At 32.1% G+C, this 57671-nt stretch carries 67 protein-coding genes (2 of these 67 only partly in view); 47 read left to right on the top strand and 20 right to left on the bottom strand.

The genetic code is table 11. From position 1 onward, the window contains the following. The 19 genes from FHS04_RS06390 to FHS04_RS06300 form a co-directional block, all read right to left on the bottom strand. On the bottom strand, positions 1-1809 hold the 5' portion of the coding sequence (locus FHS04_RS06390) for a DEAD/DEAH box helicase family protein (protein ID WP_106679050.1). It extends 1677 nt beyond the left edge of the window; 1809 of the gene's 3486 nt are visible here — the first part of the coding sequence; it begins with the start codon at positions 1807-1809; its stop codon lies beyond the left edge, outside the window. Between the two features lie 27 nt (positions 1810-1836). After that, complete coding sequence (locus FHS04_RS06385) at positions 1837-3390, bottom strand: hypothetical protein (RefSeq protein ID WP_106679052.1); 1554 nt, start codon at positions 3388-3390, stop codon at positions 1837-1839. 31 nt (positions 3391-3421) lie between these two features. After that, entirely contained in the window at positions 3422-4252 is an 831-nt protein-coding gene (locus FHS04_RS06380; RefSeq protein WP_106679054.1) for an EcsC family protein, read from the bottom strand. Positions 4253-4268: 16 nt separating this feature from the next. Next, positions 4269-4673 carry a hypothetical protein gene (locus tag FHS04_RS06375; protein WP_106679056.1) on the bottom strand — a complete coding sequence of 135 codons (405 nt, stop codon included), beginning with the start codon at positions 4671-4673 and terminating at the stop codon, positions 4269-4271. A gap of 1 nt (position 4674) precedes the next feature. After that, positions 4675-5784, bottom strand: a complete 1110-nt coding sequence (locus FHS04_RS06370; RefSeq protein ID WP_106679058.1) for a restriction endonuclease subunit S — start codon at positions 5782-5784, stop codon at positions 4675-4677. Further along, positions 5781-7415: a type I restriction-modification system subunit M gene (locus FHS04_RS06365; protein ID WP_106679060.1), complete on the bottom strand. Its 1635-nt coding sequence runs from the start codon at positions 7413-7415 to the stop codon at positions 5781-5783. The genes FHS04_RS06370 and FHS04_RS06365 overlap by 4 nt, the downstream gene beginning before the upstream one ends. A 105-nt stretch (positions 7416-7520) precedes the next feature. Beyond that, positions 7521-7964: a hypothetical protein gene (locus FHS04_RS06360; RefSeq protein WP_106679062.1), complete on the bottom strand. Its 444-nt coding sequence runs from the start codon at positions 7962-7964 to the stop codon at positions 7521-7523. A 58-nt stretch (positions 7965-8022) separates the two neighbouring features. Next, complete coding sequence (locus FHS04_RS06355; protein ID WP_106679064.1) at positions 8023-9300, bottom strand: DUF2130 domain-containing protein; 1278 nt, start codon at positions 9298-9300, stop codon at positions 8023-8025. A gap of 67 nt (positions 9301-9367) precedes the next feature. After that, complete coding sequence (locus FHS04_RS06350) at positions 9368-10549, bottom strand: hypothetical protein (RefSeq protein ID WP_106679066.1); 1182 nt, start codon at positions 10547-10549, stop codon at positions 9368-9370. Next, a complete protein-coding gene (locus FHS04_RS06345) occupies positions 10549-13038 on the bottom strand; it encodes an N-6 DNA methylase (protein ID WP_106679068.1) in 2490 nt (829 codons plus the stop codon). Before FHS04_RS06345 ends, FHS04_RS06350 begins: the two co-directional genes overlap by 1 nt. Positions 13039-13100: 62 nt before the next feature. Next, the gene (locus FHS04_RS06340; RefSeq protein WP_106679070.1) at positions 13101-14096 is read right to left on the bottom strand and encodes a helix-turn-helix transcriptional regulator; all 996 of its coding nucleotides are present in this window, start codon (positions 14094-14096) and stop codon (positions 13101-13103) included. Next, entirely contained in the window at positions 14086-15357 is a 1272-nt protein-coding gene (locus tag FHS04_RS06335) for a type II toxin-antitoxin system HipA family toxin (RefSeq protein WP_106679072.1), read from the bottom strand. The genes FHS04_RS06340 and FHS04_RS06335 overlap by 11 nt, the downstream gene beginning before the upstream one ends. A 3-nt stretch (positions 15358-15360) precedes the next feature. After that, positions 15361-15624, bottom strand: a complete 264-nt coding sequence (locus tag FHS04_RS06330) for a helix-turn-helix transcriptional regulator (protein WP_106679073.1) — start codon at positions 15622-15624, stop codon at positions 15361-15363. A gap of 201 nt (positions 15625-15825) precedes the next feature. After that, positions 15826-16509, bottom strand: a complete 684-nt coding sequence (locus FHS04_RS06325) for a P-loop NTPase family protein (RefSeq protein WP_106679075.1) — start codon at positions 16507-16509, stop codon at positions 15826-15828. Beyond that, complete coding sequence (locus FHS04_RS06320) at positions 16506-17204, bottom strand: hypothetical protein (RefSeq protein WP_106679076.1); 699 nt, start codon at positions 17202-17204, stop codon at positions 16506-16508. The genes FHS04_RS06325 and FHS04_RS06320 overlap by 4 nt, the downstream gene beginning before the upstream one ends. 9 nt (positions 17205-17213) lie before the next feature. Continuing rightward, positions 17214-17486, bottom strand: coding sequence for a helix-turn-helix domain-containing protein (locus FHS04_RS06315; protein ID WP_106679077.1), 273 nt, complete (start codon positions 17484-17486; stop codon positions 17214-17216). A gap of 222 nt (positions 17487-17708) precedes the next feature. Beyond that, positions 17709-18563 (bottom strand): RteC domain-containing protein, encoded by an 855-nt coding sequence (locus tag FHS04_RS06310; protein ID WP_221184960.1) that lies wholly within the window; start codon positions 18561-18563, stop codon positions 17709-17711. Between the two features lie 87 nt (positions 18564-18650). Next, positions 18651-19922: a site-specific integrase gene (locus FHS04_RS06305; RefSeq protein ID WP_106679078.1), complete on the bottom strand. Its 1272-nt coding sequence runs from the start codon at positions 19920-19922 to the stop codon at positions 18651-18653. A gap of 302 nt (positions 19923-20224) precedes the next feature. After that, complete coding sequence (locus tag FHS04_RS06300; protein ID WP_181256118.1) at positions 20225-20683, bottom strand: helix-turn-helix domain-containing protein; 459 nt, start codon at positions 20681-20683, stop codon at positions 20225-20227. Between the two features lie 116 nt (positions 20684-20799). Here FHS04_RS06300 and FHS04_RS06295 point away from each other — a divergent pair, with 116 nt between their 5' ends. From FHS04_RS06295 to FHS04_RS06225, 15 genes are all read left to right on the top strand, one after another. Then, entirely contained in the window at positions 20800-21057 is a 258-nt protein-coding gene (locus tag FHS04_RS06295) for a hypothetical protein (RefSeq protein WP_106679080.1), read from the top strand. Positions 21058-21110: 53 nt separating this feature from the next. After that, positions 21111-21695 carry a response regulator transcription factor gene (locus FHS04_RS06290; RefSeq protein ID WP_106679082.1) on the top strand — a complete coding sequence of 195 codons (585 nt, stop codon included), beginning with the start codon at positions 21111-21113 and terminating at the stop codon, positions 21693-21695. Further along, the gene (locus tag FHS04_RS06285) at positions 21695-22168 is read left to right on the top strand and encodes a hypothetical protein (protein WP_106679084.1); all 474 of its coding nucleotides are present in this window, start codon (positions 21695-21697) and stop codon (positions 22166-22168) included. Before FHS04_RS06290 ends, FHS04_RS06285 begins: the two co-directional genes overlap by 1 nt. Before the next feature lie 4 nt (positions 22169-22172). Then, entirely contained in the window at positions 22173-22622 is a 450-nt protein-coding gene (locus FHS04_RS06280; protein ID WP_106679087.1) for a hypothetical protein, read from the top strand. 32 nt (positions 22623-22654) lie between these two features. Next, a complete protein-coding gene (locus tag FHS04_RS06275) occupies positions 22655-23008 on the top strand; it encodes a hypothetical protein (RefSeq protein WP_106679089.1) in 354 nt (117 codons plus the stop codon). Positions 23009-23018: 10 nt separating this feature from the next. Then, positions 23019-23348 carry an SEC-C metal-binding domain-containing protein gene (locus tag FHS04_RS06270; protein WP_106679091.1) on the top strand — a complete coding sequence of 110 codons (330 nt, stop codon included), beginning with the start codon at positions 23019-23021 and terminating at the stop codon, positions 23346-23348. Beyond that, positions 23349-26654 (top strand): DNA primase, encoded by a 3306-nt coding sequence (dnaG, locus tag FHS04_RS06265; protein ID WP_106679093.1) that lies wholly within the window; start codon positions 23349-23351, stop codon positions 26652-26654. It begins immediately after the preceding gene. 2 nt (positions 26655-26656) lie between these two features. Then, on the top strand, positions 26657-27433 hold the full coding sequence (locus tag FHS04_RS06260) for a DNA adenine methylase (protein ID WP_106679095.1): 777 nt from the start codon (positions 26657-26659) through the stop codon (positions 27431-27433). Between the two features lie 17 nt (positions 27434-27450). Next, positions 27451-27729, top strand: a complete 279-nt coding sequence (locus FHS04_RS06255) for a hypothetical protein (RefSeq protein WP_106679097.1) — start codon at positions 27451-27453, stop codon at positions 27727-27729. A 23-nt stretch (positions 27730-27752) separates the two neighbouring features. Further along, positions 27753-28028 (top strand): hypothetical protein, encoded by a 276-nt coding sequence (locus FHS04_RS06250; RefSeq protein WP_106679099.1) that lies wholly within the window; start codon positions 27753-27755, stop codon positions 28026-28028. Between the two features lie 115 nt (positions 28029-28143). After that, on the top strand, positions 28144-28350 hold the full coding sequence (locus FHS04_RS06245; RefSeq protein ID WP_106679101.1) for a hypothetical protein: 207 nt from the start codon (positions 28144-28146) through the stop codon (positions 28348-28350). A gap of 37 nt (positions 28351-28387) precedes the next feature. Then, the gene (locus FHS04_RS06240) at positions 28388-28582 is read left to right on the top strand and encodes a hypothetical protein (RefSeq protein WP_106679103.1); all 195 of its coding nucleotides are present in this window, start codon (positions 28388-28390) and stop codon (positions 28580-28582) included. Positions 28583-28696: 114 nt separating this feature from the next. Beyond that, the gene (locus FHS04_RS06235; protein ID WP_106679105.1) at positions 28697-29119 is read left to right on the top strand and encodes a hypothetical protein; all 423 of its coding nucleotides are present in this window, start codon (positions 28697-28699) and stop codon (positions 29117-29119) included. A 148-nt stretch (positions 29120-29267) separates the two neighbouring features. Next, positions 29268-29501, top strand: coding sequence for a hypothetical protein (locus FHS04_RS06230; protein WP_106679107.1), 234 nt, complete (start codon positions 29268-29270; stop codon positions 29499-29501). A 188-nt stretch (positions 29502-29689) separates the two neighbouring features. Next, positions 29690-29929 carry a hypothetical protein gene (locus tag FHS04_RS06225; RefSeq protein ID WP_106679109.1) on the top strand — a complete coding sequence of 80 codons (240 nt, stop codon included), beginning with the start codon at positions 29690-29692 and terminating at the stop codon, positions 29927-29929. 106 nt (positions 29930-30035) lie between these two features. Here FHS04_RS06225 and FHS04_RS06220 read toward each other — a convergent pair whose 3' ends face one another. Beyond that, positions 30036-30320: a hypothetical protein gene (locus tag FHS04_RS06220; protein ID WP_106679111.1), complete on the bottom strand. Its 285-nt coding sequence runs from the start codon at positions 30318-30320 to the stop codon at positions 30036-30038. Between the two features lie 440 nt (positions 30321-30760). On the opposite strand from FHS04_RS06220, the gene FHS04_RS06215 reads away from it, so the two are divergent. From FHS04_RS06215 to FHS04_RS06060, 32 genes are all read left to right on the top strand, one after another. Continuing rightward, on the top strand, positions 30761-31264 hold the full coding sequence (locus tag FHS04_RS06215) for a hypothetical protein (protein WP_106679113.1): 504 nt from the start codon (positions 30761-30763) through the stop codon (positions 31262-31264). 68 nt (positions 31265-31332) lie between these two features. Next, on the top strand, positions 31333-31800 hold the full coding sequence (locus FHS04_RS06210) for a hypothetical protein (RefSeq protein WP_106679115.1): 468 nt from the start codon (positions 31333-31335) through the stop codon (positions 31798-31800). A gap of 68 nt (positions 31801-31868) precedes the next feature. After that, positions 31869-33185 (top strand): S49 family peptidase, encoded by a 1317-nt coding sequence (locus FHS04_RS06205; protein WP_106679116.1) that lies wholly within the window; start codon positions 31869-31871, stop codon positions 33183-33185. A 5-nt stretch (positions 33186-33190) separates the two neighbouring features. After that, a complete protein-coding gene (locus FHS04_RS06200; protein ID WP_106679118.1) occupies positions 33191-34201 on the top strand; it encodes a hypothetical protein in 1011 nt (336 codons plus the stop codon). A 10-nt stretch (positions 34202-34211) separates the two neighbouring features. After that, positions 34212-34649, top strand: coding sequence for a hypothetical protein (locus FHS04_RS06195; protein WP_181256119.1), 438 nt, complete (start codon positions 34212-34214; stop codon positions 34647-34649). Between the two features lie 3 nt (positions 34650-34652). Continuing rightward, positions 34653-35213 carry a hypothetical protein gene (locus FHS04_RS06190; RefSeq protein ID WP_106679121.1) on the top strand — a complete coding sequence of 187 codons (561 nt, stop codon included), beginning with the start codon at positions 34653-34655 and terminating at the stop codon, positions 35211-35213. Between the two features lie 98 nt (positions 35214-35311). After that, entirely contained in the window at positions 35312-36025 is a 714-nt protein-coding gene (locus FHS04_RS06185; protein WP_106679123.1) for a BRCT domain-containing protein, read from the top strand. 46 nt (positions 36026-36071) lie between these two features. After that, positions 36072-36518 carry a hypothetical protein gene (locus FHS04_RS06180; RefSeq protein WP_106679125.1) on the top strand — a complete coding sequence of 149 codons (447 nt, stop codon included), beginning with the start codon at positions 36072-36074 and terminating at the stop codon, positions 36516-36518. A gap of 221 nt (positions 36519-36739) precedes the next feature. After that, positions 36740-37018: a hypothetical protein gene (locus tag FHS04_RS06175; RefSeq protein WP_106679127.1), complete on the top strand. Its 279-nt coding sequence runs from the start codon at positions 36740-36742 to the stop codon at positions 37016-37018. 1 nt (position 37019) lies between these two features. Beyond that, positions 37020-37370 carry a hypothetical protein gene (locus FHS04_RS06170; protein WP_106679129.1) on the top strand — a complete coding sequence of 117 codons (351 nt, stop codon included), beginning with the start codon at positions 37020-37022 and terminating at the stop codon, positions 37368-37370. Positions 37371-37375: 5 nt separating this feature from the next. Further along, positions 37376-37735, top strand: coding sequence for a hypothetical protein (locus tag FHS04_RS06165; protein ID WP_106679131.1), 360 nt, complete (start codon positions 37376-37378; stop codon positions 37733-37735). A 100-nt stretch (positions 37736-37835) separates the two neighbouring features. Further along, on the top strand, positions 37836-38573 hold the full coding sequence (locus FHS04_RS06160; protein ID WP_106679133.1) for a hypothetical protein: 738 nt from the start codon (positions 37836-37838) through the stop codon (positions 38571-38573). Further along, positions 38563-39846: a DNA modification methylase gene (locus FHS04_RS06155; RefSeq protein ID WP_106679135.1), complete on the top strand. Its 1284-nt coding sequence runs from the start codon at positions 38563-38565 to the stop codon at positions 39844-39846. The genes FHS04_RS06160 and FHS04_RS06155 overlap by 11 nt, the downstream gene beginning before the upstream one ends. Further along, entirely contained in the window at positions 39839-40414 is a 576-nt protein-coding gene (locus FHS04_RS06150; RefSeq protein ID WP_106679137.1) for a hypothetical protein, read from the top strand. The genes FHS04_RS06155 and FHS04_RS06150 overlap by 8 nt, the downstream gene beginning before the upstream one ends. After that, positions 40401-41894 carry a hypothetical protein gene (locus tag FHS04_RS06145; protein ID WP_106679139.1) on the top strand — a complete coding sequence of 498 codons (1494 nt, stop codon included), beginning with the start codon at positions 40401-40403 and terminating at the stop codon, positions 41892-41894. Before FHS04_RS06150 ends, FHS04_RS06145 begins: the two co-directional genes overlap by 14 nt. A 150-nt stretch (positions 41895-42044) precedes the next feature. Beyond that, positions 42045-42407, top strand: a complete 363-nt coding sequence (locus tag FHS04_RS06140) for a hypothetical protein (protein WP_106679141.1) — start codon at positions 42045-42047, stop codon at positions 42405-42407. Positions 42408-42455: 48 nt separating this feature from the next. Continuing rightward, the gene (locus FHS04_RS06135; protein ID WP_106679143.1) at positions 42456-42764 is read left to right on the top strand and encodes a hypothetical protein; all 309 of its coding nucleotides are present in this window, start codon (positions 42456-42458) and stop codon (positions 42762-42764) included. Further along, positions 42764-44119, top strand: coding sequence for a phage portal family protein (locus FHS04_RS06130; RefSeq protein WP_106679145.1), 1356 nt, complete (start codon positions 42764-42766; stop codon positions 44117-44119). The genes FHS04_RS06135 and FHS04_RS06130 overlap by 1 nt, the downstream gene beginning before the upstream one ends. Further along, complete coding sequence (locus tag FHS04_RS06125) at positions 44116-45093, top strand: DUF6712 family protein (protein ID WP_106679147.1); 978 nt, start codon at positions 44116-44118, stop codon at positions 45091-45093. The genes FHS04_RS06130 and FHS04_RS06125 overlap by 4 nt, the downstream gene beginning before the upstream one ends. 2 nt (positions 45094-45095) lie before the next feature. Then, the gene (locus FHS04_RS06120; protein WP_106679149.1) at positions 45096-47198 is read left to right on the top strand and encodes a hypothetical protein; all 2103 of its coding nucleotides are present in this window, start codon (positions 45096-45098) and stop codon (positions 47196-47198) included. Between the two features lie 13 nt (positions 47199-47211). Next, on the top strand, positions 47212-47880 hold the full coding sequence (locus FHS04_RS06115; RefSeq protein WP_219885251.1) for an N-acetylmuramidase family protein: 669 nt from the start codon (positions 47212-47214) through the stop codon (positions 47878-47880). Between the two features lie 78 nt (positions 47881-47958). Then, on the top strand, positions 47959-48405 hold the full coding sequence (locus FHS04_RS06110; RefSeq protein ID WP_106679150.1) for a hypothetical protein: 447 nt from the start codon (positions 47959-47961) through the stop codon (positions 48403-48405). A gap of 2 nt (positions 48406-48407) precedes the next feature. Further along, the gene (locus FHS04_RS06105; protein WP_106679152.1) at positions 48408-48839 is read left to right on the top strand and encodes a hypothetical protein; all 432 of its coding nucleotides are present in this window, start codon (positions 48408-48410) and stop codon (positions 48837-48839) included. Next, positions 48836-49333 (top strand): hypothetical protein, encoded by a 498-nt coding sequence (locus tag FHS04_RS06100; RefSeq protein ID WP_106679155.1) that lies wholly within the window; start codon positions 48836-48838, stop codon positions 49331-49333. The genes FHS04_RS06105 and FHS04_RS06100 overlap by 4 nt, the downstream gene beginning before the upstream one ends. Then, positions 49330-49509: a hypothetical protein gene (locus FHS04_RS06095; RefSeq protein WP_106679158.1), complete on the top strand. Its 180-nt coding sequence runs from the start codon at positions 49330-49332 to the stop codon at positions 49507-49509. Before FHS04_RS06100 ends, FHS04_RS06095 begins: the two co-directional genes overlap by 4 nt. Beyond that, positions 49506-50234 carry a hypothetical protein gene (locus FHS04_RS06090; RefSeq protein WP_106679161.1) on the top strand — a complete coding sequence of 243 codons (729 nt, stop codon included), beginning with the start codon at positions 49506-49508 and terminating at the stop codon, positions 50232-50234. The genes FHS04_RS06095 and FHS04_RS06090 overlap by 4 nt, the downstream gene beginning before the upstream one ends. Positions 50235-50237: 3 nt before the next feature. Then, positions 50238-50744, top strand: a complete 507-nt coding sequence (locus FHS04_RS06085; RefSeq protein ID WP_106679163.1) for a hypothetical protein — start codon at positions 50238-50240, stop codon at positions 50742-50744. A gap of 283 nt (positions 50745-51027) precedes the next feature. Further along, positions 51028-51483, top strand: coding sequence for a hypothetical protein (locus tag FHS04_RS06080; RefSeq protein WP_106679166.1), 456 nt, complete (start codon positions 51028-51030; stop codon positions 51481-51483). A 113-nt stretch (positions 51484-51596) separates the two neighbouring features. After that, complete coding sequence (locus FHS04_RS06075; protein WP_106679168.1) at positions 51597-51953, top strand: hypothetical protein; 357 nt, start codon at positions 51597-51599, stop codon at positions 51951-51953. Further along, entirely contained in the window at positions 51953-54862 is a 2910-nt protein-coding gene (locus FHS04_RS06070) for a phage tail tape measure protein (protein WP_106679170.1), read from the top strand. The genes FHS04_RS06075 and FHS04_RS06070 overlap by 1 nt, the downstream gene beginning before the upstream one ends. Then, complete coding sequence (locus FHS04_RS06065) at positions 54862-56931, top strand: hypothetical protein (RefSeq protein WP_106679172.1); 2070 nt, start codon at positions 54862-54864, stop codon at positions 56929-56931. The genes FHS04_RS06070 and FHS04_RS06065 overlap by 1 nt, the downstream gene beginning before the upstream one ends. Next, positions 56928-57671, top strand: partial view of a hypothetical protein gene (locus tag FHS04_RS06060; RefSeq protein WP_106679175.1) — the 5' end (the start) only. It continues 1191 nt past the right edge of the window; only the first 744 of its 1935 coding nucleotides appear in the window; its start codon is at positions 56928-56930; the stop codon falls past the right edge of the window. The genes FHS04_RS06065 and FHS04_RS06060 overlap by 4 nt, the downstream gene beginning before the upstream one ends.

The following is a 57671-nucleotide window of genomic DNA, read 5'->3' as shown; positions in this document are numbered from 1 at the left end:
TGTGGCTTCTTCGCCATCTAATATATCTTCTTCAAACTCTTCTTTTTCTTCATCGGATAACTCATCATACTTGATCCCTTCACGAAGAAATTTAGTTGGCACCTCTATCGTATGATAAGGCGTTAAGTGATTATTTGCTACTGCTTCTTCAAAAGTATAAGCATCGGTTGGAGATTTATCTGCCAATCCAAAAATATGATAGGTATTTTTATCGATACTATTTTTTGGTGTTGCCGTCAACCCTAAGAATAAAGCATCGAAATACTCAAAAATGGCTTGGTATTTTTTATAAATCGAACGGTGTGCTTCGTCAATAATAATTAAGTCGAAATGCCCAACACCATAAAAACGTGCTTCATCATCACGACTACGATCTATTAGTCCCATCATGGTTTGATAGGTAGAAAACGCAAAGCGTGCATCTGGATTATCTTTTTCTTCTAATAGATTAACACTGGTATGTTCTGGCAAATGTTTTACAAAATTTCGTTTTGCTTGCTCGACTAAACTGGTACGATCTGCTAAAAATAGAATACGTTTTGCCCAATTACATTCTAGCATTACTTTAGAAAACGCAATGGATGTTCTGGTTTTACCAGTACCTGTAGCTAATACTAATAGTGCACCACGATTTGTCCCAATTAACTTGCCATCATTTTTATCATTACCAGCAAAATGTTCTGCAATACTTTTTATGGCACGCATTTGATAGAACCGTCCTGATATTTCGGTATCTATAGGTGCTGTACGGATGTCTTTGCGATGTGTACGACGAAACATAACTGTCTTTAGTTCTGCTTTTGTATAAAAACCGTAAACGCGACGTGCTTGTTTATAGAACTGATCGTCCCACAAGAAAATCTCATATCCATTACTGTAATACATCACTGGACGACGACCATGCATTTTTTCTAAACTATCGGCATATAGTTGTGCTTGGTTTTCGCCTTTACTAGCACTTTCTAAAGTGCGTTTTGCTTCAACTAATGCAAGTGGTAAACCATCATCATCCCATAGCACATAATCTACATAGCCAGTTTCTGATGTGTTAGTGGATTTGGGCATGTATTGCACTTTGTATTCTTTATCGTTAACACCTTTTAAATCCCAACCCGCTTCTCGAAGTGCTACATCTATTAGGTATTTACGAGTTTCGGCTTCATTACGTGGATGGTGTGTCTCATCTTCAACATTGGCTTCAACTTTATTCGCTTCTATTTGCGCTTGTAATGCTTCTATTTGCTTTTTAAACAGTTCATTTTCATCAGCTAGTTGCTGCCTTTCGGCTTCTTTGGTTTTTAGTTGCTCTTGATACGTATCTAATTCTTTATCAAGTTGCTCTTGCAGTTGTTTTATTTGCTTACGCGAAAGCGTGCTACCACCTTCTTTAGGAATATAATCAAAGTCGAAAATACCGATCTCACTTACTGACTCTTTAGCATATGATTTGATAAACCACTTACCAAAATAGAAGAGTACTTCTATAGCTTTATGCGCATCTATATCATTTACTGGTTTGTTATGCGTTGCAAGGTTCCCTACCTTTTTTATAAGGAATAATTCTCCATAAAGTTTGTGGTTAAATTGCTCTTTAAAACAAGGTTGCACCATTAAACTATGCAACGAGGTGTCATATTGCTGTTCTAACTCTTCATCATTGGCATACATCCAATTTATAGCTTCTTCTAAAGCCATACGGCTATAAACGAGTGATGTACGTGGGTCTGTAATGACCAACTGTTCTGCCTTGACTGCTCTGTCATGGAACGTGGAAAACTCGTTTTTAAGAAACTGGAAATTTGAATTCATATTTATCTTTACTTAATTAAACCTAACCTAGTCATTATAAGGAAACCTAAGAGTGTTTTTTGTTCCGGATTTATGTTCGCAGTAAATATAAACACTACAGTTTAGACATCTACTCGGAAAACTAACATTTTTAACATTTAAATGATTACCAGATTTCAAACTATTTATTTTTTCTGATTCCTTATCAACAAATTGTTCTCTGGCTTCTTTTATTTTGATTAAATGTATATCTACTTTTTTAACATAACGAATCATAGCTCCTTGAAACCCAACATCGTCATCTAATTTATATATCGACCAAATCCAATTAATAAAATAAGCATAATCTACATTTAAATTTTTAAATTTAGTTAAATAAGCTTCTGTTTCTATAATATCTGAATTATAAACTTTTGAAGCATTAGTAGAACTAACAGAAGAGAATTTTTCTTGAATTAATACGCGTTTACCATCATTTAATTGAACTATATAATCTGGTGCACCTCTTAATTTTTTATTATCACTATTAAATGATCTATTAGTAGTATCAAAATAATTGTTTATAATTAGTTTGCCTTTAAATAAATTCTCGAAAATTTGAATATCTCTAGCTGTTAATTCAACTGAATCTACAACCTCATGATTTTTAAAAGCGGCTAAAATATCCTTGTTTTTCTGATATTTTAAATAGCGATCATAAAAACCATCTTTATTCCCCATCCAGATAACTGATGAATCCATAGGTTTTAAAGTTGGAATATTATATGTCTTATTTATAGAGAAACTAACTGGGCAATATATATACTGACTTAATTCACTAAGTAATAGTGCGTTTGGCTGATTTACCGTTTTAGCCAAATATGAAGCCTTGCTTATAAGGTCTAAATCTAACAAGTAAAGTATATTACTTAATTTATTCTTACTAATATATGTAGAGTGATCATCTCTTGTATATGTAATTATTTTTATAATATATTCAACAAACTCAATACGTTTTTCATCTGAAAATTTTAAATGCTCATACACCCAATTTATATAAAATTTTATTTTGTTTGTTTCTATTAAAATTGTCGCTTTATAAGTATAATACTGTTGTTTATTGGATGGATAAAATAACTCATTGTTACCTTGTCGACCTTTATCACTTAGTTTTGTTGGGTTTAATCTTGTTGTCCATTTATAAGCTTGACTATATTCTTGTTGACTAATTAGTATTGATATAACCACTAATGCTGTAACTTCATATACAAGCTTGGAAATAGGGTCATTTTGACTAGAATTATTTAATATAAAATCTGCATCTACTTCAAATTCTGAATTATCTTTATTACATACTTCACTTGAAAATTTAAGCCACAGTGCTTCATTTTTTAGAGCGTTAGAGTTTGGAAACTTATTTTTTAATTTTTCATGATATTTATTAGCTAGATCATATAATTTATCCTTTCGTAATACTCTTACCAGTTTAACCCCTTCTTGTTCAATAGTTATTTTTTTAAAAGCCATGTCGCAAACATCAGTTATTTTTAAATCATCAGATATATTACCAGTTGTAATTATATCTATAAGTTGTTTGCATGTGTAATTGTGATATGGCTTCATGGTTAATTAATTAATAAACTATATTCATTAACTATTGATTTATTAAAATTGTAGTGTAGGTGGATTCTACAATAGTTTTCCCATATTTACGCTCTAAACTTCTTATTGTAAAATGTGCTTCTGCCATTTTTTGATAATGACTTATAAATGCAAGATTAATAGTGCCACCACCAATTGCACCAACTAAAGGAATTGCCTGAGCTAAAAACTTTTCTGTAATTACTACACTTAATCGTTTAGAAATATAACCTACTAATTTTTTAAGACCTTCTGCAGTAACCTTATCTAAACCTTGGTTAAGAGCAACTCGTGAGGAATAATAAGCTATATCTAAATCATCGTCTGACTTTGACTCACCACCTAAAGCAAACACCTCAAAACAGGCTTTTTGTGTTTCTAAATCGTATAAATCTTCTCCATGACTTCTTGCTATGTCCATAATACTACGCAACATAAACTTTGTTGTAAGAGTAAATTCTGAGGTAAAAATTAATGTGCCAAATCCTGTTGTAGAACCAAAAAAACCACTTGCTGCTCCACTTGTTGTTGTTAGTAACCTATAAGTTTTTTTTGAAGGCTTCTTAAATTTTTTTTTTGTTTTTATAGTTTTTAAGTTCGCCTTAATTAACTTGTGTAATGCTTTTTCTACAGATAGTTCTACCTTGTTTATTACCTTATCTACTTTAACTTGATACTTTTTTGACAACCAATTCTTTGCTTGGTTTTTAACTGTATCTGTTGTAAAACTCACTGTCGAAGCTGCTAGGTTTAACCCTTTCATTGCCCAGCTAATATCTTGCATTTTTTGCTTAGCTTCTTTTAATAAAAGAACATCGTTATATTCCATTATGCTGTTTTCCATGATAGTATTTTAATATCTAAAATTTATTTTCATTATGAATAAAACATCTCAAACACATATCTGCTATTAAAACATAATAATCTGCTCTGAGCTTCATACCTATCTTGGTGTCAGGAAAATTATCTTTATTTAAAATATTTATTACTACACCTCTTTGCCAAATGGCACAAGTGAAAACATCCAACATTTTATCTCTCAAAAGCTCTAATTTATCTCTAGTTTCTTCACTTACTTTAAAGTCATTATATTTATTATATTCAATATAAATTCTATCTTTCCATAATTTTAAATCCAGACCTTCATAAGGAGGTTTGGTAAAACGGACTCTACCAATACTTATATTTTTATCATCGGTATATAGCTTTTGTAATAAACTTGTCCTATAGGCTTTAAAAAATGATATGTTTTTAGGTATAGACATCTTACACCAACTCACCTTTAAAGGCTTTTTGCAATAAGCAATTAAACAAATCTTCGGTTTGTTGTAGCTCTTGTTTGACAAGTGCTTTTTGCTGCTCTATTAACCCTATTTTCTCTGCGAATTGGTTTTGTAGGTTTAAGGTTGGAACAGGAATTTTAAATTCCTTTATAATTTTCTTGTTCAAATTAGCCATTGTTATTCCTCTTGCTTTTTCATATAATTTAGAAATTGATGATTTATGATTTAATACATAAAAAGCATACATAGAATTTACTTGTTCATTAAACCTAATGTATAAACTTCCAGTTCCACAAAAGAGGTTTTCATTTTGAACAATTGCAATCTTGCTTAAATCTCCTCTTCGAGCCATAATTAAGTCACCTATTTCCAAGTGGTAATTAGGCAAAGAGTCAAATTTTGAAACACCAATTTTACGACAATTAACTAAATCAATCTTTCCTTCATTAATATCTGTTGGATTAACTAAATCGTACCCAAACTCCTTATAGTCAGATTGATGAAGCTGAGACCCAAAAGGACCTATTTGTATTTTCCTGCTTATAACATCAATAGATTCATTTTCCCAACCCTTCGGATTAATAACCGGATCCCCAAACATCTCCAAAAAGATGCTTTGAGCCAGTTGGTCGTACTCTGTAAGTAGTTGCTGGGTTTTATCGCGTAAGGCTGCTGCGTTATCTAGTATTTGGGCTATGCGCTTTTGGGTGGTTAGTGGTGGTAGTGGGATTTTAAACGAAACTATATCATCCATTTTAATATAATTTGTTGCGGAACCAACTTGTCTTTTAGTTATTTGCCGAATCCAATATTTTGAAAAATAGTAATATAAGAATTTAGGATAAGCATCAATATCATAAAGCACATACGTTCTTTGATAAGCTTCTAACTTTCCTTTATAATGATATACATTACCTACGTTCGCACCATTACCAGGTAAGATAAGTACCTCATCATCAAAAGAAAATGTATTAGCTTTACTTGGAATATCAGCACAAGTAAAAAAGGTATATTTACCATCAGCTACACCATGATTTGCATCATACCTACCTGTTTTAATTTTTAAAATATCACCAGCTTTTACAATATTCATAGTTTTATTAATTGGTTGATTAATTCCTGTCTTTCTTCAGAAAGCGCACTTATTCTTTTCAAAATCACCTCTGGCGCATCATATTCGACTTCTTCATATACTATTTCTTTGTAGCGGTTAATGGATAAATCCCAATCGTTGTCTTCAATCTCTTTTACAGGTACTAAAAAACTTTGGCTAGTACGGTCATTATAATCATGTGTACAAGTACCATCTAAAAAGTTATCAAAACCTAGATTGCTTGGTACATCTTTTACATGTAATACTTCGCCATTGGCATCGTGCATTTTGGCAAAATAGTCGCTTTTAAGGTAGCGGTAATGATCTAGCACTTGTGGTAGGTTAAAATTATCGTGTGCTTGTGCTAATTGCGCTAGTTTTTCTGGTGTAAGGTCTTTAGCAAATGCAAACTCGTTAAACACGTCTTCATCTACAATAAGGTTACGTTTTTGGTCTAGGCTTTTGCCATCGGCTTTCATATCGTAAAACCACACCTTGTCTGTACCGCCATTATCTGTTTTGGTAAACAGTAAAATGGCAGTGCTTACTCCAGAATAGGGTTGAAACACACCACTAGGCAAAGAAATAACACCATCTAGCTTGTGGTTTTTAACAATCTCACTACGGATGCTTTTAAAAGCTTTACCACTACCAAACAGCACTCCATCTGGTACAATTACCGCAGCACGACCACCTTTCTTCAGCTGGCGTAACATTAAGGCTAAAAAGAGTAGCTCGGTTTTAGTGGTTTTAGTGACATTGCTTAATCCTGGTGCAATGCTTTCTTTGTCTATTGTGCCTTTAAACGGTGGATTTGCTAAGATTAGTGTATACGCATCGCTTATGGTATTGTCTTTACTTACGGCATCTACATCTATAATATTAGGTTCTTCTACACCGTGTAAAAAGAGGTTCATACTGGCAATGCGCAGCATGGTAGCATCAAACTCGGTACCGTTAAACATGTGTTTGTTAATATGCTCGCTGTGTTTGTCTAAATCGGTGATACTGTAATGCTTATCTATGTATTCTTTTGCTGCTACTAGAAAACCTGCAGTACCTACAGATGGGTCGCAAATGGTGTCTTCTAGTGTTGGCTGCATCATTTCTACCATTAACTTAATGATATGGCGTGGTGTACGGAACTGACCTGCAGTACCACCACCTTCTAGCTTAGACAAGAGGTACTCGTAAATATCACCCTTGATGTCTTGGTTGCTCATATCTAGACGCTCTAGTTTTTCCATGACCTGGTCTAGCGTACTTGCTTTGTTAATACCAAAAGAGGCGTCTTTCATGTAGGTAGAAAATAAACTTTTCTCGCTACCTAAACTGCGAATGAATGGGAAAATACCATCTACAGAATTGTTGAAAATGTTGTGACGTGCTTGTACGTCCATTTCTTTAAGGTTTTTCCAACGGAAATCTTGTTGGTTTTCGCCAAATATTGGTGTAAACTCTTTGTTTAAACGTTTTGCCATACGCTCGTTACGCGTTTCGGTCTCGTCTAAATCTTTGATAAAGATGAGATAGGTTAACTGCTCTACGATGGTTATGGTGTTGGATATACCACCTGTCCAGAAGGTGTTCCAGATTTGGTCTATTTGTGATTTTATTTCTCCGGTGATCATGGATTGGTTTCTTTATTTTTTAAAGATATTGGTTTGATTTCTATTAATTTTATGGAAAACCATAAATAGTTTATGGTTATTCAAGAGATTAAATTTTTCCTGTGATCATAACGCCATGTATTTATTAATCAGTTGCATTCTTTTTTTACTTTGTATTTCTTTATGAATAAAATATCTCGAAATTGCTTTTATTCTAGTTGAGGCCTCAATAGTTCTTTGAGTCCCTTTTTCTAAAATATCACTGTCTTTAAAAATAGAAACATTATCATTAAAAAAATCTAAGACATCGTCAATATCTAATTGTAATAATGCAGCCACTTCTATGGGTGTTTTCCATTCGTATTTTTCCTTCTGATAATACTCAATCTGTTTTTGGTACTTTTTAAATAGTAGCTCAAATTCTATTTCTACAATTCTACCTCTTTGAAGGTCTTTATTTTGTGGTGTTTTTAAATATTTTTTATCAAAAAGGTCTATGTCAAAAACCGCACAAAATTCGCTTATAATATGTGGATAGATGTGGTTATCTATAATATCTCCTAATTTCATTTATTTATATATTTGTTAAGTATTAATAATATGTAGTATAAGCGTGAATACTATAGTATTATTTAATTAAATCCTTAAACTTTTCTTTCATGGTTGGGTTGTTGTAGGTTAACCTTTTGATGGTTAAATCCTCTGCTTTGTTATTTGCTAAACGTAAGTTGTTTTCTGACGATAATAAAGCAGCTTTCGTTTTTTCAAGATGAGAAATAGTTTTATCGATTTCACTAATAGCAGTCATAAACTTACGACTAGCTAAATCATAATTACGAGCAAAACCGGTTTTAAATTCCTCAATTTTATCTTCAAAGTTTGTAATATCAATGTTTTGATTTCGCATGATATTTAGCTCTTGCTTGTACTCTAAAGATTTCATTCCAGAATTTCTTAATATGGTAATGATTTGTATGAAAAACTGAGGACGTACTACAAACATTTTAGGGTATTTATGAGATACATCTACAATACCTGTATTGTAGTAATCACTATCTGCTTCTAACATAGAAACCAAAACAGCATATTCGCAGTTTTTAGCTTTTCTGTCTTTATCAAGTTTGGCAAAGAAATCTTCGTTTTTCTTTTTGGTAGCAGTTTCGTCATTTTCATTTTTCATCTCAAACATGATTGATACAATCTCATTACCATTCTCATCTTCTTCTTTGAAAATGTAATCACCTTTTGTGCCACCAGAAGCATCATTGTCTTTTTCGAAATAGGCGTTCTGGAAACCTGTTGCTCTTAGCTGGTTGAAACTGTTTTCGCAATGTTGTTCTAAATTTTCTCCCAACATTTTGGTAGATTGTTTTTGTTTAAAGTCTTTTAAACGTTCTATTTCTTCATCTCTATATTTGATGACTTGGTCTTTAGTTTCTAATTCTCTTCTAAAATCGTCTTTTAATGATTTTTCTAGCAGCTCTTTTTCAGTATCTTTTACTTTAAGATTGTTTTCGAGCTTATCTTTTTCTTTTTCTAATGCATTTACAGCTTGTTGCAGTTCTAACTGTTTTTGCGTTTCTGCTTGTGCTAACTTTGACTGAAGGTCTTTTATAGTGCTGTCTTTTTTTGATACTTCTTGAATAAGCTCGGTTTTGCTTTTTTCACGTAGGGTATCTATTTCACGTTGCTTTTCAGCTAATTTTTGTTGAAAGTCGTTTTGTAATTGAGACTCTTTTAATTGAAGCGCATCTGCCTTTTGCTTTTCAGCAATTTCTAAACGGTTGTTAATTTCGTCTTGAAACTGCTGGTCTCTAACTTGCTTTACAATATCAGTATACACTGAATCGTCTACTTTAAATACTTCTTGACAGTTTGGACATTTTACACTTGTATTCTCACTCATTTTTTTTTGATTTTGATTAATAACACTACAAATATAGTTTTTATGTATGCAGGGTAATTGCAGAGATTTACAACTTGGTTATATTTTGAGCTTGAGAAGAATCTTTAACAGTAAACTTAATTAAATCTCCGGTATTAAGATTAAGGTTAGTTACATCACCTTTATAAACGCTTATGCTTTTGGTACTGTTATTTATTAGAACAGAAGCCCAACCATTTGCTGCTACATTTACTATTTTAGCTGTTTCAAATTTATTTCCATTTCCATCATATTCTATATCTTGCCAATATGATTTGTTAATTGCTATATTATTATTCGACTTCATATATTTATGAAACCAAATTAGCACATCCATTAACTGCAGTGCTAATGAATACAATAAATACGGTGTGTTTACATCTCTACGGTATGCTTGAATATGTATATTTTCAGTAATATCAACAACAGAAGTATGAGATGCAGCTCCTGTTGTATGAATTATGTTTTTAACATTATTTGCGATTAATTTTGGGAAATGCGTAACTGAGCACGTTACTTTGAGGTGATTTGTATCTTGACCAGATAAGAAAAGACATGATTCTGTTAAATTTACCTGATTGCCATTAACTTGAACGCATTTATCATGTAACAAACCACAAGCATTCGCTTTTCGAAATAATGTTTCAAGGATTATTCTTAATTGCGTAAAATATAATTGATCATCAAAATGATTATCAAAACCTTTAAGACCTCTAAAAATTGCTATGAAGGTATCTCTTGCAGAATTAGGATATTCATTTAATATTTCAAATAGTAATTGATTCTCGTGTTTTATTTGAAGGTCTGTTTGCATATCAGATTCAGCTTTAATATCATGCAACAACTCTTTTACATCTTCCGGATTCTTCTTGTTATAACATTTTAAATTATTAGCTTCCAAAATGTCATTTTCCTTTTCGGTAAAGGTTGGTTGGCCTGATAAAACAAAAAATGGGAAAACCTTTTTACTTTTTAATTCATGTATTTTCGCTATTGAGGCACCTAAGCCTTTTTTGTTAACTGTTTCAGAGTTTTCATTTTCTAAAAATAAAGCATCTAACAAGATCGCATCATAATGATTAAGATTATCATTTAAATATGCAAAACCTTCTTTAAAATTACTAAACCCATGAAGAATGATTCCAAGAGTTTCTGCTTGAATCATAAAAGTCTCCATTTCAGGATGATCATACTCATCATCAATCCAAAGTATGTTATATGTCTTACTCATTATATTATAGGTATTATAAAAGAAACTGTTGTGGTGTATTCCGCATCTTCTTTGTTAGAGATTATGTTCAAAGCACTTTTTCCTTCATTATGAGCTTTAAGTATTTCATAGACTTCATAACCTCCTAATCCTCTATTACGAGTTTTTCCAGCTGCAAAATTTTTACGCACATAATCTTCTAATGTAAAGTCTTTTGGAAAAGGTGATCCGGTATTTGAGACTTTAACTTCAACATAAGATTTTTTACCATCTATATCATAATTAAAGTAAGAAGCTTCCTCCTCATTGTTTGTAAATGGTAAAATCTCAATATTAATTTTATTTGACTTCTCTTTATCTGTAAATGCATGGTTTTTAGCATTATCCAATAAATTAATCAATAAAATTCTTAGCTTTTGAGAATTTCCTTTAATTAAAACTTGATTATCCATTAAATCTTTAATATCCTCATGTATATCTAGTTTAAGACTTATGTTACTCTTCAAACTTTTCTTCTCGTCTTTAACAAATTCTGATAAAAATTTGAGGAAGTGAAGTTCAGTTAGTTCAAAATTTGATACACTTACTAAGGAAGTATTTTTATCGGCCAGTTCCTGTATATATTTAACATTTTTAGTTATAGAATCGAAAGCATCAACTAATGTAAATTGTCTTTTTTGACTAATTAAATGACTTTTCCAATCTGGATCCAAATTAGATAAGGCATTTTGTATAATTTCTATAGAAGACCCTATACTTAGTAAAGGTTTACCTAGTATATGACTTAAAGATGTAGAACTTTCGGTTGCCTCTTTATGAACACCACTTAGTATATTTTCTTTTTCGGATTCAATCTTTTTAAGTCTTTTAGAAAGCTCTATGATTCCGCTAACTTTTGCCTTTTGCTCTTGCATAGAAGGCAATTGGAATTTGATATTTTCTAAATCTTTTATTCTTAGCATTGGTCGCACAGAACCAACTCTATAGCTATTTAGTTGTTCTTTTACATAATCTGCAGAAAACTCATTTATTAAAAAAGTTGGATCAACAACACTTTCATCTAGTTTTAATGCCAATATAGCACTAGGTATGACTATTGGGTCTCCTGTGTAACTGAAATACGTAGGTTTTAGTGTGTTCCATCTTATTGCGATTAACAAGCAAGATTCATCAATAATCCTAAATGTTTCTCTCTTTATAAGTGTGTTTTCTAATTCATTAGTAGTTAATACGCTATCAAAAACATCATCCTTTAGATTTCTTATTTGGACTTGTTTCATGTGTTCATTGATAGGTGCTCTTAATCCTCTAATAATAGAAGAAAACTCGGAAAACCTTGTTCCTTCAATATCTTTCAAAAAATATCTTCCAACAGATAAATCAAAATCATTTTTATAAATATCATCAGTTGTTACATATTTAAGAAATTCGTTTTCTATATCTTCATGAATAAGTTCAACAAGCTCTTTATCTTTTAATAGTTTATTTGGACCATTTTTAACAAAGAAACTAGACGCATCTATAAATTTCACATATCCTGGTCTTGAGGAAATTGTTTTAAATATTATTATGCAAACTGGAATACTTGTATTTGAAAGTAAACCAGAAGGTAGTGTAATTATAGTATCAATAAGATCATTATCTATTAACCATTTTTTTAGTTTAGTTAAACGACCAACACTAAAAAGAAAGGAAAGCGAAAATACAGTAATAAGTTTTCCGTTATTATTTAAAGAATGAATTCCTTTATCGATTAGAAAACTTTCGACATCTTTATAATTATCATTAATTACATCTGAATAAAAAGGTCTTTTAAGACGCATCTTGAATGGTGGTGTGGCAACAATAAGGTCGAATTTTTGAGAATTATCCCAATTTTTGATAGAATCACTTAACTCGTAACTAAAACCATATCCTTTATTATGAGCCCTAAGTCTTAACTGTCCGATTGCCCAAGTGAATGTGTTTATTTCTTGTCCATGATATTCTCGAGTATTAAGGCAAACACCAAAAGAGGCTAGACCAGCAAAAGGATTATAAACATTTGCATTCCTATGAATATCAGCTAACTCAATGATTAATTTACTTATTTCTTTGGGCTGTATAAACTCTCCTGAACGCTTACCTTGAAAGTCAACTAGTTTTTTAAGTATATATTCAAATATCTCTGGGAAATTCTGATCCAAATCTCTTCGATTTATTAAAGAGAAATGATAAAACAACGCATTAAGTGTTTCAAAAAAGAGATTATCTATTATTGGACGATAAACTGCATCAAGTTTAGAATAGTATGAATCATGAGCAATTTCATTTCTAAAATCAGAAAGAATATTGTAAGGTTCAGTATCATTTAGGTTTTTAATTAAACCATCTTTATATGCAGAAATGAGATATAGAATAACTAATAAATTTTCATCTATCACAGAACTGCGTAAAATATCTACACAACTCCATATCTGATTACTGATATGTTCAACAACTTCTATATTCCTATTATTATCTTCTCTCATAAACTTCTTTAAATTCAATTATGCAAATAAACAATCTAATTATGCGAAGTAATTGCACATTACTATTCATAAAATTGTTGCATTGCTTTTGAATGCTCTTTCATCTGTTTTTTTAATGATTCTGGCTCTAGCACCTCTACATCCTTACCGTATGATAATAGTTGCTGGACTAACTCTTTATTTATTATGGTTTCAAACCAGACCTGATCCTGTTTATCATCTTCAAAAAATTCTTCATAATCTGGTTGAAATGGTTTTGTTTTAAAATAATTTTCCCTTCCATTATAGAAACGAAGAACTACTCTTACTATATTTTCGTTTATTCTCGTTACACCAACCATAGTTCTGAAAAACAATTCCCAATCTTTGTCTGAATCTAAATAATTGACATCTTCAAGTGTTTCGAAACTGATAAGCCTTTCATCTAGTGGAATACTCCATGCTTTAATATCTTTAGTTTTATTATATCCAAAAACAAACCACCGTCTATTATATTGTTTTAAAATATGTGGATGAAATTCAAAAACTGATGATTCTTTATCTTTAAAGCCTTTATAAACTACCTGTAAAACTTGTTTTTTCTTTATAGCTAGATACAATGGTTTAAGATGGTTTATACCTTTGTATTCTTCGTTATGATCGTAAAACAAGATTTTTTTAGCATCGTTTTCTTGTTCTTCTTCATCTTGGAACTTAATTAAGGCTTCTGCCAGTTTGTTATACTTAGGATGGCTTTCAAATCTTGATAATAGCTGCTGTGCGGCTTCAAGTAAGTATTGCTCGTATTTTTGTAAAGGTCGTTTTGCGATGGTAAAATCATCATCAGAATAAGTGTATGTTCTTTTACCGTCAGGAAGCGGTGCACCAAATCCGTCTTTCTTATCTCTGAAAACTTTAATGTCTTCACGTAAAGTTCTTTCTGAAATACTTTCCCCTGGATATAGCTCTTCAATACCTTCATTGACTGCCTTTAATAATTCTTCAAAACCATAAGACTTATAACGGAAGCAATGGTCTAAAATATTATATCTCAAATGTGCATGTGTGCTATTTGCCATATTCTATTTCCTTTATTTCTTTTTGGATTGCTTTAATAATATTTTCAGGTATTTCTAACTCAGTAGCAAGGGTTGACCATCGAGGAATTAATGTTTGGACTTCATCTATAATGCCTCTAGGGTTTTTAATAGCAAACTCCTCGGCAATGGTTAAAATGTCTTTTATTGTAATATTTGTACGTTTACCATTTATGGATAAAGCTCTAGACGTTGATTTGAAAGTAAACAATGGATTGAGCGCATAGGTTATATCGTATGCAGGCCCTAAATTCCAACTGTTGTCTTCTTTGCTATAAATAAAACTATGATTTTTTAAATGGTCGTCTACATTCTTGAAGATGAGATTAAACACCATACGTTTGAATAGTTGCTGTATATCTTTATGCGGCACTTCTAGACTTATAGCAACTTTAAAAACATTTTCATAAGATGAGTTTTCTGGTTGATTTTTAAAGTCCCAACCTGTTAAACCGGTTACTGTAAGCACGTGCTGTTTTTCTCCGTTTTGTCTATCATATCTAAGTGTAGCAAAATGCTTGTTTTCAATAAGTTTAGATGGCATCATATTTATGCCAGCATCTTGAGCTAACAAATAATAAGCATATTCTACTTTTTCTTTATTATAACCATCGCTATCATCTATATGAAGCTTTACTAAAAAGTGATTGTAGTCTTCGCTAATCTCTCTATCTCCAGCGATAATAGCGCCAGTTTCTTTATGTTCTGAAATCAGGATTTTAGGTCTAGCACCGCCAGCAGAAGTCCCAATTTTGAATACATTGAGTAATGATAATTCGCTGAGGTCTTCACCTGTAGTATCTTCTTTTAGTTTGAGTACTTTTTCTAAAATGGTAATTACCTCATCGATATTTACTGAAGATGACTTAGGTAATTGCCTTACTGGTTTATATTCTAGCGCACCCATACCACGATCTGCGACATATGCGAGTTGCTCTAGAGGTGTTACCTTTTGAATTCCTCTAGCAGTTAACCATTCCTGAAAAATAATGTTACCAAAGGTGTCAGGAAGGGAGTCGGCAATCATAGGCGGTAAGCCCTGAAAAGTATCTTTTTGGTATTCTGTGAATACCTGTACTTGTTTTATGCTTTTGAAAATAAATGGGAATAGTTTTGAATACTTTCCCGAATCTAAGAATTCAGGATTGTATTGAAAAAAGGATTTTCCTTTATCTACATCGTAGCCTAGTTTTCCTATTTCTAGCCCAAAAGCCATTACATCTATTATCTTGTCTCTAGCCATTTATTAATACAGTGAGATGTCGTTTTGGTTAGTTATGGTGCTATCTAATTCTTTAGAAATAGATTGTAATAACCCGAAATGATTTGCTACTTTTAATACATTATCGAGTGTCGCATTTTTTCCGTTTTCGATATTTTGAATAGTCGTGCTAGAGACTTCTAGAGCTTCAGCTAAATCTTCACGGGACAGATCGTTTGATTTACGAAGCGCCTTACAAGCCTCGCCAATCTTAACTTTTATATCTTTTATTGTTACAATGTCTAACATTTTACTACCATTATATTGGTTAAATATAGTGTTTTTATATTGAAATAACCAATTTATTGGTAAATTTTAATAAGAGATAGTTTTGTTTGTTGTTTTAAGAAGTTTTATGAATGCTCTAATTTTTAACAGAGATTTATCGGTGTTGTGTCGGTGTTGTATGTTGTTTCTGGTATCTATTTAAGAATAATTATATGTAAATATTCAGCCACGTTTATCTCTACAATTTGCTGGAAAACTTATCAAATTGAACATTTCGCGCATCCGTGACCTAATACGCTCGCCGTACTTCTCTTGAAGTTCTTCTGCATTAAGATTTGTTGTTATATGCGTCAAAACTTGTTTTTGACGAAATACTTCATAACGTGATATGAGAATTTCGCCCATTACATTGCAATCTTTACCGTAATGCCTTCCAATGTGCTCAACGCCTAAATCATCAAAGCAGTATGCTTTATTATCGGTATAATCTTCAATCATTTTGAACCCTATACCATTAAAACCAAAAACGATATTGCGACACGGAATAAAATTGTAAGCTTTTTTATGAGGAACAAGATGAGGTAATAGACGCATTAGTGTCGTTTTGCCACAGCCTACTGGACCAGATAAGAGTATGCCTTTTTTAGTGTCAATATTTAGTTTCTTACAATACTCGTGATCCTGAATGAAGTAGCTTGCAAGCTTAAGTAATAACTCGTGGTCCTCTTTGTATATTTTGAAATTCTTGCCAAAGCACAATTTTCCTTTTGCATCTAGATAGTTAAGTATCTTGGGGAAATCGTAATTGATAGCTTTGCCATTAAAACTACCTAATTCAAACTGTGTGGCGCCTTCAATAAGTATGTGTGGTGCCTTTGGATTAAATATTGTTTCTGATTGCTTCATAGCGGTTGATTATAATCTTTGTTTCTAATTGTGTGTAGGTTGTCTCTGATTTGGGACTGCTGTTTGTTATTTGTTTTCGCATCTCGACTGCGCTCGATATGACCTGCTCGAACTGATATTTCCATATGCTTGAGCATCCAATTTTTAGCGGAAGCGTGCCAATTTTCCATTTTTATTTTACCACCTATTTTCCAGCCATTGGCTTGGTAATGGTTGTAGAATTTTTGTGCTTCTAATTGAGGCCAGTTTTCTTTTTTGAAAAAATCTAAAACTTCTAATTCATTTTTTGGAAGCTCCAGTTTATAACTGTTTTTTATTTGTTTATACTGTTTATTAGAAGGTACCAGTGCTTGTCCTTGATTTGGCACACCTAAGTCTAGAGCTTGTTCAGAGGTTGTCTCGAATTTGAGCATCTTGATTACAGAACCTTTAAACGGATTGTGCGATGGCAAATAAATGAGATATTTGTAGTGGTGCAATTGTTTGGTGCATCTATGATAGGTTGATTTTGAACCTATTTTAGACAATTGCATTACATCTTCTCGGTTTACGTGGAAGCTTTCGCGAAAGCGATTATGGTTCCATATTTGAAAGAATGCTAAATATAGACTAATGTGTGTAGGGTTGAGTCTGGAATCTTTTTGGAACAAAGCAAATATCGCGTTGAGGTGTTTGATGTAATTAACGTCTGCCATTGTTTCATTTTAAGAAGCAACTTTGTTTTCTTGAAGAATACGAAGTATTTCTTCGTACTCGTATAGAATAATACCACCAATTTTTGTGTAGGGTAGTGTGCCGTTGATTCTTAAGTTTTGTAAGGTTCCGGGACTGATTTGGAGCATTTCCATCACCTCTGCGGACTTTAGGTATTTTTTGATAGTTGTTGGAGTTTTTTCTTGTAGAAGTTTTTTGAGTTCTCTAAGAAGTTCTAGTTTAAAATCGTAAAGATCGTCTGTGGTAAGAATTGATGTAGGCATTTGTAAAACAATTAAAGGTTAATAATAAGGTCCCGTATCAAGTACGGGATAACTTAAAGTACTATCATATCGAGCTTAGCTCTTAATGATAGCACTTACGTTAATTTGACTTTCGTTTTACAAAACTGGTAAGATTTATAATTTTTTATTCGGTATATGTTCGGTAGTACCGAGATAATTTAACATTTATCACGTTGTAAAAAATGAGCATTTATTTTGAGTTCACTTAGCATTGTCAAGGTCTATGCGTTTTTCTAGACTGCGTTTTAAATGGTCTAAAAATTTTGTGGTGTCTTTCTCGCGATTCTTAATTTCTGCATAGGTTTTATAGAAATTGTTTAGGTTTAAATCAAATAGTGTCGCGCAGACTTCGGCCATTTTGCTTAATTCAGCTTGTCCGTTTCTAATGGCTCCTGCGCTATGTAGTGCATAAATAATTTCTACTAAATCAGTTTTAGAAGCTGTCCAGGACAAGCCATTTAAAATGGCTGGACTGACTTCTTCAATAATTATGTTGTCTTTCTTTTTGTTGAGGTATTCTAATTCAAGATCGTAATAGTTTGAGAGTAGATCATAACCAATTACTTGCGCAGCAAGATTGTCGTGACTGGTAGAAAATTCTGGATCTGTAAAATAATGAGAGGTATCAACAGGAAAGTCAATATTGTCTTTACCGCGAACAAAATATATATGGTCTAGTGTGTTATTACATTGCCTGGTATATTGGAAGAATTCAAGATTTCGCATTTTATGTTTTTCTAGTTTGTCTATTGCAGAATGAACATATTTGATTTGTTTAGTAATACTCGCGTTAGGTTTTTCAGCAATAAATCGTCTAACTTTTGAAAAGAATTTTATTCGTCCATTGATAAACGGTTTATCATATTTGAAAAAAGATATTTCTTCTTCTTGAGTGAAGATGTTGTTTTTGGTCCTTAATTGTTTTCTTAATTTATTTAATGTCTGTACTGAAAGGTTGAGACCATCGTTAAGAACAGATAGATTTCTTAGATTAGATTCTTCTATCTTAATGATTTCTTTTTTGTAACGTTCAATGATTTGGGAAATGTGTTGCATAGGTTGGATTTAAAATTTATCCATTAAGCTATACAACACGTTTAAAATTTCAAAATAGGAGTGAGGGAAGTAGGTTCTTGTAAAAACTTAACTGCTTGCTTTTGAGTTTTTTGCAACTGTGCTGTCTTTTGATTTATTGAGTAAAACGTTTTTTAAGGCGTTCATATCTGCACTTACTTTATTTTCAAGTACACGAGCATAAATTTGAGTTGTTGCGATTTTTGAATGACCTAAAAGTTTGGAAACCGTTTCAATAGGAACGCCGTTAGAAAGCGTTACAGTCGTTGCAAATGTATGTCGTGCCATATGAAAGGTTAGATTCTTATTAATACCTACAAAATTGGCTACTTCTTTAAGAAACATATTGAGTTTTTCGTTTGTGAGTACTGGAAGCAATGAATTATTAACTGCTGTTACCGGATGATCTTTGTATTTATTTACGATATCTAAAGCTTGCCCTAATAGAGGTACTTTGACTGTTGTGTTGGTTTTCTGTCTTTTGGTCATTATCCAATTACCTCCGTCTATACCTAAGACTAAATGATTGGGTGTTAAGTTCATTATATCTACATAGCTAATACCAGTGTAGCAGCTAAAAACGAATAGGTCGCGAACGCGATCTAATCGTTCAGAAATGAAAGCCTTGTTTTCGAGTTTTTTTAATTCTTGCTCTGATAGAAATTCTCTGTTTGTTTTATCGTAAGTCATTTTCCATCTAACAAAAGGATCTTTATCTATCCACTCTAAGTGATAAGCCAGGGTAACAACTTTTCTGAGTCTTTGTATGTGCTTCATTCTTGTATTATTGCTTAATGCTTTTGGGTGGCCAGTTGGCCAAACTTCAGACAGAAACAATTCAAAATGACTTAAGAATTCAAAATTGAGTTGGTTGAGGTAAATGTCTGTCGTGTTTCTTTTTTGCTCCAGAAACTTAAATACGTAGTTTTCTGTAATGCCAAAGTTTCTTATGGAGCCAGAAGCAAGTGTGTTTGCGATTTTTTTACTGTGATACTCAAAAATATTTTTAAGTGATTTTCCTTTGTTGTCGGCTTCGCCTGTGTATTGTGCTTTAATAAGTTGAGCCGTAATGAGCTCTCCTTTAAATTTAAGGTCCTGGTAAATCTGGAAGAGTTGTGTGTAAATCTGATCTAAATACTGATTAGCGCTTTGAGTTTGGTGCGAATTACCTTTGAGTTTTTTCTTTTTTGGATCCCAAAGATTTTGAGGTACCCGTCTTTTTAAACTAATATTTGCTCTTTTTTTATCTACAGTTATTCTAGCGTAGATTAATACTTCGCCATTGATAGCGTTCTTTTGGTCTGCCCAAAAGAGAATTGAAAATGTGTGTGTTGACCGCATAGTTGTCGTCTTTAGATTAAACAAATCGTCTTGACGAAAGTCAAATCAACTATAGCAATACATTCAGCGCTTTTTGTGAAAGCGTCAGTTGAACTGACACTTTGAAAATTAACTGACGGATAACTGACATATTAAAGCAATTCATATCATTTTAAATGTTGCTCTAAAAACCAGAAAACCACGTAATTCATAAGAATTACGTGGTTTTGATAAGAGTTTAAGCTCTTTAAAGTGACCTCGACAGGATTATTCAATCCTTTGGCAATGCCTATAAAATCTAAGTTTTAAATTTTGTTGCGTAGTTAGTGCGTATCTTTTTTAATAATTTCCTTCAGTTTTGTTATCATCTCGCTGTCCATATCATCTACTTTTAATATAGATTTTAAAGAAGCAATATCTTCTTCTAGATGATTAATACGATGACTAATAACCTTTGTTTCCAGATCTATTAATTTTTTAATCGCATCATCAACACTATGGTTTTGTATTTGGTAAGTTGAAGTAGCTTCTTGTAAAGCATTTAAATCTTCAGCACTTTCATTATACAATAACCAGTTAAGATCAAGCTCTGGTATAACTTCTTTAATCTTATCTAGTATTTTAATACCTATAGGACGTTTTCCATTTAAATATCCAGACATATTTGGCGCTGTAGTATCGCAAAGCTCTGCAAATTCTTTGGTGCTATAACCCTTTGATTTTACTAACTGGTTAAGCCTTTCAGCTATTTGGTTTTCATTTTTCATAAAAAAAAGTTTCAAAAAAGAACATAAGTTTCAAAAAAGAAACTTATATTTGCTTTAAATTAATAGCAAACTAATAGTTTATTAATAGTAAAACTACGAAACAAAAAACCATAAATCAATAGCATATTTCTATGATTAGCAAAACTGAAAGAAGAAAATTAAAGCGTGTTTTAAAAAACCGTTACGCTACGGACGTTTTAAAGGTTTTAACTGAAAATCAGCAGTTTAATAAAAATGGAGAACCTTTTTCTAGAGCTTATATTTCTCACGTTTTTAATGGCTTAAATGAATGTGAAGCTATCGAAAATGCAATACTAAAGGTTTATGAGCAACGAAAAATAAAAGTTTCAAAAAAGAAACTTAGAAAAGCAGAGATTTTAAAAAAATAAAACCCAAAGCGGTCACTTTGGGTAATATAAATTAACCTTTAAAAGATTAACTAATGAAAGACAAATCTACAACTTTAAATCGAATACACCAACTACCTGCAGGTGTTATGCCTGGTGATAAAAGCACAGAGCTTTTTGGGTGTATACAAACACGTAAAGTGTACATCTTACACAATGGTACCAATAAACCATTTAACGACTTGCCACAAAATATTAAAAAGCAAATCGTAGATCAATACTTAAAAGACGATGTAGCTCAAAAAGATTTAGCGCACTTAAAAACTAAAGAAGCGTTAGAGCAATTTGCATTTTGTATTTACGGTGCAGCAGATAGCACACCAGACTTTTCTGAGACTGGAGAGTTTATAAGTGACGATAATTTTATGTGCAGTAATAATTGTCATTGCTTAAAATGGAAAACCAAAAACATTACTGTAGATGGTAATATTCTAACCATGCGCCAAATCCAAATCGTGCAATTATTAGCAACCGACTTACCAGACAAGATTATTGCACACGAACTTAATATTACCGAAAGCACCTTAAACACACACAAAGCTAAACTCTTCGAAAAATTTAACGTGCAATCTAAAAACGGACTAATTAGAAAAGCTATTAACCAAAAAATTATACAGTAATGACTGAAAATCAACTAGAAAAATTAGGCTTTGATTTTATAAAATCTTACTCACATGGTGATTATTGGACCAGACGCTTTAAAAAAGGAGTTTTAGAAGTTGAATTTACTTATCACTCTAAAACAGATAAACTAGAAACTTTAGATGTAACAATTGATGAAGTAAACTGTTTACCAATTGATTTTAAAGAGATAAAATTATTAGATAAAGTTTTAAATAAAACTCTAATCAAAACCATTGAAGCAAAAGACTTAAAAGAAAATCAAACTTTTTCATTTACCAATAGAAAAAATGCTAAAAAATATACTGCTTATAAAATAGCAGTTGCTGAAGGTGAAGCATGGGAATCTGCAATAAAAAACCAAACAGTAGACGAAGGTCAGATTTTAGTTATTGGAAAATGTGGCACTTCAAGTCAAGGTCAATTTTTACTAGATCCAGACACAAAACTTTTCATAACTAAAAACAACTAACATCATGACATTAACATATAAAGGCAGCGAAGCATTGCAATTAATAAATCAAACTTATAAAGAAGATGCTTTAGAAAAATTACACACTGCAAGCTTCAAAATAATAGCTATTGCAGATCAACACCAACTATGCATACATAATGCTTTTGAAAGCATAATAAAAACCAATCCAACCAAACACGATGCAATATTGCTTTTAGCAGCATTACACCGTATGGAAAACAGCAAAGAATTAGAATCGCTATACAAAATCAAATATTATGAGCATCAGCAAAAGCAAATCGGTAATCAATTATTTTTCCTTGAGAGAAATGAATCCATTACAGGCAAACAAGAGCTTAGAGGCATCTACCAACAGCAACAACAACATATCCAACAAAAAATTAACCAATTACTTAACGCCTTCTCAATTGCTGAACCAGCAATCATCAACAGCAGACTTAACCGTAGGTAATTATTTTGAAAAACTAAAAAACAAAAAGTAAGATGCAAGATTTATACAGATTAAAAGAAGACGCTGTTCCATTCTTTAAAGAATCAATAGCAACACAAATACATACTTTATCAGTTTGGGAAGGTTTAAAAGTTGACCCAAAAGCTTTAGAAGTTGTGTCTCATCCCTATTTAACATTTGGTCATAATAATCACGAAGCAAACTCCAGTTCTCTATCTGGATGGTCACGAGAAAATGGATCTCATTTTCATTTTACCATATTTTTTCCTTCAACAAAATATAAAGAGCATGATGAGTTTACAAATGGTAAAATGACAAGAGAATTAATGAATGAAATACAAAACTGTATTTCAAATTTTCAAACACAACTTTCACCTGTAAAATAACACTAACCCAATGCAACAACAAACACAAATAGCAAAGTTACTAGCCGAAAATGGCATAGTATACACCGCATCAGATATAGAAACTATTACAGACTTATCACAACAATTTACAAGACAAGGTTATCCTACCAACGCATTAGGTGTAGCGCAATTTATTTGCCAAGACAAACAGCAAGAACGCGCTAAAGAAGTAGGATTATCAACTTATTTAGACACGCTAAAGTATGTAAAACTTAAACCAATAACAGCGCCAAAATTACCACAACGCAATCAACCATGCATTTGCGGATCTGGTAAGAAGTATAAAAAATGCTGTTTAACCAAAAAAGCTAATCTATAAATGGCATACACACAACAATCAATAGACGATGTACGTAATGCCGATATAGTTAAAATTATTGGGCATTTTGAAGAACTTAAAAAAGCAGGATCACTCTGGAAATGTTGCAGTCCATTTTCAGATGATAAAACACCTTCTTTTATGGTTAAGCCTAGCACTAACCGCTGGACGTGTTACAGCACACAATCTGGTGGCGATGGTATTGCTTTTGTTATGAAAAAACAAGGTGCTTCTTTTTTAGAAGCTGTAAAAACCATTGCTGGTATTTGTGGTATACATCTTCAAGAAGAGCAAGTAACAGAAGAAGTACAACGTAAACGTAACCACAAGCAAAAGCAATACGATTTATTAAAAGCAAGTGCTAAAGCTTACACCAAACAACTAGAACAATTACCTGCAGATCATTGGGCAAAACAATTTATTGCAGACAGAGATATTAATGAAGAAACACGCATTAATTTTGGTATAGGTTACGCACCAGACCAATGGAAGTTTTTAACCAACACCATCATAGACAAAGGTTTATTTGCAGTTGGTAAAGAAACTGGATTAGTAACGGTTAAGGACCAGAAACAATTCGATTTCTTTAAAAACCGCGTCATGTTTCCTATACATAATCACAACGGTAACGTTGTTGGTTTTGGCGGACGTGCAAATGATGCCGATTTAAAAGATGCAGATGGTAATACCATTGGTGCCAAGTACATAAACAGTCGCGAAACCAATGTCTACACAAAATCTAAAGTATTATACGGTTTATACCAAGCTAAACACGCCATAGTAAAATCTAAAACAGCTGTTTTAGTAGAAGGTTACACAGACGTAACAGGATTACACCAAAACAACTGCGAAATAGCAGTAGCAACAGGCGGTACAGCACTAACTTTAGATCAAGCAAAATTACTAGCACGTTATGCAGATCATGTTATTATTATACGTGATAACGATGGTTACGACGATAAAGGCAATGTAAAAGCAGGACTAAAAGCAGCGCTTAACGATGTAAACACATTACTGCTTCAAGGTCTAAAAATATCGGTTGTAGTGCTTCCAGAAGGCGAAGATCCAGACAGCTACAGTCGTAAAGTAGAAGACATCTACCAATACATACAAGACAATAAGCAAGACGCAGTACTTTGGAAAACACATTTTTTAAATAACGCTGCAGCAAATAATCCAGACGCTTTAAGTGAAGCGGTTAGCGATGTAGCCGAAATGCTTTACAACATAAAAGACGATGTAAAACGCAACAGCTACGTAGATTACTGTAAAAAAATACTAAAGCAACCAGTTAAAATTTTAAAAGATAAAATTGAAAGCTTTAACATACAAGCATTAGAAAAAGCTGAAAAAACAGAACGTTTTGAAGCTACTACTGCAGAAGATTTAGGATTGCCACCAGGAGCAGATTACGAAGAATTTAAAAAGCATAGGTTTTGCACAGTTAAAAACGCTTGTTGGTTTCAAGGACGAAGCCAGACTTTCTTTAAAGGTACAAACTATAAGATAGAGCCTTTATTTCATGTCTATGGTAAAAATGACAACAAGCGTCTGTGCGAAGCTATAAACGAGCAAGGCGAAAAACGAATTATTGATTTTGATAGTGCCGATTTTGTTAGCCGATCAAAATTTGAAGAGCGTTTAATTAACGAAGGTTTTTTTGTAAACCTTGAAAATTTTGGTGCAGCACATTTCACCTTAATGAAAAACCGAGTGCTAAGCGATTTTGTATTAGCGTTCGAGCTTAAAACATTAGGTTGGCAACGCGAAGGTTTCTTTGCTTTTAGTGACTGTGTATATCATAACAACACGATTAAAAATGTAGATCAATATGGTATTGTACAGCTTGACAATTTAAAGAAAACCAATAGCGAGTATATGGACGATGTAAAACATTATTACAGTCCAGCGTTTTCAGAAATTTACAAGCATACCAGAGACGATGATGATCCTTACGAAAACGACCGTTATTTTGTTTACAAAGAAAGTCCGGTAACCTTAAAAGCTTGGATGCAACAGCTTAAAAAAGTGTATCCAGAAAAAGCAGAGCTTGGCATTGCTTTTATTTTATCCTCTTGTTTTAGAGATATTTATATAAAAAGGTATCAGTTTTTTCCACATTTATTTTTAACAGGCGAAAAAGGATCTGGTAAATCTAAGTTTGGAGAAAGTTTGGTAGCGCTATTTACTTACAAGCAAGAGCCTTTTGACCTTAACTCTGGAACACCAGTTGCATTTTACAGACGTTTAAGTAGAATTATGAACGCGCCAACAATGTTAGAAGAGTTTCATGATAACATAGAGCTTAAAATATTTCAATCTTTAAAAGGTGCATATGATGGTCGTGGTAGAGAAATGGGTAAAGCCACAGGAGACAACCGTACTACAACTACCAAAGTAAACAGCAGCTTAATAATTACCAGTCAGTATGTAAGTAGTCGTGACGATAACAGTTTAACCTCAAGAAGTTTACTGTCTAATTTTATAAAACCACAAGAAGCTTTTACTAACACGCAATTAGAAAATTACAACCTGCTAAAATCTTGGGAAGAAGAAGGATTAAGCAGTATGATTTTAGATGTGGTAAAACACAGACCACTTATAGAAAAAGAGATACATAAAACTTATGCTAGCATTAATAAGCAACTTAAAAAAGAATTAGAAGGCGTAGAGTATCAAGAGCGTATGTTGCAAAATTACGTCGCGTTATTAACGCCACTAAAAATATTGTGGGACCAGTTTACATTTCCATTTACATATGAGTCTGTTTACAATCAATTTAAAGAAGCAATCATAGACAGTAGCGACTTGATTATAGAAAGTGAAGGATTGCAAGAGTTCTGGCGCACTTTAGAATATTTACGCGACCGTAAACCATTCTCGCTAATAACTGAAGGTGAGCATTATAAAGTCGATAAGTTTGACACTGTATCCTTACAAACTCGTAAAGGCGAAAAACCACACGAATGGAAAAACACCAACCGCGACCAACTACTGTTTTTACGATTAAATGCAGTACACCAACTGTATCATAAAGAAGTAAGTACCAGAGAAGGCGCAGAAGTGATTGGCGAAAACACATTACGCAACTACTTTAAATCTAAAAAGTATTATGTAGGCAGTGTAAAATCTCACCGCTTTGACGATACCAGTACAAGTGCTTATGTGTTTAACTACACAATGATGAAGGAAAATGGCATCTTAAACTTAGACCGTTTTACAAAAGGCACAAATGATCCTAACGACGATCCATTTGCACCAGATCCAATACCACAACAACCAGAAGGCGAATTGCCATTACAATAATTATGATTTTAACAAGACTAGGAAATAAAAGGAAACTTAGAGAAGCTTTACACAAGCATTTTCCTTATCATAAAATGCGTATAGAATTGTTTTTTGGTGCAGGAGGTAGTTTTTTCTATTTGCCAACTCCAAAACACTCTATACTTAATGATGCTGATGATGATGTTACAAATTTATATTTAACTCTATTACATCAAAAAGAGGCGTTAATAAAATCTATAGAGACACTACCAATAAGCGAAACATTACTAAAGTATTGGGTAGAAAATAAAGAAACGGATCCAGTTTTAAAAGCGACTAGGTTTTTACTGTTATCTAACTTCACATATTTAGGAAAAGCTAATACATTAAGATTAGGTAAGGATCACACAAAACGAAACTTGCTAAATAGAATTGAGCCAACATTTGAAAAGCTTAAAAACTCTAAAATAGTTACTTCAGATTTTAGAGAAGTATTAGATAAAATATCTTTTGATAAAGATGTAACACCTAAATCTGAGTGCTTTATATATTTAGATCCTATATATATAGGTACAGAACACAATTACAATGTTAAAAAATGGACTGAAAAAGATACAGAAGACTGTTTTAAAATAATGGCATCTTCTGGAATAAAAGCTGCAATGTCTGAATTTGACAATCCTTTTATTATGGACCTAGTAGATAAATATAAAATGAATGTAATCTTTTTAAAAGAGAGACAAAATATTAAAAATAAAAGAAATGAAATATTGATCACTAACTATAAAATAGGGCAAACATCATTTTTTAATCAATAATCCAAAACCAGCTCACCATGGGAGAAAAAGTAGACATAACAGTAACCTTAAAACTACGTCCAGCAACGTATTATGATTTGGTAGATAATGCTAATAAATACCGATTTGGCACCATGTACTTTTTAAGAAGTGGTGTAACAGGACAGTTTGATCCTCAACCGTATTACATAACTCAAGACACAGACAAAATTGAGTTAAACAGATACTTTAAAAACAATCAATTATTTGTTGCTATGCGTCACTTTGACGATACCGAAGTTACCATAACACCAATAGAGCAACAACAACATGCGTAAATATTAATTAAAATTCAATAACAATGTCAAAAACAGACAACGCTCAAAATGAGCAAAAACAGCAAAAAGTGTCAAAAACAGCAGAAACCGCAAAAACCACTACAAAGCGTTACCAGGTAACAGCAGGAAAAGACACGTTTGATTTTTCAAAAAAAGCAGAAGCTATTAAAAAAGTAGATGCTTTAAAAGCAGAAAAAGTAAACATCATCAAGTTAATAGACACAAAAGGAGCAGAAAAGCCATACGTGTACACACGCAGAATAAACTCCAAAAGTTACATTGTGAAGTCTGAGGATTAATAGCTTTTTCCAACAGACAAAAAAACTATCACGTTCTTACAACATAAGCCTTTATAAGCCTTGAAGTTAGATAGAGTTACAAGGCTTTTTTAACCAACCAATATTAAAAAACATAATGAATATCGAAGCAGAACAATACATAAGAGAAAACAGGTTAAAAGAATCAATGCTTGACATGTCTAAAAAGCTTAACGTCTCTTATAATAAAGTAAGAGATTACATGATAGCAAACGGACTAACATTAACTAAACATCAAATTAATAAAGTTAAAACAATAAAAAGAAGTAAACCAAAACGTTGGGATTGGGATGCGCTTCCGTAACGTTGAAGTATATGAATAGTAAAATAATACGGTAAAAATGAGAAAAAAAGCAAAAAAACTAGAATTTGTAAGCCGAATAAAAGCAGATGGAAGCGGAACAGAACCAGTGCCAAAAGGGTTACTTGAAAATGACCTATTCTTAAATGAAAAACTAAAAATTACTTGCTTATCTATAAGTAATGGCACGTACATAGCAATCGGGTTTAATAGCTTTGTGGTAAAACTAAAGTAGTATTATTTTATTATTTAACGGATATGTATAACCGTCCGTTGCAATTTAAGAAATTATGAATATTAATAAGCACAACATTAGACACTTGCGAGGATTTTCCGAAAGGAAAATCAGATGCAATGGCGGTTATACGGTGTTGTGCAACGTTTTTTATTAAAAATTATGACAGCACAAGACTTATTAAAAAAAACCAAAGCCGAACTGATAGAACTCTATCAAGAAAAAGACAGAAAGTATAGTGAATTACTTGAACAGCAAGCACACATTAAGCGTAGTTATGAAAATGAACTTGATAGAGTTTGTAAGCAAAAAAGCACTATGACTAAATTTTATGAAATGCAGCATATAGAAAATCTATCTGATATGAAAGCCTTAAAAGATATGCTATTGCCTTTCTCTGAAGAAAATATGACTCATAGGGAAAAATCGTATTTATCCAGAAAGTTTCAAAACATCATAAACATCAAGATTAAAAACAAACTTGATTATTTACACAGAAGCATAGATTTTTCTGATGATGACGATTTGCCTTTCTAAATGTTGCACAACGGTCAGGGTATATGCTTCGTGGAGGCGTAGCCTACACAGGAGAAGCATTGGCTACGCATCTATGGAGTATATATTTTGTTAGATGTAGTCGACTTAGCGTAAGTCTTTGAATAGCAAATACACATATTGATTGCCGATGTGTAGACATACCCTGACCGTTAGAGGCAATCGAGCAAAAAAGGAGAAATATTTAAAAATTACATCAATGTTATTAATTAGAAAAAAAACAAGATTAAAGTTAGGATATAAGCTAACTGCAATAATAGAAATATTATATGCTGATAGATTTGAACTTATTGTTAAAAATAAAGATGGCAGTGGTTCTAATACTAAATATTGCAGTGATGATATTGATATTAATTATAAATAATTTTTAACTGTTTCTTTTTGCGTCCGCAAGGCGATTGCCTCTAACGAATTTGTATAAGATTAGGTGCGAAATTCGGCAGAATTTCCACCGTGTAAAAAGACAATAAACATTGAATTAAACAAATAATAACCAAATACTGACAAGCACTTAATTTTATACGGTGTTGGCAGTAGTTAAATTTAGAGAAAATGACAAAAATTAAAAGTGAATTTCAAAATAAAGTCTATTCTTTTTTTGAAAACAGATATATAGGTAAAATAATAGAATTAAAACCCGCAAGCTTAAATAGACACTATATAAAATTTAAACCTATGAACTCTGTTTGGTTTCAAGAATTTTCAGATAGTATAGATGTTGATTCTGTAGATTTTGAAAATAATAGTATTAGCGGTTTTATAAGTAATTCAAGTAAATTAATATGCCATTAGCTTAATTACTGCCAACACCAAGCTAAACGAAGTTTTGCCTAAAGCAAAATTTTGTTTAAGCGACTGTTAAAAGTGGTTTTGCCTTAAAGCAAAATCGCGTTACATTCTACCCACACAACTTCATACCGTAACGTCTAGCGACTGTTACGGTTTTTTGTTGGTAATCTTCAACAATACGTTGCATATGTTCTATTTGCGCATTGGTGTAGGTTGCTTCTTTAAACATTTGCTTTATTACTCCATTACCACAAATAATACACCAGTACAGCGCATCTTCTACAACACCTTTGTCAATCACTCCAAAAGGATTATCAAACAGCACACGTTTGTAATCTTCAAACGCAGCTCTAAAGTTTGTCTTACACACATCGTGCAGTCTGGTAATGTTCATATAATAAAACGTTTGGTTTTCAAACTTTCAAATTCATAAATACTAATACAAAAATAAAATTTGCGCGATCCTCACACTCCTAAAATGTAAAAAATTAGCAAATTTTTTTAAAACCGAAAAAAGGGAGATAAAAAAGTTCCACAGTTCCACAAGTCCTACATTACTTTTTTTACTATATATAATTATTTAATTATCAAATAGTTATAATAATATTTATTAATTCAATCGTGTGGAAAATGTGTGGAACTTGTGGAACTATTTTTTTAAATTCCACACCGTTGGAACATAATTCCATCAATTCCACGTTATAATTTATCCTAACTGTTTGATAATCAGCGTGTGGAACTGTGGGACTATTTTCTGCAGTTTTTTGTTATCAAAAAAGCTATTAACCTTTATTTTATGAAAATATTTATTAATTTAGATAAAACAAATGCTATATGAGTAACCAAACTACAACTAACCCAGACAATTTAATCGAAGTAAATGTACCAGTAACCGCTTATGTCAAAAGATATTTGATAAAACGTTATGGTTTAGTGCATAAAATTTCTAAACGAAGTCTAGTAGGATTTATGATGTTAGATCTGCTTGACAAAACATTTGAGAAACGGACCAAAGACCATAGTAAGACAGAAAATTACACCTTTTTAATTGGAGAATATTACTTTAAAAAATACGGATTTTCTTTATCTACAGATCACATCAATTTTCTATCTGGTTGTTTTGACAGATTATTTAACGAGGATTTCTTAAATTTTGTAGATACCGAGCTGTTAAAAGGAAGGCTAAATGCCTACCAGAGCGTTAGTCTATTTTTAGAAATATATAAAATACCAGAATCTGAACTAAAACACGATAGCATGTATAAAAAATACCAACGTTATTGTGAAGATAAGATTAAAGAAAAAAAGAAAAATAAAAACAAAATAATAGTAAACTAATAGTTTAAAATTCCGCTAATAGCTTTTGTTTATTAGCGGAAAAATAGGACACTTTAAAACTTTTTTATATGACATTTGATTGCAAAGAGCAACTAGCAGGAGTAGCAACATTAGATTTTTATCTACTTACAGAATGCGATAATTTTCCAGAAGTATTAACAGATGTTAATGCTAACGATGTTACTTATGATCCAGAAATAAACAATGTAGAAGCAACCATACAACCAGATAGTATAACTACCAATTTTAACAACAGAGTTAGTGCTAATGGCGAGTTATGGCAACCAAACCTAAGTGCTAAGTTTATAACCATAAGCGAAGCGTTAGAGCAATTATTAGATCAGTATGCTAATAAACCAGGTATTGCTATTTTATGTTTAAACAACGGATTTAAAAAAATGGTTGGCAGTAATTTAGAGCCATTATATCTTAACTACACCACCAATGAAGGAGCCACTATAGACGATAGTAATGCGTCTACAACCATTACTATTACAGGAAAAATGCGCCAAAGACCAGTGTATATAACTGCTTAGTTTTTTTGTGTCCTATTTTAAGATTTAAATAGTTTATAGAATTGTAGTGTGCTAAAACGCATATTACAATGAGTATTAATAATTTACATTCTTTATTATCTGGTAAGTGGTTTATAGAAGGCGCTTACGCTAAATCTTTATTACCATCTTTAAGCCTTGTTTTGCAAGGAGAAATAAAAGAGCAGAAAAAAGAAGATATTACGACTTTTATATCAGCATCAACAGGTAAAACTATTGATGCTTCAGTTATTTTTAGTGAAGATAACACAGAAGATTATGTGTCTATCATTTCATTAAAATCTCCTATATATAAATATGATCAAGCTTGTGGACCAAGAGGCACAAAATCGGTTATGCAAAAACTTAACCGTTTAAGTAATGAATCTGGTTGCAAAGGAGTTGTATTAGATATTGATTCTGGTGGCGGACAAGTTTCTGGTACGCCAGAACTTCATGATGCTATTTTAAATTTTGATAAACCAATTGTAGCATATACAGATGGTTATATGTGTAGTGCTGCTTATTATATTGGAGCAGCAACAAACCACATTGTAGCAAATAAGCGCGCAGATCATATTGGTAGTATTGGTACTATGATAAGTTTTGTAGACTTAACAGGTTATTATGAAAAGCAAGGCGCTAAAGTAATAACAGAATACGCAACCAAGTCTACTGAGAAAAACCGAAACTTTGAAAATTTACTTGCAGGTAAACCAGAAGATTATATTAAAAATGAATTAGATCCTATTAATGAGACTTTTCATGAAGATATAAAAACTGCAAGACCAGATATATCTGAAGAAGTATTTGCAGGTGCAACATGGAATGGTCCAGATGCATTAGACAAAAAACTTATAGACCAATTAGGCACATTAGAAGATGCTATTAATAAGGTTATAGAATTATCCAACAACAACAAATCCAAAACTCAAAATAACATGTCAACACAACGTGAACGCATCCAAGCTGTGTTAGGTTTAGAAGAGCCATTAGCAACAACAGATAATGGAAGCTATTTAAACGAAGCGCAACTAGACAGTATAGAAGAGCAATTAACTGCAAATGCAGATACTATTGCCACTTTAACAGCGCAATTAGAAGAATCTACAACAGGATCTTCAGAAGATTTACAAGTCGCACAAACAACTATTGCAGGAATTGAAACATCTGTAAACAGTATGTTAGAAGAAGCAGGCTTAGATGTACAAGGTACATTAGACGAAAAAGTAGACAGCTTATCTGCAAAAGTAACCGAAATGGCTAACGCAGATGGTGCAGCACCTACTAAGGTTAAGACAAAAGAAAAATCTGCAGCAGAAGTTTCTGCTTTTCAGATAGATGCCAATGCATCACATAATCAAATCGCAAACAATTTACATAACTAGAACTTATGGCAACAATGAGCATTGAAGATGTACAAAAAGAATTGAACGAGTACATCTCTAACAACAAAGAGATTGTGTCTGCAGGTGTTTATTCTGACGAGATACAATTAAACAAATACTGTAAAACCATTACAGCAGTAAAAGGTAAGTTTCCTGCTTTCCATAAAATTATGGGTCACGTGGTACAAGGCTTTAAAGCTGAGTGGCAAGAATTAGGAGAAGCAGAATTTAAGCATAAAATGCTTAAAAACTATAGACAAAAGGTAAACTTTCCTATTGTACCAGACGAAGTATTAAATACTTGGTTAGCTGAGTTGTATGTGGAAGGTAAGACTGCTGAAGAGCATCCTATCTCTAAACACATCATGGAAGATTTAATGGCTAAAGTAACAGATGATTTAGATGATTTATCACAATCTGCTAGTTACGATGCTGGAAACTTCTCTGGAGCTTATGGTGGATCAATTGATGGAATTGAAGCACAACGTGATGCTGCAATTGCAGATACAGACCATCCTGCGTTTAAAATTCCTTTAAATGCAATTACACCAGCAAATATTTTAGACGAATTTAAATCGTTTGAAAAGCAGTTACCTAAAAAAATGCGTAAAAAAGTAAAGCGTGTTTTTGTTAGTGATAACATAGCAATGGAATTTGCAGATCAGTACGAACAACAGTATGGTACAAAACCAACATATACTGCTAACGATACTATGAAAACACCTCTAGCTAAATTAGAAATTGTTGGATTACATGGAGTATCTGATGATTTTATGGTGGCTACTGTAGATGGAAACTTAGGACGTTTAATAGATGTGTTTGATAAGCCACAAGTGACAGACATCCAAAAACAAGATTATAAGTTAAAAATCTTTATGGATTGGCACTTAGGTTACGACTTCTTAATTAACGAGCTTACTTATGTAGCTGTGTTTGATGGAAGCGATAGAGGATTAGGTAATGCAGATAAAAATGCATTATACTATGATAGTGAGAATTTAGTAGTAACACCTTAATTTTTTAAGCATGGCTAAAGACAATAAAAACTCAGCATCAACTAAAGGTGCTGAGTTAAATGAAGAGCAAAAAGCAGCACAATTAGCTGCAGAAGCAAAAGTTAAGGAAGAAGCAGAAGCGAAAGCTAAAGCAGAAGCAAAAGCTAAAGCAGAAGCAGAAGCAAAAGCTAAAGCAGAAGCTGAAGCGAAAGCTAAAGCAGAAGCAAAAGCTAAAGCAGAAGCAGAAGCAAAAGCTAAAGCAGAAGCTGAAGCAAAAGCTAAGGAAGAAGCTACCGAAAATATTGCAGTTTTTGAATACGGAGACAAGCAATATAAGTTTAGTGATCGTTGTCCAAAAAAATTACAAATTGATGGGCAAGTGTACACGCAAGATGAAATTCTAAACGACGAGGACTTGATAGAATTTTTGGTTGTAGGTAATAGTCCTTTTGTAACATTACATTTTTAAGACATGGCAGTAGCATTAGAAAACATCGGACAAGAAGTTTGCGAGCCAGTATCTGGTATTGCAACTAAAGTATATTATGCCTTACACAGCGATTTTGATACTATTGTAGATCCTAAAGACATTTGCGGAGATAACCCTGCAGCAACCTTTGAAGAGTTGGTAAATATACCTGCTCCTGGTCATACTTTAGCAACAGGTAAGCAAATGTGGGCAATAGATATTATTGAAGAAACTGGAGCTGTAACTTCTACAATGATTGGCGAGAAAAAGCGTAGACTTTTTGAAAACCAAGTAGAAATTGTAATAGCAGGATCTCAGGATAAATTATTAGGTTTCCTTAGATGGATAAAAAACCAAAGCTTACTATTTTTTGTAGAAGAGTTTGGATCTGGTAATTTACGCCAATTAGGTAGTAAACGTCTTGCTGCATACGTAGATGGTATAGAACACGCTATTGAAGCAGCATTAGATGGTAACAATAGCGTTACTATTACTTTAAAAGACAAACAGAAATGGCCAGCTGCTATTTATGAAGGTGATGTAGTACTTACACCGCAAGCATAATTTAAGGTTAGGTTTATTGATTAATAGCAAAAAGCACTCTATTTACAGAGTGCTTTTTTTTGTTTAGATTTACTCTTGCTAACCTTAATCAATAAAAAATGGAAGAATTTTTAGAAGACTATGCTTTATTAAATGAATTTTCACCAAACACTGAATTACATACTTTTTATATAGAAGAAATATGTGAATTTTTAGATGTGGACTATAATTTTATATCTGAAATGATAGAAAAAGCATTATCAATTACGCCAACAACAAAAAAAACTAAGCTTATTAAAAAATTTATTATTAAAGAAAATGAAAATTATTCAGAAGTATCTGTTTTATCATTTTTAATGATATTAGAAAGAGTTGTTTACTTGAAAAAGTATAAATTTTTAGAAGAATATATTTATGATTTAAAAAACTTTGTTTTTGATGATTTAGTTCATTTATTATCATTTAAAATTATACCAAGTAAAAAAAGAAAGATTAAATCTGAATTTGTAGATACTTATGATGATATTTTAGAATTTAAAAAAAATAAAATAAATCCTGAATACAGAAATTCTGATTTAAGTGAAGTTGACTCTGAAAATAATTTCTTCTATGATAAAAAAATAGTAATTACAGGTAAATTAGATTCATTTCCTTTAAGAAATGATTTAGCTAAATTGTTATCATCTAAAGGCGCACATATTAAATCTAGTATTTCAAAATCCATAGATTTAGTCATATTAGGAAATGATTATGGTCCTAAAAAAATGATACAAATTAAAGAGTTAAATATTTTAACTATCAATGAAGATGAACTTAAAGAGTATTTGAAATAAAATCTTATTTAGAATTACTGAATTATTAATCACTAAATTTTATAAAATGAAAAAATGTTTGTTTTTTTTAATGCTTTTTCCTGCGTTATGTTTATCGCAAATTAAACAAGTAGAAGATGTAAAACCAGAATTAATTGGTAAGGTAGGACCAAAAAAAGCACCTCATGTTGGATTATATAAATATGAAGATTTATATTATTTTGAGTATAATGATGTCAAGTTTACACATATAGATAGTTTTAAAAAAATATCATTTTTAAACGAGGATAATGCTTTAGATACTCTTTATAAATTAATTAAGGAAAACTTAGAAAATCCACCAAAAGAAGATATAAAATTAGAGTTTCCTAATAATTATGTTTGGTTAGAGTTTACTAAAAATATGGGAATTGTATCTGTTAGGTTTTATGATAAAAACCGCAAAACAGGTATCGAAGGTTTAACTATCTGGATGACTAAAAAACAGATAGACAGGCTTTTTGGTAAAAAATAATTATATTTGTTTTGACAACAATTACAAGATGAAATCTAATACTGAAAACCATATTAATCAAGCCTACGAGAGTGAAGGTGTAAGTCCTTTAACTTTACAGTCATCTGTACTTGTTGTCACCACTCGTAGGTCTTTATAAAAATCTAAACTTATGACAACAAGTACAGGATCCTATTTAGTATGTAGCAATTTGATTATTAACTTAAAAACCAAATTAAGCTATGTATGATTTTAAAACACAAATAGCAGCTTTTATAGAAGCTAACTTTAAAAACAGCACACCAGAAGAGGCTAATTTTAAAGTAACATCTGCAGAGTTATTAAAATTTTTATTTAATACCTTTCCTGCAGGATGTATTGACGATTACGAGCTTAATGAAATTATGACTAAATTACAATACACTAGACATAGTTACATTGCAAAAGACGATGATGATAAAGAGTTTTTAACAAGCTCTTGGTGTATGCATAGCGATTTAATAACTGAAGAAAGTAATTGATATGATTGGCAATTTATATACAGAAGAAGAAGTAAAGCAACTTTTAAAGGATGTTTTACATACAGATCAAACAGATATAGAACGATTTTATTATCCAGATGGTACAACTTCTGGATTTGATCAAGATGAATTTAATACTTGGTTTGATAAACATAAAAAACCAGAGAATTCTCAATTAGAAGCTATCACACTAGTTTTTAAAAATTACAATTCCAATTTTAATAATGATTTAATTAAAGCAAAGGATAAAGTAGTAAAAATAAATGGTGTAGATTATTTAATGGATTCTATAAGTCAATCAGATGCAATATCAATGGGTACTATTACTGTAATCTATAAAAAGAGATATTAATTGATATGAAAAAAAATTATAATTGCAGTGATGTTGCAGCTAAATTAGATGTTAATCCATGTGATATATATGTTTCTGGATTAATGAATGATTTAAACGCATCACTCATAGAAGAAACCAATGCTATTTTTTATACAGCCTTACGTAAAAAAGGTTATGATTTTTCAGACGATTTTCAACTAGAAAAATTTGTCAAAGAGAATTGTCATGCAGTTTATAATGAAAAACAAAATGTAACTACTTATTATGTAAAAGGTAAGCCTTTTTTAATGAGAAAACTAAACAATATTTTTGATTTTGATATTAAATCAGATTCAGTAAAAGAAACGATAACTTCTACAGTAGGAACATTTTATTATTTATAACAACAGATAAAGGCTTATGTTGTTAAACTAAAGACCACTGCTAATGCGGTGGTTTTTTTGTGTCCTATTTTTTACACTTGACACATTGTTTATTTGTACCATGACAGTACAACAGTGGTTAAATAACAATGGGACGTATGCAGATGGTTTAAAACTTTACGAAGGTTTTAAAAACCATAACAAAAACCTACTGCGTAATTTTAAGCGAAAAAAAAGTCCTGTTAACCTGCAAAAGCTAATCTACGAGCTTAAAAAGTTAGACAACAAACCAAAGCCAAAACCAAAAATTAAAGTAAAACGTGTTGTTGTTAATGCAGCACCAACACAAGAGCAAATAGTACAACAAGAAGTAGAAAGTTATACAAAAAAGCAGTCGGTTTGGTTTCATCAATTACCAGAAGCATTACATCCAACACTTTTAGAAGCTAATCATACATTTAAAGAAAAATGTATGCTAAAGGTCCAGCTTAACAACCAACCAATAGATGCTGTAGATGTTTGTAACCAAATACAAATACAAATTAACAAGCTAACCAAAGCTAACACGCTAGCGTGGTCTAAAATAGATTATTACTTAAAATTTAGACAATTACCACAACCACCAAAAGATCCTTTAGAAGATTTAACCGGTGCGCAATTAATACGTAAAGAGCAAAATACTTACAGCTCTATTTCTAGACTTAATAAACGCATTGCTACCAATACCGAAAAACTAAAAACCGCCAAGGATAAAAAAACCATTAACAAGTTAAACCGTAGCATAGAATTAGCTAAATCTAATTTGTTAACCAAAGAGGAATTATTACAGAATATAAAACAATTAATAGATGGACAATAAAGAGTTAATAGCACCATTAGAGTGGGAAAATGCAAAACGAAAAGTTAAAGACTTAGTACCTTTTGAGTATAATCCAAGAAAGCTTACTCCAGAAAAAAAGCAATTGCTAATTAATAGTATTGAAAAATTTAACCTTGCAGAAGTGCCAGCTATTAATTTGGATAATAAAATTATAGCAGGACACCAGAGAATTAAAGTGTTGATGGATTTAGGTCGTGGTGATGAGCTTATTGATGTACGTATACCTAACCGACCGTTAACAGATAAAGAGTTTAAAGAATATAACATTACTAGTAATGTGCCAATAGGTTTTTGGGATGTAGATGTTTTAGACGCACATTTTGAAGATATTAATCTAGAAGCTTTAGGTTTAAACCTAGATGAGATAAATCTACCTGCAGATTTATTTCAATATGAAGTTAGTAATGAAGAAGAGCAAGACTTTGAGCCTGTATTACCAAAAGATCCAATTACTAAACTTGGTGATGTTTATGAGTTTGTTAGCAAGCAAAAAGGGATTACACATAAATTAGTTTGTGGAGATAGTACCAATGCAAAAACATATAAAACGTTAGGCGATGAAGATTTTGATTTGGTAGCAACAGATCCGCCATACAATGTAAACTATGAAGGTGGAACAAAAGAGAAGCTTAAAATTAAAAACGACAATATGTCTGGTGACGATTTTTACAGCTTCTTGTATTTGTTTTTTCAAGAAGTATTTGTAAAAAGTAAACCAGGAGCGCCAATTTATGTTTTTCATGCAGATAGTGAAGGTGCCAATTTTAGACTAGCCTTAAAAAATGCAGGTTTTAAACTTGCACAGTGTTTGGTATGGATTAAAAACAGTCTAGTTATGGGACGTCAAGATTACCACTGGAAGCATGAGCCTTGTCTTTACGGTTGGAAAGAAGGCGAAGCACATAAATGGTATAGCGACCGTAAACAAACCACTGTTTTAGAGTTTGACAAGCCTTTAAGAAATGAAGAGCATCCAACAATGAAACCGCTTGATTTATGGTGCTATATAATAAAAAACAGTTCTAAGCAAAAAGATATTGTAGCAGATCCTTTTGGTGGATCAGGTACGACATTAATTTCTTGTGAGAAATTATGGCGTCAAGCTAGAATTATAGAATTAGGCGAAAATTATGTAGATGTACATGTTTCTAGATACATAAAATACATGAATGATAATAAGCTTGATTTTGTAATTAAGAAGAATGACAAAACTTTAAAAGCTGAAGATTTAAACGCTTATTTGAATGAGTAAACTTCCGTTTAAAATAAAAAAAGGAGATACTACTCTGGAAAAAATTATGGCACACCATATTGATCCAGCAAGGTTTCCTTTGTCTCCAAAATTAGAAGAAATTAGAAAACGTTGGGCAGAAGTGTTAACGCTTAGTTTTAATTATTACTCGCCACAGCAAATAGTTAATAAACTTCAAGAGGATCATGGCGTTAGTTTAGCACAAGCATACCTTGATGTAAAAAATGCTCAGACTTTGTACGGTAATGTTATGGAGTCTGATAAAAAAGGTAAACAAGCTATTTTATATGAATATGCACATAAATACTACCAACGATCTATACAAGCTAAAGATTTAAAAGCTCAAGCAAAAGCTTTAGAGTTAATGGCTAAGTTTGGCGGATTAGATGATGTTGATATGGCAGACTTTAATCCAGAAAAACTAGAGAATGTAGAGATTAAGTTTAGTATACCAAAAGCTTACTTAGAGTTACTTAAAAAAGATAAAAACACAGGAGTTGCAGATTTTAATGCTTCTGGTCCTGTAGTAGATATTCCTCATGAAGAAGTAGACAATGAAGCAGACTAAAAAAATCGAACTAACATTGCCTCAAGCAGATGCTTTTTTAAATATGAGGCAAAAAAACTATTGGGAATGGGGACGTGGATCTGGTAAGTCTACAGCTTTGGCTTATGGTATGCGTCAGTTTGTTGTGCAAATGCCTAGAGCTTCTTTTTTTTTGGTTGGCGCAACATATAGCCAAATATTATCCAGAACATTACCTTCTACAATTGAAGGTTTAGAAATGTTTAACCTTTATCAAGATGTAGATTATGTGGTTGGTAGATCTGGAAAAAAGAATGGCTTTGCTATGCCTTTTCAACCACCAAACCAATGGAATAATATTATACATTTTAGTAATGGTGCTATATTTCAATTAGTCTCTTTAGATAATCCAAATACTGGTCGTGGATTAAACTCTTATGGTGGTATTGGAGATGAAGCTGCGTTATTGGATCCAGAAAAACTATATAACAACGTAAAAACAACTAACAGAGCTAAAAAAGAAATTTTTAAAAATGCATCTATGTTAGGTGCTGAAATATACGCGTCTTCAACACCTATTAATAAAAAAGGTAAGTGGTTTACAGATATAGAAAAGGAAGCGATAAAGCGACCAGATTTATATTATTTTAGTAAAGCAAATGCTTTTTATAATCCACACATTAGATCTAATTGGTTTGATGAGATGAAAGCAGAAGCACCAAGCGAGTTGCTTTACAATGCAGAGATATTAAATATTAGACCTAAAGAAATTACAGATGGGTTTTACGCTAATATTAATCCAGATGTTCATTATTACAAAGATCACAATAATTTATATTTAGAATCTGTAGGTGTTACATTTAATAAAGAACAGCATTTTAATTGCAATCAAGACAATGATGTTAATACACATGAGCCTTTAATAATGTCGTTAGATTTCGGAGTGTTTAACTGTTGTGTAGTATCACAGATGCAAGACGATGTTTATAAAGTATTAAAGTCTTTTTGGGTAAAGTCACCTAGACTATTAGACGACTTAATACTTGAGCAGGTAGTACCATACTACAGACCACACCAAGAGAAGATTATTTACTTATATGGTGGACATGATGGTAATAATAGATTACCAAACTCTTCTAAAACTCTGTTTGAGCAAGTAACAGATATATTAGAGCGTAACGGATGGACTGTTTACTTAATGACACATGGAGCTGCTGCAACTCATTTTGATAAGTATCTACTATTAAACGCAATGCTTAAAGGTAACTCTAGGCTACCTAGTATAGCTATAAACGAAAGCAATAATGAAGATTTAATTATAGCTTTAGAACGAGCTGAAGCAGTAGAGTCTACATCTGGTGGCGTATCAAAGAATAAAAAAGACGAGAAGAATAAAGAGTTTCCACAGCAACATGCACCACATCTTACGGATGCATTTGATATTCCTATTGTAACAATGTTTAATGATCAGTTTCAAGGAACTAACCAGTTTGCTAACGAAATGCGTATCCGTACATCATAATTTCATATTTCCTATTTATTTATTAAATGTAAAGTGTAAACACAAGTAGGGAACGGCGTGGTTTTTCTGGACATTTTAGAATTGAAATATATTTTTTTAAACTTAAAAAACTGATAATCAACAAATTAAATTTTTAAAAATTAGAAAACGATGACATATTACCATGTTTCAAAAGAAAAAGAGTTTGATTTTAGCCTATTTAAAAAATCTAGATATGGTTTTACAGCTTTATTTTTTACTGATAACTCTGAATTAAAGGATCTTTACCTAAAGGAGAATAAAGGTGCTGAAATTTCTATTGACAACCCTTTTATTGATTATGAGATAGATTTTAATAATAAAATTAGTTATTCATCAGTATTTAGAAATACTATTATCAACTTAAACAAAAAAGGGTATAAAACAGTCTTAATAAAAAACGTTATAGATTATCCTTCATCTGCAAATAAAAAATTTATATCCAGTGATATATTAGTGGTTTTTGATTTAAAATATCTTAAAACTCTTTTATAGTTTTTTTGTGTCCTATTTTAAAACACTTGCATTTTTCATTTTTACAGTATGAAAAATGATAATGTGATTACTTTAAAAGAGGCTTTGGCTATTTTTTCTTTAAAAGATAAAAACGGTTTTTTTCTACCTTTTGATTTGGAGTACAGAACGTTTAACGAGCAAACCAAAAAAGGCGGAAAATATAAAAAGTACACAGCAGTAAAGTATCTGCCTAACGCCAAAAATGAAGACTCAAGCAGTAAAAATCCAAATCATTTTTCTAATAGAACTAGAAATATAGAGTTGCCAAATGGGGACATCAAGTCTATTAAGATAGATTTCATCATTTCGGTAAATAATAAAAAAGTGATTTACTAATGTCTGAATTTTTATCAACACACATTGCAGTTTCTAAATACAAAGGGCATAATGCTTTAGTGACTTTTAAAAACACATCAGACAGACTAGACACTTCTGTAACTGCTGTAAAAGTAAAAGTAGAAGACAAAGTAAGCGAGATTGCCTCTTGGGGTAAAAACAACGATTATCCACAAAAAGTACTAGAAGCAGTACGTTTAAACGGATCTGCATCTTCTGGACTTCGTTTCCTACGTAAAGCACACTACGGTAACGGTCTAATTTTATACAAAGACAACGTTAACGATCAAGGTAAAAAACAAATCCAATTAGTACCAGTTACAGAAAATAAAGACATCAACGATTTCTTTTTAAACTCGCAAGTAAGACGCTTTTCAAAAGAAATTATTGCAGATCTAGAATGGTGGTCAATAGCCTTTCCAGAGTACATACTATCCAATAATTTCAAAACCATTAACAAAGTCACCAGACAAAAAGCCGCATGGTGTCGTTTTGAGTTAATGAATGAAGAAAACGGACTAATAGAACACGTCTACATTTCAGAGCAATTTGGTCGCAAATCTGTAGATCTTGAAGGCGACTATGCCGAAAAAGTGCCACTTATAGACTCTTACTGGTCCGCAGATCAAGTAAAAGAATACTGTAAAGCCAACAACATCAAAAAATTTATACGTCCAATTTTCTATCCATTATTAGACGAAGCATTTTACCCAAAAGCCGAGTGGCAATCTATTTTAAACTCTGGTTGGTTAGATGTCGCTAACTCTGTACCAGAACTAAAAAAAGCGCTATTCAATAATCAAATGACCATCAAATACATTATTGAGATAGACGAGCGTTACTTCGAGCAAATTTATAGCACGCAATGGAAAAACTTTAAACCAGAAGAGCGCATAGACATACGTCAAAAAGTAATAGACGACATCAACGATAGCCTTGTAGGTAACGACAAAGCAGGAAAGACCATACAATCTATGATGCTTAAAGACAATGATGGTAAACAATACTCTGCTGTAAAAATCACAGCATTAGACGATAAACTTAAAGATGGATCCTACCTACCAGAAGCAGAAGCAGCAAACTCAGAAGTATTGTTTGCATTAGGTGTAGATCCTTCTTTAATCGGTGCAGGTATACCAGGCGGAAAACTAGGTGCAGGATCTGGAAGTGACAAACGCGAAGCTTTTACAATACTTTCTGCACTTAAAAAACACGACCGCGAAACAACAATAGAGATTTTTGAGTTCATTCAACAATATAACAATTGGGACCCAAGCATAAAATTTGGTTTTGAAAACACCATCCTTACCACTTTAGATGCTAACCCAACAGGAACACAAACAGCAACAGCATGATACTAGCAACAACAGACGACATAAAAAAACACGTATCCGTTGCACAAAGTCTACAGTTTGAAGACTTCCAGCCATACATCCAAAAAGCAGTAAACACCTTTACTAAAAAGTATGTAGGCGATTTACACACAACCTTAGCAACAACAGCAACCGGTACAAATGCCGAAATTAAAAACCAAGCCAGAGACTATCTTCAAGCAGCAATAGCAAACTTCGGATGGTTTATCTATTTACCTATGGCATCAGTGCAAATGGATAGCTCTGGTATTTCAGTGTCACAATCAGAATACCGTAAATCTGCAGATTTCTGGCAAATTAAAGACATACGTCGCGAAGCATTACGTGCAGGTCACGAAGCAATGGATTTGCTTTTAGAAGTCCTAGAAGCCAATCCTACAGTATTTACAGACTATGCAGAAAATTACAGCACCATAAACAACGAGCTTTTAGTTAACAACTCATCAGTATTTAATAAATGGTACCATATCAACAACTCACGTCAAGTATATCTAGCATTGCAACCAACACTACGCCACGTAGAAAAGCAATACCTAAGCACCTTTATTTGTGCAGAGTTAATCCAAGCATTAAAAGTCACACCAGACAACGTCACGTCAGATCAAAAAGAAGCTCTAGCAACACTTAAAGACACATTGCAATCTGCAATGGTAAACTTTGCAGTATCTAAAGTAGCAGCAACAGGACTATTCCAATTAACACAAGATGGTTTGCGTCTTAATTTCGAGAGCTATTTAGGTGGTCGTAAACAGTCTGTAGACTATGGTTTATCAGCAGATCAAGTAAAAACATTACTTACACAATTAGCAGATAATGCAACAGTGTACTTGCAACAAGCAAAAGACTTTATAAATAATAACATCACGCTGTTTAACCAGTGCGATAATCCTTTACTAACAACAGAAAATACAACGTCATACAGTACTTACAATACTAAAGGCGTATTTGGACTTTAATTATGAGTATACACGCTTCAAATAATCCATTTCCATGTAGCAGTCCAGCAGGACCAGGTACAGATCTTCCTCCAGTAGCAAATACATATGAAACAATTTCAGAATTAATTGATAACCAACCTAATCAAGAAATAGGTTATTTATACCGTGTTAATAATGGTCAAGGGTTTGAAAGCACAAGATTAGGAGAAATTGTTGTAGAACTAATCGCTAAAAGCGGTTCAATTTTAGACTATAAAGCTGTTTATATAAAATTTCCAATAGACTATCAACCTGCTAGTTCAATGTCCACAATACCTTTACACGAAGGTAATTATGCTGTATCTAGTTTGGGAAATATAAGTTTAAACACTAATGCAATCTCTTTTGAGGATGATAGTATTTATTTATATAAAAGCTCAAGTTATTTCGTAAAAAGACAATTATCAAAAGTCACAGGATATATAGATTATATATATGATTCAAAGTTAAGATATGTAGGATATAGATATTACGATTTTAGCCAAACACCTTACATTACTAATGTGATTTTAGATGATGATATATTTCCAAACAACCATTATTCAGAGATTTTATTAGTATCTCAAAATATTGGAACATCAGACCAATTTGGAAATAACATACCACCTGAAAATGCACCAATAACACAAACAGAAAATTTAAGGATTGGTAAAATATCAAAAACATTAAAAATTAGTGATTACTTAGCAGATGGATTAATTAAAATACCTTACTTAGATAAAGTTGCTATTGTTGATTATAAGGTTTATATATCTGATAAGATAGCTGAATGTGATATTGTTCAAGTTGCGGACTCTCAAAATAATGAGATTAAAACTTGTTTAAGATTAAAAGGAGGTTATTCAACTAAAGAAAAATCTTTAAATCAAGAGTTGTATTTTGAATTTAAGTATTATGATGATTTTGAGGACTTTAATAATCAATTAGCTACAATAAAGCCTATAACTTCTAAACCAAGTGCATTAAATAATGTGTTTAATGCAGATGTTAATTTGACTCATAATAATCAAATGATAACTTGGTTTAATGAATTTTACGACACAGTTTCAGGTGGTGATACTCCACCGACTATAACAGGATTTGAAAATTCATCTTTAACTACATCTTTTAAAAACAATTATTACAGACTTGACGCAGCTTATGTTAATGATGTAGAGTTAACAATGTCTGCATCATCTGCTTCTGTAGATTATTTTAAAAATAACGACAATGATAAAGATTTTTTCAAAATTGTTTCTTTAGGTAATAACAACTTAATAAGATTAGACAGAACAACCGCAGAAGATGACTTTTTAGCTGACGTTGTTATGGTGACCAGTCGAGCAGAAACTGACAATGATGGAACAGACCCAAAAGGAAGTTCTTACGGTTTTGGTGTAGAATTTAACGAGCCAACACGAGATGCAGATTTAACAGCGATAGGCTTAACGATTCAATCAGGTTTAGACAAACACCAACAATCACCAGCAACAGCAATAGTAACAGCTAAGTTTAAATGGTTAAGAAATGAAACAAACGCTCCTTGGGGATTGATTCGTGAAGCTTGTAGAGCAACAGCAAGTAACGCAGGTAGTTATAATATTTACAGAGGTTTTGGTAAAATAGACGCAAACGCTGCTAAGACTTACATTGAAAGTAATATCGATACTTGGACAGGTGTTAATACAACAGAATTGGCAGAGTATTACGACGCTATTAGTCCTTATAACACAGCCGTAACACTTGAAGAAAAAACCGATAAAACGCCAGTAGTTAAAAAGGATTTAGGAGTTAATATTCCAAACACAACAGTTACAAATGTGTTTAACGTTTCAAACGTTTCAAGTGGTACTTTAAAATATTCTGTAAGAAATAATATCGCTAATATACATATAGATTGCGTTGCTTCTGGTAGTGGTGTACTTGAAATATGTGTTTTGCCAGAAGAAATAAGACCTTTAATTGACAGACACACAGGAGTTATAAATAGTGCAAACATCAATGTTTACAAAGTTTTAATAGGTACAGATGGAAGTGTAACAGGTCAAATAAATACAGGTAGAACTATTAACATAGATTTTAGCTACGATTTAACCTTAGAATAATGAGATTAGATATATGTGTAACCTATTTAAAATATTTAAGAAGCAAAAATCGGTCAATGATATAAAAGTCAATCAGCCAGAAGTGATAGAGCAACCACAAGAAGAAGTTATGAGTAAACATTTAACAGAAGCAGATTATCAATATGCAGCCTCTATTATTGGCTGTGATGTTGCAGTTATAAAAGCAGTATCATTTGTTGAAAGTGGTGGAAGATCTGGTTTTTTAAAAGATGGTAAAACACCTAAAATATTATTTGAAGGGCATTGGTTTCATAAATTAACTAAAGGTCGTTTTACAACTTCAAAAAATGCTAACATTTCTTATCCACGTTGGATCAGAAAATATTATAACCAGGATCAACACAAAAGACTTCAAAAAGCTGTTGATTTAGATAGAGATGCGGCTTTAAAATCTGCATCATGGGGCAAGTTTCAAATCATGGGTTTTAATTACAAACTTGCTGGATATGACACGCTTCAAGATTTTATTAATGCAATGTATAAAAGTGAAAGAGAACACTTAATAGCATTTGTAAATTTTGTACAACACAGAAGGTTAGACGATGAGTTAAGAAGGTTAGATTGGCAAGGATTTGCTTACGGTTACAATGGAGCAGGGTATGCTCAAAATAAATATGATGAAAAGCTAGAAAAAGCTTATCTAAAATATAAAAGTCTTTAGGTAGACTATAAATACCTAGTGTGTAAATGTAAATGTTTTTAATCTGTGTGTGTAAATGATTAAAACAACAATAACAAAATGAAAAACTATTTAGAATTATTTATTGCTGGAGCAGTGTCTTTTGTAAGTGCTTTTCAGCTTAGCTATAAACATTATTCAGAAGACGCAGGTTTACTGGATATTAGTTTTACCAAAAATGATATAACCATATTGTTATTGGTCACTGCTTGCTGGTTAATAAAGTTAATTTTAGATAAAAACAATCCTACAAGAAAAAACCCAGATTTTATAGATTTCTTTGGTAGTTTTTTAATTACCTACATACTAACAGCAGGTACTTATGCTTACGTAATTGCTAAAAATATAGAGCTTGGTGTAGTGCTGTTTTTAATGGCAATATTTGCAATATTTTCTACAGATTTTTTAAAAATTCTAACAGAAAAAGAAACGCAAGAACAATTTAAAAAGTCAATAATTAGTGTGATAAAATCACTAACAGACAAACTCAATAAATTAATATCATAATCATGGAGAATCAAACCTTTTCTAGCTATTTAGGTTTTATTGGATTAATAATCATGTACGCATTGTTGCTTTATGTGTGGTCTAATGCCAAAAAACACTTAACACCAATTATAAAGTATACCATCTTAATCGGTGTAGTTTATATAGGCACTCTAAAAAGTATGGATTTTGCAAATGGTATTAATTTGTTTGATCGTTACTTACTGGTCCATTTATTTATTGCAGCCTTAATCTACTTTATTTTAATCGGATTTAGATTTCATAATAAGGTTAGTTATGCTTGGCGAATTACAAAAGTAAAAAACATCTTCAAGTGGGAACGCTGTAAATTTTCATTTGGATTAATGCGTCAAATCGTAAAAGAAAAACAACTACAAGATAAAATCTGTGCTAACTGCAATGAGAATTGCAAAGAAAATTGCATGAAAAAATGAAAAGCATCTACAAAATCATAGTTTTAATTATTTGGACAATATCTGTCCAAAGTTGCGATGTCCAAAAAAAAGCGCTTAAAACCAAAACAGCAACAACAACTAATACCGATAAGTCTGAAACTACAGATACAAAGCGTTTTGATTTTACTAAAACAAATGTAGATCTAGAGGAGTTTGAATTTAAGCCAACCAATCCATTATTTGCTATGGAAATTGTTACACCAGATGGTGATACGATTAAAGCTAAAAACACAACAATTTCAAAGAAAAAGCAGAACACACAAACCTTTAATAATAAGCAAGAACAAACCAATACTAATATTAAAGATAATTCTGTAATAGATGAAAGCTCAAAATTTAAAGACACAGAAAAACAAGAAACTTTTAATCCGCAATACTTCATTTATGCTTTAGCTGTTTTAGTATTGTTGGTAATCATTGGGTTTATCTTTTTAGCTAACCAGATTAACAAGATTAAAACCTTAATACCATGAGCAACCAATCCCTACACAGCATCATCCAAAACCTACCAGAACACCTACGCACAGATATTTTAGAAGCAACAGATGTTAGCTACTTAACCAGTTTAAAACAATCGTATTTAAAAGATCCAGATGTTTTAATAGTTATAGACGCGCGCATAGAAAATCTAACCTATTTAGCTTTATGAAAATAAACTTAAACATACCACAAACTTGGGACCAGCTTACACCAAAACAGCTAATTAAAGTTGCCAAGCTATTAACCAAAACGCAACCAGGTAAATTGCAACTGGTATTGCTTATTAAAATTTTGGTAGGATCAAAATGGTATACAGTAAAAACAAATGCCAAATTGGCACTCCTATTTTTAAACGTACCATTATCAGAGCTAAAAAATTATGTCGATTTTATTTACACATCAAACAATCGTAGTAAGTTTATTGGCAATCTAAAAATTAAAGGCACAACCTATTACGCACCAATGGATCGTATTATAAATCTTACTGCAGATCAACTAGCTGCAATGTTAGATTTAAACAACAAATATATAGACACTAAAAATATCGAGTATTTACAATACCTAGCAGCAGTCATTTACCGTAAAGACAAAGCGCCAGAATACGATAAGCTTAATTTAGATAAAGAAGTAGCACCATTTAAAAAACTAAGTCCTTACAAACTTATAGCTATTCACATTGCGGTTTCTGGATGCGTTCAAGTCTTAGCCAAGCGTTTCCCTAAGGTGTTTAACGGTAGCGGTAATAAAAAATCCAAATCAAACTATGGTTTTGGAAAAGTCATCTTGCAAATGACGCGCGGTGATCTATCCAAACACAAATCCATAAAAAACGTAAACTGCTACACCTTTTTAGAGCAGTTTCAAACAGATATTACACAAACCGCAAAAAAATAAATCATGGCAGACAGAACATTAACACATAGTAAACTGGTACAGTTTCATAACGATATAGCAACAGCACACAACGGTATTAATGGCTTTTATCGTTTTAATATTGCCGAGCTTCAAAACCAATTCAGAAGCGGTATTGGTAAGCCAGCATTGTTACTAGAATCGTACAGCGCACAAATAGAAGAAAATCAAAACAATACCACTAACTTTAACAGCAAAGACATGTCTATACTAATCATAGACTTTGCAGGTAAAGCAGACGATTATAACAAACAAGAAGAAGTATTAGACCGTTTAGAAAATGTGGTGCTAGATGTAATTTCTTACTTAAAAAAAGAACACAAAAACCGCGATAGTATATTGTTTGGTATGTTAGAAGCTAACAGCTTTTCTTATGAGAAGGTAGGACCATTGTTTGATAATATGCATGGTTGGAATTTACTGTACAGACTAAAAAACCACGAGCCTATGTGTTTTAATCCAGATAAATGGACATTTACAGAAGGAGCGTAAAGGCAATAACACAAACTATAATTAGTAAAAGTAAACCTTGTGTATCTGTTAAACCGTTATTTTTCATAGGTAGTTTTTTTGTGTCCTATTTTCTAAGATACTAAAAAACTACTTTAGTACTGGTTAAGAATAAGAGAGTAATTTTTATTCATTATTTAATTTTTGGTTAGTTTAAGCATTAAAACCACTAGGTAACAGTAGTGGTTTTTTTGTGTCCTATTTTAAAATAGTGAGTTAGAATAAGTTTACAATCAACAAAACAACAACAAATACTTTTTTTATTATGAAAACACGATTTTTCTTATCATTAATCTGCCTCATCGGATTAACATTTAGTTTAAATGCAACACCAGTTTCTTTTGATAATCCAGAAGACACTCCAACAGAAATTTTGCAACAAGCACAACCTACAGAAGTTGTTGTGGCTAACACAGTAGATGCAAATGCGTTTGTTTTAGATTATAGTTATAATGATTATAGTTTTACTAGCGTAGCATCTAACCAAAATGTAGCGGTTGTAAATTTTGTAAATGCAGACGTCAATCATTTAGATACATATCCTTTAATAGATTTCCGAAAGCATAAAATAGATCTAACGCCTAACTTTTATAATTACAATACAACACCAATACTTAAATACAATCGGTTGCTAAATAATAAGGATAAGCAATATAATTTTAAGTCCTGGTATAATAAAAGCACATCGTTTTTACGACTAAAAACGCCCTTTCCTTTTTAATAGGTTTTTTTAAATTTTGCCAATTAACCACTGTTAACACAGTGGTTTTTTTGTGTCCTAAATTATACCACTTCAGCACTTTATTTTTAACCTGTATTTAAGCTTAATGTATTATGAGTACTGCGTTAGAAAAAAAGATAGCCAATGCATCCGCACAAAAACTACGTCGTGGTTTACGTAGTGCAATTGCAAGCACGACCAATAATACTATTTCTGGTCAAGCAAAAAAAACAACCGTACGTACCAAATACCGTTATGGTCGCTTAGATAGATTAACCATTGTAGCGCCACATTACATTTTTAAACAACATTATGGTTTTGAGGGTAAAAAAAGCAACGGTATTAATATGCGTCTTAAGACAACAAACGTACTTAACAAAGCATTAGAAAGTACCAATGTACTAGAAGATCTAGCAACAAAAATAACAGACTTACGTGGCGAAGAAGTATTATCAAAAATTAACTTCTAATGGCAAAAGAAAAAGTAACCAGACAATTATCCATATTTATTAACGACCGTGAAGTCGTTAATTCGCTTGGCGGTATTTCTAAAGAAATGTCTAAAGTGCGTGGTCAATTACGTAACCTTAATAAAGGCAGTGATGACTATGATAAAAAATCCAAAGAATTAAAAGATACCTTATCTCAGTTAAAGGATAAGCAAGCAGATTTTAGAGAAGAACTTTACGACACAGATCTAACAGCTTCTAAAGCTAAAGAAACATTTAGCACTTTGTTTTTAGGTCTAAGCACTGGTAACCTTGCAATGGTTAAAGAAGGACTTAGCGGTGTAAAAGGATCTATAATTGGCGTTACAAAAAGCGCATTAGCTTTTATAGCCACACCAATTGGTGCAACCATAGCATTATTAGCTGGTGCATTTGCAAGTGCTAAAGCTATTTTTGATTTTAATAGAGGTTTAGAAGAAGCTAACTTAAAACTACGTGCGTTAGGTGTAGAAGCAGAAAATCTTGCAAAAGTACGTAGCGAGATTGAAGCTACAGCAGAAACTTTTGATAAAACCTTTGACGAGATTGCAACCAAAGCTAACAGTTTATCAAAAACTTACGGTATTTCTATTTCAGAAGCTAACCAAGTTATTGCGCAAGGACTAGCAGATGGTGGCGCACAAAACGAAGAGTTTTTAGATAGTATTGGTGAGTATGACGAGTTTTTTGCACGTGCAGGTTACAGCGCTCAAGAGTTTGTAAATATCATTAACACTGGTTACGACCTTGGTATTTATACAGATAAACTACCAGATGCACTTAAAGAAGCAGACTTAGCTTTAAAAGAACAAACAGATTCTACAAGAGAAGCATTAGAAAATGCATTTGGTGCATCCTTTACATATTCAGTATTACAACGTATTTCTAACGGTACTATTACCACTAAACAAGGTTTAGAAGAAATTGCTGAAGCTTCAAATAAAGCTAATTTATCACAACAACAACAAGCGCAATTAACAGCAGATGTCTTTAAAGGTGCAGGTGAAGATGCTGGCGGTGCGCTTAAAATATTTGAAGCTGTTGGTAAAGCAGCAACAAGAGAATTAGACGCTACTGCAAAAGCACAATTAGAACTTGTAGATGCTAACGAGCGTTTAAATAAAGCACAAGCAGACCTTTTTGAAATTGAAGGCTTTAGTGATATATGGACTAGTATTAAAACCGTTGCTGTAGATGCGCTTGCGTCTGTATTAGAATATTTTGCAGACATTAAGCAATCCTTACAACCATTAATCACTTTAGTTGGACCAATTTTTTCTGGAGCTTGGGACTTAGCAAAATCTGCAGTCTCTTCGTTTTTTACTTCGTTAGGTCAAGTCTTTGGTTATATACCTAAGGTCATAAAGTCCGTATCAGATAGTGCGATTAAGTTTATACAAAATTTAATCAATCTTACAAGTGGACTTTTAAGTGTTTTAGGAGTTGATGTAGATGAATTACAAGCAAAATTAGAAAGCTTAAAGTCGGCTAACATCGAGATTAAAAAGCAAGAAACAACCACCAAAACCGAAGAAACCAAACCAACCAATAACGGTGCGTTATCTGCTGAAGAAAAAGCAAGATTATTAAAAGCAGCGCAGGAGCGAAAAAGGATTGCAGATAAAGAGAAAAAAGAAGAAGAAGATCGTGCCAAAGCATTAGCAGATGCAAAAATTAAAGTAGCAGAAGCAGAGCTAAACTATTTTATTGCATCTAATAAAAAGAAGATTGAAAACGGTCAAGCCTTAACACAAGATTTAGTTGATCAAGAAATTGATAGGTTAACTAAAGTTTTAGACCAACAACAAAAATTTAACAAAGAAGAGTTTGAACGTGAAAAAGCTAAAATAGATGCAGAAGCCTTATCTGAAGAAGAAGCTAAATTACGTAAAGAGGCATTAACATTAAAATATTTACAAAACGAGCAAGCTTTAGAGTTAGAGTATTATCAAGCAACAGATAAACTAAAAGATGATTACGACAACCAACAAAAAGCATTAAAAGCAGAGCAAGCGCTTTTTCAAAAAGAATTAGACTTACAAAATGCACAAACTGAGTTTGAAGAGCAACGCATTCGTAATCAACAACAATATGAGGTTGAGCTAGAAGATTTAAAAGCTAAAAAAGAAGCTCAGTTAATTACTGAAAAACAATACCAACAAGCAAAAACCAACTTAGAAGCACAAACAGCAGAAGCTAGTAAGCAAATTACGCAAGCAGAAACTGAAGCAAAAATTGCATCTTTTGGATCGTTGTTTGGTAACATTGCTAAATTATTAGGCGAAAATACCGCTGCAGGTAAAGCAGCAGCTTTAGCAGAAGTTGCAATTTCTCAAGGTTTAGCTGTGGCGCGTGTATGGTCTGCAAAGGATACGTTACCATCTCCTTTTAATATCATTGCCAAAGTAGCACAAACAGCACTTGCAATTGGTAATGTGGTTGCAGCAGCTAAACAAATTAACAGTGTAAAAACACCTAAGTTTTTCTACGGAGGTAATACAGGATCTAATCCTGCTTTGGGTTATGACGAGTATGGACCAGTAACTGGTTATGTTCACAAAAACGAATGGGTTGCTCCAGAAGTTATGACACAAAATCCAGTCTATGCAGATACTATTGGTTGGTTAGAGCAAGAGCGACAACGTATTGTTGGCGTTGGTAAACCATTTTTTAATGGTGGCGAAACGTCTGCTGGTACATTACCACCAAATGCATCTGCGCCAGTAACAGCATCAGAGCAACAATTATTACTGTCTACAATTACGCAGCTTAACACCATTTTATCAAACGGTATTATGGCTAAAGTATTTTTTGGCTACGAAGATGCTAGAAATGTAACCGATTTACAATCAGATATTGATCAGTCTAACGATAACGGAATTTTAAACTAATGATACAAGCAATACAAACTCCTTTTCCTGGTAACGTGTTATTAGATGGTAACAACACCACAATTGTTGTGCAATCTTCTAACTCTGGCACAGCATTTTATTTTCGTGCAGAAATCTATATTGATAACGTGTTGTTTGATACGCAATCGTGGTCTAGAAAAGATAATTTTATTGCCGAAAAAAACTTACGTTACCTTTATAACGCTTATTTCAATACGCAATTTCAAGAAGCATTTACTAACGGTTTGGTAGAAGTTACAGACTTAAAGAAGGAAGTAAAAATTATAGTCAAGGAATATACAATTGCAGATGATGCACTAGCACAAACTTTAGAGCTACCAATTTTTCATATTTTGTTTAATACTAATTCTGTCTTGTTTGATGATAACCAAACATTAACCATTTTAGGATTAGATACTAACTACTTTCAAATACCAAGTCAAGGCACTATTGTAATACCTTTTTTTGCAAACACATCTAATGAAACTATTTCTGTAGTAACAGAGTTAGATACTGGTACGGTTTTAAATACAGAAACTATAACAGCAACCACAGACAAAAAAGTATATGCATACACTTTTACATTACCAGAAATTGCCTATGCTAATTTATATGTAAAGGTTACAATTACAGTTGGTCCAGTTACCAAAACTTTTATTTATAAAGTGTTTAGAAATCCAACGTTTAACATCAAGCAAATTGTGTTTAAAAACAATTTTGGTTTTTATATTCCTGCATATTTTTCTGGCGAGTTTTCTAGCGAAAATAATTACAAAGTAGACACTTATGAAAATTTTGATTATTCAGAAACTATTTTCAATATAGAACAAAATGCAGTTTATAAAATAAACACCAACTATTTAAACACGCAAGAGTTACCAATAGTTAACCAGATAAACAATGCTTTAGAAGCTTATTTTAAAGATGCTTCTGGTTACAATCCAATTAATACAGCAACCAAAAAAACAATCACAGCTCAAGACAGAGAGCATTTGTTTAATAATGAGTTAAATTTTACATTTAAAAAAGGCTTACCATTAGATAATAACGGTTTTTTAGGCGCTCCATTTGTAAGTGATTTTTCGGTAACAGGAGACGAAAATGCCTTATTTGATATTACAAAAGCACAATTTGAAGCTGTCTATTCTAACACATTTCCTATTCATTCTATAAATTTAAATGCATTTATAAATAACGGTACACTTAGAGTAGTGTTTCTTAATGGAGCTATTGAAGTTGTAGATGAAAATGAATATTACTTATGGTCAGAAATTGACAAGTTTACATTTATTTCAGATCCTAACGAATCTGGTAATGCTTATGAGTTGTTTCAATACAAAATAAGCAACCAATATTTAACTAGCAACATCGCTAACTTAACTATTAATATTACAGATTTACCAGACGCTAATTTACCACCAGTATTTTCGCCTTTATATCCATTAATAACACCTATTTATAGAATTGATGGTGTTTCTGGATCCATTACAATTACAGATGTATCTGTTTCCGATCCAGAAGATGATGCTTTAACAATAACATGGTCTTTACCAGATGCGCCTACAGGATTATCAATTACTAATGCTAATACTATTAATCCTACAATTACAGCAGATAACACCGCTACTTTAGGCGAAATGCAGTTGTTAAAAGTTACAGCAAATGATGGAAATGGAAATGAGACAGAAGCAACGCATTACGTTTGGGTTGTAGATGCAGCAAGTAGCATTTCTGCAACAGAACAAACACCTGTTGGTACCACACGTATTTTTGATATTAATATAGATCATGGTATACCAAACGAAACAATAGATTTAGTTTTTGATTTTGATGTATATGCTCCTCAACAGTATGTAGCTGTATTTTCAGACGATTTAAACGCAGAGCGTGTTGTTAATCTTCAAAACCGTAGACAAACTTTTACTAAAACTTTTGATGCTCAAGGAGAAATTAACTTTGAAATAACTATTGAAGATGCAGGTCTTCCGCCTTCAGAGTTAGATATTACACAAACTAATCCTTCTGGAGACTTAATAGTAGATAAAGACAACCAATCAATTAGATTATGAGACAAATTACCATAATTGCGGAAAATATAGAATTGCAATATGTCCCAGAAACCTTAACCTTAAAAAGAGATAATAACTCTTTTCAAACAGATTTTAAGGTAACACATACGTCTAATCCATTTTTGATTGTAGAAAATCAACAAACCAAAGAAGCATTAGGTCCGCGAGATATTACTTCAGTAGGTAAGAAAAAAATTGTTGAAGTTGATGTTATTGAGTTAGGCGAAAAATATAAAGGTGAGTTGCAAATTTTAGATTACATCAACGGATTTAGAAAATGCAACTTAAAATATGCGTCAGAATTGTATCCTTTATTAAAATCTAAGATTAGAGATTTTATGCCAGTCGTGTCTGTAATTCCAAACGAGACAGATCCAGTACCATATTCAGAAACATCTGAAGAAGAATTAACAGGATCAGATAACTGGCCAGCTTATGTGTTAGACCATTTAGATAATGTATTTCCTCAAGCAAAATGGCAATTTCCAAAAATGAAATATGCAGAATTGCATAATGACACAGATCCAGATGATGATTGGTATACTTATGAGAATTACATTAATAATCAAGACTTTAATACAACAACTTTAAATTTTGACTTAGTTGAAAATTATTATACACTAAATGAAGGATCAATAAGTGTTTTTAATAAAAATGTGATTTCACCACAAGTTTTTTTGCTAACACCTTTATTTTATGCGCTCCAAAATATTGGTTTTAAATTAAAAGGCGAATTTGTA

This window comes from Mesoflavibacter zeaxanthinifaciens subsp. sabulilitoris (genome assembly GCF_014191595.1).
In the GTDB taxonomy this organism is placed as follows: domain Bacteria; phylum Bacteroidota; class Bacteroidia; order Flavobacteriales; family Flavobacteriaceae; genus Mesoflavibacter; species Mesoflavibacter zeaxanthinifaciens.
This window is presented reverse-complemented; position numbering and strand designations above follow the sequence as displayed.

Coding starts and splice junctions, on each gene's coding strand:
- FHS04_RS06385 (WP_106679052.1), bottom strand. CDS start 3,390: ATGAAGCCATATCACAATTACACATGCAAACAACTTATAGATATAATT.
- FHS04_RS06380 (WP_106679054.1), bottom strand. CDS start 4,252: ATGGAAAACAGCATAATGGAATATAACGATGTTCTTTTATTAAAAGAA.
- FHS04_RS06375 (WP_106679056.1), bottom strand. CDS start 4,673: ATGTCTATACCTAAAAACATATCATTTTTTAAAGCCTATAGGACAAGT.
- FHS04_RS06370 (WP_106679058.1), bottom strand. CDS start 5,784: ATGAATATTGTAAAAGCTGGTGATATTTTAAAAATTAAAACAGGTAGG.
- FHS04_RS06365 (WP_106679060.1), bottom strand. CDS start 7,415: ATGATCACCGGAGAAATAAAATCACAAATAGACCAAATCTGGAACACC.
- FHS04_RS06360 (WP_106679062.1), bottom strand. CDS start 7,964: ATGAAATTAGGAGATATTATAGATAACCACATCTATCCACATATTATA.
- FHS04_RS06355 (WP_106679064.1), bottom strand. CDS start 9,300: ATGAGTGAGAATACAAGTGTAAAATGTCCAAACTGTCAAGAAGTATTT.
- FHS04_RS06350 (WP_106679066.1), bottom strand. CDS start 10,549: ATGAGTAAGACATATAACATACTTTGGATTGATGATGAGTATGATCAT.
- FHS04_RS06345 (WP_106679068.1), bottom strand. CDS start 13,038: ATGAGAGAAGATAATAATAGGAATATAGAAGTTGTTGAACATATCAGT.
- FHS04_RS06340 (WP_106679070.1), bottom strand. CDS start 14,096: ATGGCAAATAGCACACATGCACATTTGAGATATAATATTTTAGACCAT.
- FHS04_RS06335 (WP_106679072.1), bottom strand. CDS start 15,357: ATGGCTAGAGACAAGATAATAGATGTAATGGCTTTTGGGCTAGAAATA.
- FHS04_RS06330 (WP_106679073.1), bottom strand. CDS start 15,624: ATGTTAGACATTGTAACAATAAAAGATATAAAAGTTAAGATTGGCGAG.
- FHS04_RS06325 (WP_106679075.1), bottom strand. CDS start 16,509: ATGAAGCAATCAGAAACAATATTTAATCCAAAGGCACCACACATACTT.
- FHS04_RS06320 (WP_106679076.1), bottom strand. CDS start 17,204: ATGGCAGACGTTAATTACATCAAACACCTCAACGCGATATTTGCTTTG.
- FHS04_RS06315 (WP_106679077.1), bottom strand. CDS start 17,486: ATGCCTACATCAATTCTTACCACAGACGATCTTTACGATTTTAAACTA.
- FHS04_RS06310 (WP_221184960.1), bottom strand. CDS start 18,563: ATGCAACACATTTCCCAAATCATTGAACGTTACAAAAAAGAAATCATT.
- FHS04_RS06305 (WP_106679078.1), bottom strand. CDS start 19,922: ATGCGGTCAACACACACATTTTCAATTCTCTTTTGGGCAGACCAAAAG.
- FHS04_RS06295 (WP_106679080.1), top strand. CDS start 20,800: ATGATTAGCAAAACTGAAAGAAGAAAATTAAAGCGTGTTTTAAAAAAC.
- FHS04_RS06290 (WP_106679082.1), top strand. CDS start 21,111: ATGAAAGACAAATCTACAACTTTAAATCGAATACACCAACTACCTGCA.
- FHS04_RS06285 (WP_106679084.1), top strand. CDS start 21,695: ATGACTGAAAATCAACTAGAAAAATTAGGCTTTGATTTTATAAAATCT.
- FHS04_RS06280 (WP_106679087.1), top strand. CDS start 22,173: ATGACATTAACATATAAAGGCAGCGAAGCATTGCAATTAATAAATCAA.
- FHS04_RS06275 (WP_106679089.1), top strand. CDS start 22,655: ATGCAAGATTTATACAGATTAAAAGAAGACGCTGTTCCATTCTTTAAA.
- FHS04_RS06270 (WP_106679091.1), top strand. CDS start 23,019: ATGCAACAACAAACACAAATAGCAAAGTTACTAGCCGAAAATGGCATA.
- dnaG (WP_106679093.1), top strand. CDS start 23,349: ATGGCATACACACAACAATCAATAGACGATGTACGTAATGCCGATATA.
- FHS04_RS06260 (WP_106679095.1), top strand. CDS start 26,657: ATGATTTTAACAAGACTAGGAAATAAAAGGAAACTTAGAGAAGCTTTA.
- FHS04_RS06255 (WP_106679097.1), top strand. CDS start 27,451: ATGGGAGAAAAAGTAGACATAACAGTAACCTTAAAACTACGTCCAGCA.
- FHS04_RS06250 (WP_106679099.1), top strand. CDS start 27,753: ATGTCAAAAACAGACAACGCTCAAAATGAGCAAAAACAGCAAAAAGTG.
- FHS04_RS06245 (WP_106679101.1), top strand. CDS start 28,144: ATGAATATCGAAGCAGAACAATACATAAGAGAAAACAGGTTAAAAGAA.
- FHS04_RS06240 (WP_106679103.1), top strand. CDS start 28,388: ATGAGAAAAAAAGCAAAAAAACTAGAATTTGTAAGCCGAATAAAAGCA.
- FHS04_RS06235 (WP_106679105.1), top strand. CDS start 28,697: ATGCAATGGCGGTTATACGGTGTTGTGCAACGTTTTTTATTAAAAATT.
- FHS04_RS06230 (WP_106679107.1), top strand. CDS start 29,268: ATGTGTAGACATACCCTGACCGTTAGAGGCAATCGAGCAAAAAAGGAG.
- FHS04_RS06225 (WP_106679109.1), top strand. CDS start 29,690: ATGACAAAAATTAAAAGTGAATTTCAAAATAAAGTCTATTCTTTTTTT.
- FHS04_RS06220 (WP_106679111.1), bottom strand. CDS start 30,320: ATGAACATTACCAGACTGCACGATGTGTGTAAGACAAACTTTAGAGCT.
- FHS04_RS06215 (WP_106679113.1), top strand. CDS start 30,761: ATGAGTAACCAAACTACAACTAACCCAGACAATTTAATCGAAGTAAAT.
- FHS04_RS06210 (WP_106679115.1), top strand. CDS start 31,333: ATGACATTTGATTGCAAAGAGCAACTAGCAGGAGTAGCAACATTAGAT.
- FHS04_RS06205 (WP_106679116.1), top strand. CDS start 31,869: ATGAGTATTAATAATTTACATTCTTTATTATCTGGTAAGTGGTTTATA.
- FHS04_RS06200 (WP_106679118.1), top strand. CDS start 33,191: ATGGCAACAATGAGCATTGAAGATGTACAAAAAGAATTGAACGAGTAC.
- FHS04_RS06195 (WP_181256119.1), top strand. CDS start 34,212: ATGGCTAAAGACAATAAAAACTCAGCATCAACTAAAGGTGCTGAGTTA.
- FHS04_RS06190 (WP_106679121.1), top strand. CDS start 34,653: ATGGCAGTAGCATTAGAAAACATCGGACAAGAAGTTTGCGAGCCAGTA.
- FHS04_RS06185 (WP_106679123.1), top strand. CDS start 35,312: ATGGAAGAATTTTTAGAAGACTATGCTTTATTAAATGAATTTTCACCA.
- FHS04_RS06180 (WP_106679125.1), top strand. CDS start 36,072: ATGAAAAAATGTTTGTTTTTTTTAATGCTTTTTCCTGCGTTATGTTTA.
- FHS04_RS06175 (WP_106679127.1), top strand. CDS start 36,740: ATGTATGATTTTAAAACACAAATAGCAGCTTTTATAGAAGCTAACTTT.
- FHS04_RS06170 (WP_106679129.1), top strand. CDS start 37,020: ATGATTGGCAATTTATATACAGAAGAAGAAGTAAAGCAACTTTTAAAG.
- FHS04_RS06165 (WP_106679131.1), top strand. CDS start 37,376: ATGAAAAAAAATTATAATTGCAGTGATGTTGCAGCTAAATTAGATGTT.
- FHS04_RS06160 (WP_106679133.1), top strand. CDS start 37,836: ATGACAGTACAACAGTGGTTAAATAACAATGGGACGTATGCAGATGGT.
- FHS04_RS06155 (WP_106679135.1), top strand. CDS start 38,563: ATGGACAATAAAGAGTTAATAGCACCATTAGAGTGGGAAAATGCAAAA.
- FHS04_RS06150 (WP_106679137.1), top strand. CDS start 39,839: ATGAGTAAACTTCCGTTTAAAATAAAAAAAGGAGATACTACTCTGGAA.
- FHS04_RS06145 (WP_106679139.1), top strand. CDS start 40,401: ATGAAGCAGACTAAAAAAATCGAACTAACATTGCCTCAAGCAGATGCT.
- FHS04_RS06140 (WP_106679141.1), top strand. CDS start 42,045: ATGACATATTACCATGTTTCAAAAGAAAAAGAGTTTGATTTTAGCCTA.
- FHS04_RS06135 (WP_106679143.1), top strand. CDS start 42,456: ATGAAAAATGATAATGTGATTACTTTAAAAGAGGCTTTGGCTATTTTT.
- FHS04_RS06130 (WP_106679145.1), top strand. CDS start 42,764: ATGTCTGAATTTTTATCAACACACATTGCAGTTTCTAAATACAAAGGG.
- FHS04_RS06125 (WP_106679147.1), top strand. CDS start 44,116: ATGATACTAGCAACAACAGACGACATAAAAAAACACGTATCCGTTGCA.
- FHS04_RS06120 (WP_106679149.1), top strand. CDS start 45,096: ATGAGTATACACGCTTCAAATAATCCATTTCCATGTAGCAGTCCAGCA.
- FHS04_RS06115 (WP_219885251.1), top strand. CDS start 47,212: ATGTGTAACCTATTTAAAATATTTAAGAAGCAAAAATCGGTCAATGAT.
- FHS04_RS06110 (WP_106679150.1), top strand. CDS start 47,959: ATGAAAAACTATTTAGAATTATTTATTGCTGGAGCAGTGTCTTTTGTA.
- FHS04_RS06105 (WP_106679152.1), top strand. CDS start 48,408: ATGGAGAATCAAACCTTTTCTAGCTATTTAGGTTTTATTGGATTAATA.
- FHS04_RS06100 (WP_106679155.1), top strand. CDS start 48,836: ATGAAAAGCATCTACAAAATCATAGTTTTAATTATTTGGACAATATCT.
- FHS04_RS06095 (WP_106679158.1), top strand. CDS start 49,330: ATGAGCAACCAATCCCTACACAGCATCATCCAAAACCTACCAGAACAC.
- FHS04_RS06090 (WP_106679161.1), top strand. CDS start 49,506: ATGAAAATAAACTTAAACATACCACAAACTTGGGACCAGCTTACACCA.
- FHS04_RS06085 (WP_106679163.1), top strand. CDS start 50,238: ATGGCAGACAGAACATTAACACATAGTAAACTGGTACAGTTTCATAAC.
- FHS04_RS06080 (WP_106679166.1), top strand. CDS start 51,028: ATGAAAACACGATTTTTCTTATCATTAATCTGCCTCATCGGATTAACA.
- FHS04_RS06075 (WP_106679168.1), top strand. CDS start 51,597: ATGAGTACTGCGTTAGAAAAAAAGATAGCCAATGCATCCGCACAAAAA.
- FHS04_RS06070 (WP_106679170.1), top strand. CDS start 51,953: ATGGCAAAAGAAAAAGTAACCAGACAATTATCCATATTTATTAACGAC.
- FHS04_RS06065 (WP_106679172.1), top strand. CDS start 54,862: ATGATACAAGCAATACAAACTCCTTTTCCTGGTAACGTGTTATTAGAT.